The following is a 57,671-nucleotide window of genomic DNA, read 5'->3' on the forward strand; positions in this document are numbered from 1 at the left end:
GTGCACCTGTTCCTGGTCGCCTGGAACAAGGCCTACCGCCGGGACTTCTTCCAGAAGCACGGGCTGCGGTACGCGCCCGGCCTCTACGAGGACGCCCCCGTCACCTACCGGTCGATAGTGCTCGCCGAGCGTATCGCCTGCCTGAACCGGATCGGCGTCGAATACCGGCAGCGCCGGCAGGGGGCGATCACCAAGACGCCGGGGCGCCGTCACTTCGACATCTTCCCGCAGTACGAGGGGCTGTTCGCTTTCCTGGAGGAGCGCGAGGACCTCGCCTGGGCCCGTCCGCTGCTGTTCGAGCGGGCCCTGGACCACATGCTGTACGTCATCGCCCGCGAGGACCGGGTGACCCCCTCCGACCGGGCCGCCTTCCACCGCGAGATGCGGGCCTTCCACCGCCGCCACTGCCCCGAGGGCTTCACCCCGCCCCAGGGCCCGCGCGGTACCGAGATGCGGCTGCTGGCGAGCACGCCCTACGCCTCGTACGCGGCCCTGCGCGGGGCACGCGGGGTGCGCAGGGTCGCCGGGGCGGGCAAGCGGCGGGTGGCGGCCAAGGTCTCGGCGTCGACGCAGGGCGCCTGGTACGCGGCCCAGTCGCGGCTGCCGCTGGATCCGCACCTTGTCGTCTACTCCTCCACGCACCACGCGGGTGTCTCGGGCGACCCGGCCGCGATCCACGCCAAGGCCCGCGAGATCGCGCCGCAGCTGCGCGGCGTGTGGGTGGTGCGCGAGGAGTCGGTGGCCGACGTGCCGCCCGGCATCGACTTCGTGACGCCCGGCTCCCGGCGCTACCACGCGGTCGTGGCGCGGGCCACGTACTGGGTGAACAACGTCAACTGGCCCGGCAGCCTGGTCAAGCGGCCCGGCCAGGTGCACGTCCAGACCCATCAGGGCACCCCGCTCAAGTACATGGGCGCCGACCTGCTCGGCAAGCCCGGTGCCCGGCACGGCTTCAGCGTGCCGAAGATGCTGCACCGAGCCGACCGCTGGGACCTGAGCCTGGTCGCCAACCGGCACTCGGAGCTGGTGTGGGAGCGGGCCTACCCGTGCCACTTCACGTCACTGCGCACGGGCAGCCCGCGCAACGACGTCCTCGTCGACGCCCCGGCGGAGCGCGGCGCCGCCGTCCGCGTCCGTCTCGGCATCCCCGCCGACGACACGGTCGTGCTGTACGCGCCGACCCGGCGGGAGTACCGCAGGGGCGGGCACGTCGACCGGATCGACCTGGCCCGGTTCGCCGCGGACCTGGGCGCCGGCCACACCCTCGTCGTACGCCTGCACCCCTCGCTCGCCTCCGGTACGGCGCGCGGGATGGGGCTGGCCGATCTGCACGGGCGCGGCGTGCTGGTCGACGCGACGGACGAACCGCACGTCGAGGAGCTGATGCTCGCCTCCGACGTGCTGGTCACCGACTACTCGGCCCTGATGTTCGACTACGCCAACCTCGACCGGCCGATCGTCGTGCACGCCGACGACTGGGGCGCGTACGCGGCGAGCCGGGGCGCCTACTTCGACATCACCGCCGAGGCGCCGGGCCATGTGTCGCGTTCCTACCGGGAGTTGGCCTGGCTGTTCGCCTCCGGCACCTGGCGGGACGAGGAGTCGACGGGGCTGCGGGCCGCGTTCCGGAAGCGGTTCTGCGAGTTCGACGACGGACGGGCCGCCGAGCGGGTCGTACGGCAGGTGCTGCTGGGCGAGTCGGCGGACGGTGACGAGGGAGCGGCCGCGAGCATTCCGCGGGCGGCCGACGGTTCGGCCCGGCTGCCTCAGTACAGCTGACCTTCGGGCGCCGCTAGCCGGCGTTCCGTGCGAGGGGGCAGGACCGCGGGGTCCTGCCCCCTTCGCGCGCGACGCCCGGCGTGGCTCTCGATCAGCAGCGGGATGCCGCACACGGGCAGCAGGCTCGCCATCACCAACAGCCGCGGCCCCATGGCCGTTTCGGGGTGCCCGGCCTGGTTGGCGAACCCGGCGACGGCGACGCCGACGACCAGCAGCCCGAACGGGCGGTGGTACCGCAGGGCTCCCCAGGCCCCGGCGGCGAGCAGGAGCAGGTTCAGGGGCTGCACCAGCGCGCCGCGCAGCCACTCCCGCCAGAAGGCGAGGCTCAGGCGGAGGAAATGGTGCAGGAGATGCGGGGGCACGGGCCTGCTGTAGTGGACGGCCAGGAGTTCCTGGAGGCTGGCCCGGGTACCGGGCAGTGCGCATACGGCGATCACGAGCTGAAGCGCCACGGCGAAAAGGCCCGTCACCGCGAGGAGCGTCCCTTCGGGCCGGGGCACTTCCCGCTTCCTGCCCCACCGCACGCACAGGTACAGCGCGAGCACGCCCGCGATTCCCGCGACGGCGAGCAGGGTCTGCGCGTACTTCACGCAGGCGGCCGCGGCGAACGCGGCGACGGACAAGGCCGTACCCGACCTGATACGGCCTTGGAGAACTCGGACGCAGCCGAGGATGCCGGCGAGGAGCAGGCACAGCAGCAGTCCCTCGCACATGGGCTGCATGGATTCCGTGCCCGTCGGCAGCGCGTAGTAGAGCACCTGCCCGAGCAGGGCGAGCGGGGCCGGGACACCCAGGCGGCGCAGGATCAGCACCACGAAGCCGCTGCCCAGGACGGTCACCACGACTGCGGCCGCCCACAGCCCGCGGACCAGCCCGAACGCGCGCATGAAGGGGATGGTGAAGACGGGGTATCCGGGCCTGGTCGCGAAGATCTCGGAGACGCGCGGATCGCTGAACAGCGCCCGGTAACCGGTGATGTCCGTGCGCCGGGCGGTGCCGGCGATGATGCGTTCCCCGCGTGCGCGGCAGTCCCGGTAGGCGGAATTCCCGCCGTCGTGATTCCGGTACGTCGCCAGGTCGGCGCTCGCGTGCCGGGCGGCGGCCACGCGCGCGCTGTCGCAGAAATACTCCAGTGCGCGCCGGGAGGCCTCTTCCCGGCCGACCCCCTGCACCATGTACGCGTGCGCCACGTATTGGCGGGTGTCCATACGGGCGCGCCCCTGGATCTCGGCCGACTGGGCGGCGGCGAAAACCAGGGCGATCAGGGAGAACCAGAAAGGAAGCCGCCACATACTGAAAGGGCCTATCACGCGAGACCGAGCGATTCGGTCAGGCCAGGTCAAATGTCGCGTAGCACAAAAAGCGCCGACCCGCGCCGCTGGTGCCGGTGCGGGTCGGTGGACGTGTGCGGGGACCTACTCGATGACGAGGTCGACGTCGACGTTGCCGCGCGTGGCGTTGGAGTACGGGCAGACCTGGTGGGCGGTCTCCACCAGCTTGCGGCCGGTCGCCTCGTCCACGGTGTCCGGCAGCTCGACGCGGAGGGTCACCTTGAGGCCGAAGCCCTCGCCCTGCTTGCCTATGCCGACCTCGGCGGTGACGGCGGCGTCGCTGACGTCGACCTTGGCCTGGCGGCCGACGAGGCCGAGGGCGCTGCCGAAACAGGCGGCGTAACCGGCGGCGAACAGCTGCTCGGGGTTGGTGCCCTCGCCGTTGCCGCCCAACTCCACCGGCGGCGCGAGCTTGACGTCGATCTTGCCGTCGTTGGTGAAGGCGCGACCGTCGCGGCCGTGGGTGGCGGTGGCGACAGCGGTGTAGAGCGCGTCCATGGATGACCATCCCTCTCGAAGTCGTGTTCCGGCGGCTCTTTGCACGGCCGCCTCACGACCACAAGTAGAGCACACAATTCAATTGTGCACAATTGAATGACGGGCAAGAGCTATCCTGGACGCATGAGCACCTCGCCGACTCCTGCACCCGCGGCCGACTGGCTCCGCCTCGACCAGCAGATCTGCTTCTCCCTGCACGCCGCCTCGCGCGCCTTCGGCGGCCTGTACCGCGTGCTCCTCAAGGATCTCGGGCTCACCTACCCGCAGTACCTGGTGATGCTGGTGCTGTGGGAGCACGGCGACCAGCCGGTCAAGAAGCTGGGCGAGCACCTGCGCCTGGACTCCGGCACCCTCTCCCCCCTGCTCAAGCGGCTGGAGGCGGCGGGCCTGGTACGACGTGTGCGCAGCGCCCGCGACGAGCGCTCGGTGGAGGTACGGCTCACCGAGGAGGGCTCCGCACTGCGCGAGCGGGCGCTGGAGGTGCCGCGGCGCATCGTCACCGCCACGAGCTTCGACGTGGACGAGATCCGCGCCCTGCGCGCCCGCCTCGACGAACTCACCACTGCCCTGGACGAGGCCGCCGTGGAGGCGGCACGGGACGGCTCATAGCCGTGGGCGACGGACATACAGCCCGAGGGTGATCCGGCCGCTCGCGAACCCCTCGACGTGGGTGAAGTGCTCCTCCACGGCGTCGAGCTTGAGCCGGTCGACCGGGTCGCTCGGCACCCAGCGCGACTTCAGGACGTATCCGGGGGCCACGACCCACACCCGGTTCACCGAGGCAAGCCTGCGCCGCAGTTCCCCGGGCGGCGCCTCCAGACCGCTGAGCGTCCCGGACCGGGCCCCGGACTCCGCGAGCGCGACGTCGCGGGCCCGCCCGAAGCCCTTCGGGTACGCCTGCGCCCCGACCCGCCAGAACGACGGCAGGAAGAGCACCGCGTCCCCGGGGCGGGCCTGGCGGGCGACGGCTGCCGAGACGGCGGCGAAGTTCTCGGGACGGTGGTCCGGGGAACGGTTCTCCCGCTGCAGGGGAAGTGAGGCGACGAAGACGAACGCGACGGTCACGACGCCGCCGAGGGGGACGAGACGGCGCAACGGCCGGCGGGGCGCGCGCGGCAGCAGGCGCCCGGCGAGGGTCACGAGCCGGTCGGCGCCCGTCGCCACCAGCAGGGGCGCCCCGGCGAGCGCGTACAGCACGTACCGGTCGTCGTAGAGGGGCTGGATCTGCGACGCGAGCAGCAGGACCGCGGGCGGCAGCACCAGCAGGGGCAGCGCGACCACCGCGGGCCGCCGGGCGGTGAGCCCCACGGCGGCCAGCAGCACGCACCCCCAGAACACCGGCCCCTCCGGGACGGCGGCGAAGGACCGGCCCAGGACCTCCGCCTGCGCCCACCCGGGCGTCCGCAGCCACGACACCTGACCCGACTGCCCCACGGACACCCAGGCCAGCGGCAGCAGGACGACGACGACCGCGCCCGCGGCACCCCCCCAGCCGGACCACACCCGGCGCCCCACCCGCGCCAGCACCAGAGTCGCCGCGTGCCCCAGGAGAACCAGCACCGCCAGCTCGTGCAGCAGGCAGGTCACCGCGAGCAGGCTCGCGTACGGCCACCAGGGGTGCTCGCGCGGCTCCCGCAGCGCCCGCACCAGCAGCAGGGTCGCGCCCGCCACGCCGGCCGAGACGAGCGCGTACGAGCGCCCCTCCTGGGCGTAGTGGCCGGTCATCGGGGTGATGGCGTAGAGCAGCCCGGCCCACAGGCCGACGCGCGGCCGGACCAGCCGGGTGCCGAGCGCCGCCACCAGGCCGGCGGCCGCGGCGGCCCCGCACACCGAGGGCAGACGCAGGACGACCTCGCCGGGATGGACGGCGAGGACGAGGTGCATGAACAGGTAGTAGAGGCCGTGCACGGCGTCGACGGTGTGCAGCAGCTGCCAGATCTGCGGCACGGTACGGCGCGCCACGAGATAGCTGACGCTCTCGTCGCCCCACATCCCGCCCCGGTCGAGGCCCCACAGCCCGAGTACCAGCATCAGGGCCGCCGGCACCGCCACGGCCGAGGTCTCCGCCCGCGTCCACCGGCGGGAGCGCGCCCGCCGCGAAACCTCGCTCTCCATACAGCAGCTAACGTTCGTCACGCAGCCGAGTTTGTGGTGTTGGCAAGCTCTTACCGACGATTGACGGTGTATCAGCACGCATACACCATTCGCCCGGCTTACGATCCGCGGTGATGAATGCCGCGACGAACCCCCTCAGGAAGCACCCGCGCCTCGTCCTCGCCACCGGCTGGCTCGCCACCCGGGCCGCGATGCTGTGGCTCCTCACCCACGACCGACTGCCCGCCCTCGGCCGGGGAACGGTGGCCCGGGAGGTGTGGCGGCTGTACCACCACTGGTACGACGTCCTCACGCTGGGCACCTTCCCCACCCACGACCCGCTCTGGCAGTACCCGCCCGGCGCCGGCGCCGTCCTGCTGTCGCCCGCACTGCTGCCGGGCCTGACGTACTTTCAGGCGTTCGTCGTCCTCACCCTCGCCGCCGACGCGGCGACCGCCCTGGCGCTGACCCACGCGGGGCGCCGCCGCAACCGCAGCTTCCTCGGCGCCTGGGTGTGGGTGGGCGGCCTGCCGCTGCTGCTGCACGTCCCGCTCGTCCGTTACGACGTCCAGGTCACGGCCCTCGCCGTCATCTCCCTGTTGACGATGTCGCGTTCCACGCGCGTGTGCGGAGTGTTCGCGGCGCTGGGCGCCGTGGTGAAGGTGTGGCCCGCGCTGGTGCTGCTGGGCACGCCCAAGGGGCCGACGACGCGCCCGGCGTGGTCGTGGGCGACCGGGGCGGGAGCCCTCGCGCTGGGCGTGTTCGCGGCCCTGTTCGCCCACCCGTTCTCCTTCCTGCGGGAACAGGGCGGCCGGGGCGTGCAGATCGAATCGCTGGGCGGCACCGCGCTCTCCCTGGCCACGCACGCCGGGTGGCCGGGAAGGGTGCGCTACCAGTACGGCGCCATGGAATTCACCGGCCCGTACGTCCGCAGCGTCGCGTACGCGTCCCTCGCGCTCACCGCGGTCGCCTTCGGGCTGCTACTCCTGTGGCGGCTGCGAGCCCGGCGCTGGACGCCCGCGACGCCGTACGACGCCGCCTTCAGCGCCGTACTGCTCTTCACCGTGACCAGCCGCGTCATCAGCCCCCAGTACATGATCTGGCTGCTGGGCCTGGCCGCCGTGTGCCTTACCTCGCGGCACACCGTGCAACGCCCCGTGGCCGCCCTGGTCGTGGCGGCGACCGCGGTCAGCGCCGTCGCCTATCCGGCCCTCTACCACCAGGTGACGGCCTGCACCTGGACGGGCTGCGGGCTGATGCTCGTACGCAACGGGCTGCTCGCGGCGGCCGCCGTGCTGTCCTTCACGCGCGTGTGGCGCTCGACGACGCCCCCGGCGCCCGTCAACGCACCCGTGGTGTCCCCGGACACCCAGGGCGTCGGCTCGCCCGTCCCCGTGTGACGGTTCCGCCTGGTTCACTGATACGCGGGACACCGACCGCGCACCGGGAGCGAGGGGACGACCGCACATGACCTGGCTGATCACCGGCGGCGCCGGGTACATCGGGGCGCACGTCGTCCGGGCAATGGCGGAGGCGGCGCGAAGCTAGGCCCTGTCGTCGAATTCCCGTCGTCCGGATCAGGTCGGCGCCGCGGACCTCACAGCGCCTTGACGGCCTGCGCGGTGGCCCGGGCCAGGGCGTCCAGGTAGCCCTTCGGCAGCTTGGGGCTGCGGATGACCACCGACCGCCAGTACAGGGGACCGGAGATCACGTCGAGGGCCAGCTCGTCGTCGAAGCCCGCGCGGATCTCGCCGCGCTGCTCGGCCGCCACCAGGATCTTGAGGGCCACGCCCTCCTGGCCCTCGCGCAGCGTCTTCTGCATGGCCTCGGCGATCTCCGGGTTGCGGGCCGCCTCGGCCTGCAGGTCCGGGATGATCTGCGAGGCCACCGGGTGACGCAGGGCGCGGGAGGTGACCTCGTACAGCAGGCGCAGGTCGCCCTCCAGGGAGCCGGTGTCGGGCGTCGGCAGGCCCATCACCGCGAGCGCCGAGACGACGTCGAGGACCAGGTGCAGCTTGGACTTCCAGCGGCGGTACACGGCCGTCTTGCCGACGCCCGCGCGGCGCGCGATGCCCTCGATCGACATGCGCGCGTAGCCGACGGCCGCGAGTTCCTCGAAGACGGCCGCCCGGATGGCCTCCGTCACGTCCTCCCGGAGCACCGCTGCTCCGGCGGGGGTCCGGCGGCGCGGACGCGTCTGGGGCTCGTCGGCGTTCGTCGTCATGCGGTCCAGCATAGGGCGTTGCGACGATACGGTCCCGTCCCCACGCAGACGCGTCACGACGAAACGGTTGCGTTCCGACGCCGACTCGGCCTACGCTCACGTTGCGACGATACGGTCCCGTCCCGACGTAAGAGAACGTGAAGAGAAGCGTAAGGAAACACGGGGCAAAGGGACACGGCGTCACAGAGCTTGCCAGCGCCACCCCCTCCCCCCGAGCGAAAGCACCGGATGTGAGCCAGGTCCTCCACACACCGCCCTCGACGCCGGCCGCGACCGACGACGACCTCGCGGCCCTCGCCGCCCGCCACGGCCTCACGGTCAGCGGTGCCCGCCCCTCCCTGCCCGAGTACGTCCGGCAGCTGTGGGCCCGGCGCCACTTCATCACCGCGTTCGCCACCGCCAAGCTCACCGCGCAGTACAGCCAGGCGAAGCTCGGCCAGGTCTGGCAGGTCATGACACCGCTGCTGAACGCGGCGGTGTACTACTTCATCTTCGGCGTCCTGCTGCACACCAAGAAGGGCGTGCCGGACTACATCCCGTTCCTGGTCACGGGCGTGTTCATCTGGACGTTCACGCAGAGCTCGATCCTGACCGGCACCCGCGCGATCTCTGGCAACCTCGGGCTGGTGCGCGCCCTGCACTTCCCCCGGGCCGCCCTGCCGATCTCCTTCTGCCTGCAGCAGTTGCAGCAGCTGTTGTTCTCCATGGCCGCCCTGGTCGTGATCCTGCTCTGCTTCGGCGTCCCGGTCTCCGCCTCCTGGGTGCTGGCGATCCCGGCGCTGGTCCTGCAGTTCTGTTTCAATGCCGGCTTCGCGATGATCATGGCCCGGATGGGCGCCAAGACACCGGACATCGCCCAGCTGATGCCGTTCGTGCTGCGCACCTGGATGTACGTCTCGGGCGTCATGTGGAACATCGACAAGCTGACCGGCGAGCACAGCGGCCTGCCGAGCTGGGTGAACCCGGTGCTCAAGGCCCAGCCCGCCGCCGTGTACATCGACCTGATGCGCTACGCCCTGATCGACAGCTTCCACGCCAAGCAGCTGCCGCCGCACGTGTGGCCGCTTGCGGTCGGGTGGGCCCTGGTCCTGGGCGTCGGTGGCTTCATCTACTTCTGGAAGGCTGAGGAGACCTACGGCCGTGGCTGAGCAGACCTTCGAGATCACCGACCGGATCCCCGCCGGCACCGTGCCCGGCGAGCTGATCCCGACGATCGTCGTCGACGGCGTCGACATCGTCTACCGCGTCAACGGCACCGGCGCCGGCAGGGGCTCCGCCACCGCCGCCCTCAACCGCATGCTGCGCCGTCAGCAGACCGAGCAGGCGGCCGGCGTGCGCAAGGTGCACGCCGTCAAGAACGTGTCGTTCGTCGCCTACAAGGGCGAGGCGATCGGCCTCATCGGCACCAACGGCTCCGGCAAGTCGACCCTGCTCAAGGCGATCGCGGGCCTGCTGCCGGTGGAGAACGGCCACATCTACACCAACGGCCAGCCCTCCCTCCTCGGCGTCAACGCGGCCCTGATGGGCGATCTGACCGGCGAGAAGAACGTCTTCCTCGGCGGTCTGGCGATGGGCATGTCCCGCGAGGAGATCAAGGACCGCTACCAGTCCATCGTCGACTTCTCCGGCATCAACGAGAAGGGCGACTTCATCACCCTCCCCATGCGGACGTACTCCTCCGGCATGGGCGCCCGTCTGCGCTTCTCCATCGCCGCCGCCAAGGACCACGACGTCCTCCTCATCGACGAGGCGCTCGCCACCGGCGACCGGTCCTTCCAGAAGCGGTCCGAGCAGCGCATCCGCGAACTGCGGCAGCAGGCGGGCACGGTGTTCCTGGTCAGCCACAACAACAAGTCGATCCGCGACACCTGCGAACGCGTGCTGTGGCTGGAGCGCGGCGAACTGCGCATGGACGGCCCGACCGAGGAGGTCATGGCGGCGTACGAGGAGTTCACCGGCGGCGCCGACAAGCCCAAGCCCAAAAAGGCCGCCTGAGCCGCCGTAGGGCGAGAGGGCGCCCCGAGCCGGACCGGCTCGGGGCGCCCTTCGTCGTGGCGGGCGTACCGCCGACTACGAGTGCGTCCGCAGCAAGGTGCGCATCGTCCGCATCGCCACCGACAGGTTGGCGAGGTCGAACGTCTCCGAACCCTGGATCTCCTCCAGCGTGGTGCGCGCCCGGCCGAGGATCGCCGCGTTCTTCTCCTCCCAGGCCTTGAAGCGCTGCTCGGGGGTCGAGGTGCCGTTGCCCACCGCCAGGACGTCCGCCGTCAGCGCCGCGTGGGCCGCGAAGAGGTCCTCACGGATGGAGGCGCGGGCCATGGACTGCCAGCGGTCGGCGCGCGGCAGCTCGATGATGCGGTCCATGAGCTGGGCGATGTGCAGCCGGTCGGCGAGGTCGTAGTACACCTCGGCGACATCCATCGGGTCCCTGCCCATGCGGTCGCCGATCGAGACGATGTCCAGCGCCGGGAAGGCGGAGGAGAACCCGGCCACGCGCGTGGCCAGTTCGTCCGGAACGCCGGCGTCCGTCAGCTCGTCGTAGATCTTCTGCCACCACTCCAGGTCCGCGCCGCGCAGCAGCTTCGGCAGCTGCTGCCAGACCTGCTCGACGCGCTCGGCGAAGAACTCGACCGTCTCGGCCAGCTGCAGAGGCTGCGGCCGGTTGTTGAGCAGCCAGCGCGTACCGCGCTCGACCAGGCGGCGGGAGTGCAGACGGATACGGGTCTGCACGGCGGCCTCGACCCGGTTGTCCAGCTCCTCGACCGCGTCCCACACCGGCGCCGAGCAGAAGATCGCCCGCGCCGCGGTCTGCGCCCGCACGATCTCCTCCAGCGAGGCACCGGTCTCCTCGCGCAGACGGTGCAGGTACGTCGTACCGCCCGTGTTGACCGTGTCGTTGACCAGGACGGTCGTGACGATCTCGCGGCGCAGCGGGTGGCTGTCGATGAACTCGGGGAACTGCTCGCGCAGCGCCGTCGGGAAGTACGCGTGCAGCAGACCGCGCAGGTACGCGTCGTCCGGCAGGGACGTGTGCAGCAGCTCGTCGGCGACCGTGATCTTCGTGTACGCCATCAGGACGGCCGTCTCCGGGCCCGTCAGCCCCTGTGCGGCGCCGAGGCGCTCGCGGATCTGACGGTCGGTGGGCAGGAACTCCAGCGCCCGGTCGAGGTGGCCCTCGCGCACCAGGTGGCGGATGAACCGCTGCTGGGCGTGGAGCATGTCCTTCGACTGGGCGAGGGCGTTGGCGAGCGCCGTGTTCTGCGCGTAGTTGTTGCGCAGGACCAGCCGGCCCACCTCGTCGGTCATCTCGGCGAGCAGCTTGTTGCGCTGCTTGACGGTCATGTCGCCCTCGGTGACCAGGCCGTTGAGCAGGATCTTGATGTTCACCTCGTGGTCGGAGGTGTCCACGCCCGCGCTGTTGTCGATCGCGTCCGTGTTGATCTTGCCGCCGTGCCGGGCGAACTCGATCCGGCCCAGCTGGGTCAGGCCCAGGTTGCCGCCCTCGCCGACGACCTTGACCTGCAGGTCGGCGCCGTCGACGCGGATCGGGTCGTTGGCCTTGTCGCCGACGTCCGCGTGGGACTCGGTGGACGCCTTGACGTACGTACCGATGCCGCCGTTCCACAGCAGGTCCACCGGCGCCTGCAGGATGGCCCGCATCAGGTCGGCCGGGGTCATCTTGGAGATCTTGCCCTCGATACCCAGGGCCTCGCGGATGTGCGAGTTGAGCGGGATGGCCTTGGCGGTGCGCGGGAACACGCCGCCGCCGGCCGAGATCAGCTCGGTGTCGTAGTCGGCCCAGCTGGAGCGCGGCAGCTCGAAGATGCGGCGGCGCTCGGCGTAGGAGGTGGCCGCGTCCGGATTCGGGTCGATGAAGATGTGCCGGTGGTCGAAGGCGGCGACCAGGCGGATGTGCTCGCTGAGCAGCATGCCGTTGCCGAACACGTCACCGGACATGTCACCGATGCCGACGACCGTGAAGTCCTCGCTCTGCGTGTCGACGCCGAGCTCGCGGAAGTGCCGCTTGACGGACTCCCAGGCACCGCGGGCGGTGATGCCCATGCCCTTGTGGTCGTAGCCGGCCGAGCCGCCGGAGGCGAAGGCGTCGCCGAGCCAGAAGTTGTACTTCTCGGCGACCCCGTTGGCGATGTCGGAGAAGGTCGCGGTGCCCTTGTCGGCGGCGACGACGAGGTAGGTGTCCTCCTCGTCGTGCCGGACGACGTCCTGCGGGGGCACGACCTCGCCCGCGACCATGTTGTCGGTGATGTCGAGCAGGCCGGAGATGAACATCTTGTAGCTGGCGATGCCCTCGGCCAGCCACGCGTCCCGGTCCACCGCCGGGTCCGGCAGCTGCTTGGCGACGAAGCCGCCCTTGGCGCCGACCGGCACGATGACGGTGTTCTTCACCATCTGCGCCTTGACCAGGCCGAGGATCTCGGTACGGAAGTCCTCACGCCGGTCGGACCAGCGCAGACCGCCGCGGGCGACCTTGCCGAAGCGCAGGTGCACGCCCTCGACGCGCGGCGAGTAGACCCAGATCTCGAACGCCGGGCGCGGCGCGGGCAGGTCGGGGATCGCCTGCGGGTCGAACTTCATGGAGACGTAGTCGTGCGGCCTGCCGCCCGTGGCCTCCTGGAAGAAGTTTGTCCGCAGGGTCGCCTTGATGACGGTGAGGAAGGACCTGAGGATCCGGTCCTCGTCGAGGCTCGCGACCTGGTCGAGCGCCGCGTCGACCTCTTCGAGGAGGGCGTCGACGATCTCGTGGCCCGCACGCTGGCGGTCCGGCGACATCCGCGCCTCGAACAGGGAGACGAGCAGCCGAGTGGTGTGGACGTTGTTGCGGAGGGTGTCCTCCATGTAGTCCTGCGAGAAGGTGGAGCCCGCCTGCCGCAGGTACTTGGCGTACGCCCGCAGCACCATCGCCTGGCGCCAGTTCAGGCCGGCGCTCAGCACGAGCGCGTTGAAGCCGTCGTTCTCGGCCTTGCCGGTCCAGGTGGCCGCGAAGGCGTCCTGGACGCGCTCGCGGGCGTCGTCGCCGAGGTAGTCTCCGCTGCCGTTCTGCGCCTTGGGCATGCGCAGGCCGAAGTCGTAGATCCAGGCGGTGGTGCGGTCCGCGCAGCGCAGTTCGTACGGCCGCTCGTCCGTGACCTCGACGCCGAGCCGGCTGAGGACCGGCAGCACCGCGGACAGGGAGACTGCCTTGCCCCGGCGGTAGATCTTGAACCGGCGCTCCTCCGGCGCCGCGCCCACCGGCTCGTACAGGCTGAGCGAGAAGTCCTGGCCGCTCTGCTCCTGGGCCTCGCTGAGCTGTTCCAGGTGGACCAGGTCGGCGACGGCGGCCCGCGGGGTGTGGTCGGCCTTGTAGCCCTCGGTGAAGGCGTTGTTGTAGCGGCGCAGCAGCTCGGCGGCCTTCTCCTCGCCGCACTCGGCGTTCAGCGCCTCCGCGAAACCGTCGGCCCAGGAACGGGCGGCCTCCACCAGGCGCGCCTCGATGCGCTCCTTGTCGGTGTCCGACAGCTCGGGCAGCTCGGTGCCCTGCGGGACGCGGACCACGAAGTGCAGCCGGGACAGGATCGACTCGGTGTTCCAGGCGGTGAAGTCGACGCTGATGCCGCCGAGTTCCTCCTTGAGGATGTCGATGATCCGCAGGCGCACACCGGTGGTGTAGCGGTCGCGCGGAAGGTAGACGAGGGCCGAGTAGTAGCGGCCGTACTCGTCCTGGCGCAGGTAGAGGCGCAGCCGCCGGCGCTCCTGCAGGTACAGCACGGACGTGACGATGGACTGCAGTTCGTCGGCCGGCGTCTGGAACAGCTCGTCGCGCGGGTAGGTCTCCAGGATCTGCAGAAGGTCGCGGCCGTCGTGGCTGTTGGGCGAGAACCCGGCGCGCCGCAGGACCTCGTCGACCTTGCGGCGGATGACGGGGACCCGGCGCACCGACTCGGTGTACGCGACGGAGGAGAACAGGCCGAGGAAGCGGCGCTCACCGATGACGTTGCCCTGCGCGTCGAACTTCTTGACGCCGATGTAGTCCAGGTACGACGGCCGGTGCACGGTGGCACGGCTGTTGGCCTTGGTCAGGATCAGGAGCTTGTGCTCGCGGGCCTTGGCGCGGGCGTCGGCGGGCAGCCGCTCGAAGGACGGGCTGACCGGGTGGCCCTCCTCGCCCGCGTGGTGCGGGTCGGAGCGCAGGATGCCGAGTCCGGTGCCGGGGACGGCGGCCAGGGAGTCGTCCTCGCGCAGCTGGTACTCGCGGTAGCCGAGGAAGGTGAAGTGGTCGGCGGACAGCCAGCGCAGCAGCTCGCGGGCCTCCTCGATCTCCTGCTCGCGCAGGTCGGACGCGACGGGCTCGGCGGGCAGCTCCTCGGCCATGCGCAGCGCGGCGTCGCGCATCTTGTCCCAGTCCTCGACGGCCTCGCGGACGTCGGACAGGACCCGCAGCAGGTCGGCGGTGATCTGCTTGAGGTCCCCGCGGTCGGTCTCGCGGTCGATCTCGACGTGGATCCAGGACTCGACGTGCGCGTCGTGCGGCAGACTGGCGCCCGGCTTCGCGGGGAGCACCTCGATGAGCTTGCCGGCCACATCGCGCCGCACGACGATCTGCGGGTGGATGACGACGTGGATGCCACGCCCCTGCCGGGTCAGTTCGTTGGTGACGGAGTCCACGAGGAAGGGCATGTCGTCGGTGACCACCTCGACGACCGAGTGGCTGCACATCCACCCGTTCTCCTCGACCGTGGGCGTGTGCACCCGCACGCTGGCCGTGCCCTGGGGGCGGTTCTCGGCCAGTCGGTAGTGCGAGAGCGCGGCTCCGAAGACGTCGACCGGGTCGCGGCCGCCCAGGTCTTCCGGAGCGGTGTGCAGGTAGTAGCGCTGGAGGAACGCGAGCACGGTCTCCCGGTCGGGCGTGCTCCCGTCCGCCGTCCCGGTCGGTAGATGCCCCCCGACCGGGCTGTTCTCAGCTACCCGAGCAGCCCTCTCCAGCAGCTCGGCCTTGGCTTCGTCCAGCTTGGTCTGCATTGTCCTCTGGCTCCTGTCGCGCGCCGTTGCGTGACGTAGAAGGAAGTACGGTCTCTTCCCCTGCGGCTCGTCGCCACGGCCCGGGTTCTCCGGTCTGCTCCGACGCTATGCCGCTAGGTGAGATGAGCGGGGGGTTATCAGCCATTCTCGACGCGCCCGTGGGATGTGACGCTGCTCTCGGCATCGCCTGTTCCAGGGGTGTGTACGGCGTCCTGGGGACCCTTGCGATCCCGTCCCGCCCGCGAGGACCAGCGACCGCCGCCCGGCCACGGAGGTGTTCCGTGCTCGTCGGGCGCAGGGCAGGGGCGACGTTGCCCCCGCGAGCTATCGCGCTGATCACGCCACCAAGGCTATCGCTCCTTACAGGGGGCCCGTCATGAGCCGTATGTGTACAAAACCCGGTGCGGAACTTTGACGTTCTGCACAGGGGCGAAACGCCTCACAAGACACTAGAGACCACCTTTCCCGTCCATCCTCCACTGCCCCGCCTCCGCCGATGCAGACCCCCTTGGCAAGCGCGCCCGGCGGAGGCACGTTGCCGACATGACAGCGAAAATCCTCATCGTCACCGGCGACGCGGCCGAGTCGCTCGAGGTCCTGTACCCCTACCAGCGCCTGCGCGAGGAGGGCTACGAGGTCCACATTGCGGCCCCGGCCCGCAAGAAGCTGCGGTTCGTCGTCCACGACTTCGAACCCGGCTTCGACACCTACACCGAGAAGCCCGGCTACACCTGGCCCGCCGACCTGGCCTTCGCCGAGGTCGAACCCGGCCAGTACGCGGCCCTGGTCATCCCCGGCGGCCGGGCCCCCGAGTACCTGCGCAACGACCCCGAGCTGCGCAAGATCCTCAAGTCCTTCTTCGACGCCGACAAGCCGGTGGCCCAGATCTGCCACGGTCCCCTGCTCACCGCCGCGGTCGACGGCCTCCGCGGCCGCCGCGTCACGGCGTATCCGGCGCTGGAACCGGACATGCAGTCCGCCGGCGCCGACTTCCAGGACGCGGAGGCGGTGGTGGACGGCACCCTGGTGTCCGCGCGGGCCTGGCCGGACCATTCGGCGTGGATGCGGGAGTTCCTGACGGTGCTGAGGGCCAAGGCACCGGTGACGTGATGTCGGCACCGGTGCTTTGACGTAGGCGGTGGTGGTGTCGGCGGTCAGGCGGCCAGCCGCTCCGCCTCCACGACCGCCTCCGCCAGGGTGTCCACCACCGGCACGCCGACCTCCTCGAGGCTGGCCCGTCCGTGCGAGCCCCCGGTGTAGAGCACGGCCCGCGCCCCCACGTGCATGGCGGCCACGGCGTCGTCCGCGGCGTCGCCGATCACCACCGTCCGCCCGGGATCGATCCCGCGCAGCGACGCCAGGTGCCGCACCATGTGCTCTGCCTTGCTGCCGCCGGACGGCCCGGTCCGCCCGTCGACGCGTATGAAGTGGGCCTCGATCCCGAAGCCGCGCACCAGAGGCACCAGTTCGTCGTGCACGTACATGCTCAGGATCGACTGGCTGCGCCCCGCCGACGTCCACCCGGTGAGCAGTTCCACCGCTCCCTCGGCCAGCCCGCACCTCACCCGGTGCTCGGCGTAGTACCGGTGGAAGACCTCGTCCATGAGCTCCCACTCGGCGTCCGTAGGCAGCCGTCCCAGCAGCCGCTCGTAGAACTTCGGCACCGGCACGCAGTACAGCGCCCGGTACTGCTCCATGGTGATCGGCTCCAGGCCAAGCTCGGCGAACGCCGCGTTGGTCGCCCCGATGATCGCGTCGTTGTCGTGGAACAGCGTCCCGTTCCAGTCCCACACGATGTGTGCCCCTGCTTGCTTCCCCATGCAGAAAACGTACCCGCCGCCACTGACAATCAAGAGGCCGGCCGGTCGCGAGGAGCGGAAGCGCTCAGTCCGCGAGCCCCACCAGGTTGGGGATCTCCTGCGTCGCGTACCACAGCAGCTCGTGGTCCTCGGCACCGTCCACCACGAACTGCGCGTCGTCGTCCCCGCCGTCCGCCGCCTCCAGCGCGTCGGCCGCCGCGGCCACGTCCGCCTCCGCGTCGTCGAGGTCGACGTGCACGGCGGCCGCCTTGGCCAGCGCCACGGCTCCGGTGACCCGCACCTCGCCCAGCGCCGCCGGGTCGAGCCCGCGGTCGGGGTCGGCGGACGCGGCACCGTCCGGCACGTCGACGGCGACCACGACCCGGCGGCGCGCGGCGCCGGGGTCGGCGGCCAGCAGCCGCAGCGAGGCCAGCGCGGCACGGTTCAGCGCCGCGTACTCCAGTTCCTCGATGTCGTCCGACAGGTACCACTCGCGCAACGCGGGCGTGACGGCGTACGCGACGAACGGTCCACTGGCCAACTCGCCCGTCTTGTACGCCTCGGCGAGCCCGGGGAGGGTCAGGGGGACGTAGACGCGCATGCTGGCCGCTTTCCTGTTCGTCGGGGTCGAAGACCTTGCGGAGGGCCTTCAGGATACGCGCGGGGGTCCCCTTTCGAGTTCCCAGCCGTGACGCCCGGGCCGTCGACCCGCGTCCCGCGATTCACTCCCCTCCTCCGTGCGAACACGGGCCCGAGGGTCCCTCGATCACCCTGATAGGTGAAGTTCTTGTCCGCCCCGACGCGGACGCAACCATCCTTGCCGCCGGCGACCGCGACCCCGTACAAGATCCCCAACGCCAAGTTACCGACCGGTACTGGCGGTCTCGAGAACCGAGGAAACGGGGACTTTCCATGCACAAGGTCATGACCAGGACCGCCCAGCGCCGTCCGGGCTCCCGCCCGCCGGCCCGCCAGGACTCCCGCCGCCCCGCGGGCGCCCCGCCCCGCACCCCGGGCGGCAGCCCGGCGCGCACCGCACCGGGAGACGGACGCCCGCCCCGCCCCCGCGCCACCGGCACCAGGTCGAGCGACTCCCGCCCACCCACGGCCCCGGCCGGCACCCCCACCATCACGCGCACCACGGCCGGCACCGCACCGGCTCCCCAGGTCCTGCCGAACCCCGTTGCCACCCGGAACCAGCCCGACACCGGCACCCCCTCCCCCACCGTGCCCGCCCAGGCGCGCCGCCTGCCCCCTGCCCAGCCCCGCCCCACCGACGTCTTCGCCGACCTGCTCCTGGCCGTTCTGAGCGGTCAGCGGCCGGTTCACTCGATGCTCCGGCACACCGCGGGCCGGGCCTATGACGAACTGGCCTGGCTCGCCGAACGCGGCCCCCTGCGCGCCCGCGGCACCCGACCTGTCGTCCGCGACATCGGCTACTACGAGGCGCGTCCCGGCGCCGTCGAGGTCTTCGCCCGCATCGGCGCGGGCGACCAGCTGCGCGCCATGGCCTTCCGCCTGGAACGGGGCGGCGACCTGCGCTGGCGCTGCACGGCGGTGGAACTGGGCGGCGCCCGGCCGCCGCGCCCGGCCGACGACGCCTGACCCCGGGCCACCGCGGACGCCGAAGGGCCGGGTCACCCAGGGGTGACCCGGCCCTTCGAACCGCTGTTGCTCCTGCCCTACTTCTTGCGGCGCCGGCCGCCACGCGACTGCTTGCGGCGTTCCGCGCGCGTGAGGCCGTCGGCCTCGGAGCGCACCGGCTCGTCGTCGCCGACGAAGTCGCCCTCGATGGTGCCGCCCTCGCCGTCCACGGTCGGCGCGGAGAAGTGGAGGTTGCGGCGCTGCGGCACGTCCAGGCCCTTGGCCCGGATCTCCGGGCGGGCACCCGCCTGCGCCGGCACCACGTCCTGCTTCTGCATGTCGACCGGGGCCGCGTCCTCGACCGGGACCTCCTCGACCTGCTGCTCGACCTGGACCTCCAGGTTGAACAGGTAGCCGACGGACTCCTCCTTGATGCCCTCCATCATCGCGGTGAACATGTCGAAGCCCTCGCGCTGGTACTCGACCAGCGGGTCCTTCTGCGCCATCGCGCGCAGGCCGATGCCCTCCTGGAGGTAGTCCATCTCGTAGAGGTGCTCGCGCCACTTGCGGTCCAGGACCGACAGCACGACCCGGCGCTCCAGCTCACGCATGATCTCGGAGCCGAGCTGCGCCTCGCGTGCCTCGTACTGCTCGTGGATGTCGTCCTTGATGGACTCGGAGATGAACTCGGCGGTCAGACCGGCCCGGTCACCGGCCGCCTCCTCCAGCTCCTCGATGGTGACCTTCACCGGGTAGAGCTGCTTGAAGGCGCCCCACAGCCGCTCCAGGTCCCAGTCCTCCGCGAAGCCCTCGGCGGTCTCCGCGGCGATGTACGCGTCGATGGTGTCGTCCATGAAGTGCACGACCTGCTCCTGCAGGTCCTCGCCCTCCAGGACGCGGCGCCGCTCGCCGTAGATGACCTCGCGCTGGCGGTTGAGGACCTCGTCGTACTTCAGGACGTTCTTACGGGTCTCGAAGTTCTGCTGCTCGACCTGCGACTGCGCGGACGCGATCGCGCGCGTGACCATCTTGTTCTCGATCGGCACGTCGTCCGGGACGTTCGCCATCGACATCACGCGCTCGACCATCTGGGCCTTGAACAGCCGCATCAGGTCGTCGCCGAGGGAGAGGTAGAAGCGGGACTCGCCGGGGTCGCCCTGACGGCCGGAACGGCCGCGCAGCTGGTTGTCGATACGGCGCGACTCGTGCCGCTCGGTGCCGAGGACGTAGAGCCCGCCGAGGTCCTTGACCTCCTCGAACTCGGCCCTGACCGCCTGCTCGGCCCGCTCCAGGGCGGCGGGCAGGGCATGCGCCCACTCCTCGATGTGCTCCTCGGGGTCGAGGCCGCGCTGGCGCAGCTCCGCCTCGGCGAGGTCCTCGGGGTTGCCGCCGAGCTTGATGTCGGTACCACGGCCGGCCATGTTCGTGGCCACGGTGACGGCGCCCTTGCGGCCGGCCTGGGCGACGATCGTCGCCTCCCGGTCGTGCTGCTTGGCGTTGAGGACCTCGTGCTGGATGCCGCGCTTGGACAGCTGCTGGGAGAGGTACTCGGACTTCTCGACCGACGTCGTGCCGACGAGGATCGGCTGGCCCTTCTCGTGCTTCTCGGCGATGTCGTCGACGACCGCCTCGAACTTGGCGACCTCGGTGCGGTAGATGAGGTCCGACTGGTCCTTGCGGATCATCGGCTTGTTGGTCGGGATCGGGACCACGCCGAGCTTGTAGATCTGGTGGAACTCGGCGGCCTCGGTCATCGCCGTACCGGTCATGCCGGAGAGCTTGCTGTAAAGACGGAAGAAGTTCTGCAGGGTGATCGTGGCGAGCGTCTGGTTCTCGTCCTTGATGTCCACCCCTTCCTTCGCCTCGATCGCCTGGTGCATGCCCTCGTTGTAGCGGCGGCCGGCGAGGATACGGCCGGTGTGCTCGTCGACGATCATGACCTCGCCGTCGATGACGACGTAGTCCTTGTCCTTCTTGAAGAGCTCCTTGGCCTTGATGGCGTTGTTCAGGTAGCCCACCAGAGGCGTGTTCACCGACTCGTAGAGGTTGTCGATGCCCAGCCAGTCCTCGACCTTGCTGACGCCGGACTCGTGGATGGCGACGGTGCGCTTCTTCTCGTCGACGTCGTAGTCGCCGGTCTCCTCCACGCCCTTGAGGGGGTTGCCCGCCTCGCCCTTCTTCAGGCGCAGGACCAGCTTGGCGAAGTCGCCGTACCACTTGGTGGCCTGGTCGGCCGGGCCGGAGATGATCAGCGGCGTACGGGCCTCGTCGACGAGGATGGAGTCGACCTCGTCGACGATGGCGTAGTTGTGGCCGCGCTGGACGAGCTCGTCCTTGGACCACGCCATGTTGTCGCGGAGGTAGTCGAAGCCGAACTCGTTGTTCGTGCCGTACGTGATGTCGCAGTTGTACTGCTCGCGGCGCTCGGCCGGCGTCATGTTGGCGAGGATGCAACCGACGGACAGGCCGAGGAACTTGTGGACGCGGCCCATCATCTCGGAGTCGCGCTCGGCCAGGTAGTCGTTGACCGTGATGAGGTGGACGCCGCGGCCCGAGAGGGCGTTGAGATAGGCGGGCAGGGTGCCGACGAGCGTCTTGCCCTCACCGGTCTTCATCTCGGCGACGTAGCCGAGGTGCAGGGCGGCGCCGCCCATCATCTGCACGTCGTAGTGACGCTGGCCCAGCACGCGCTTGGCGGCCTCGCGCACCGTGGCGAACGCCTCGGGCAGCAGGTCGTCGAGGACCTTGTCGATGATGTCGTCGTGCTTGGACTCGTCGGGCTCGTCTGCGAGAGCCTCGGCGATCCGCGCCTTGTAATCATCGGTGAGGGCCCGCAGCTCGGCGTCGGAGAGGTCGACGAAGTCCTCTTCGATGGAGTTGACCTGGTCCGCGATGCGGTGCAGCTTGCGCAGGATCTTGCCTTCGCCTGCACGCATGATCTTCGAGAGGACGGACACGGGGGTTGGTCTCCTTGCCGGTCGGGCCTGGGACGGTCGGTTTCCATTTGGCTCACTGAGCAACGGCCATCGTATGCGAGGACTCGGCCAAGCCGGGAGGCCTGCTGTGACGACGACCGCCCAGCACTGTGCACACCGCTTCAAATCTTGTTCAAAGCGGCCGACGGACGGGTTCAAAGAGGACAACGGACGGGCCCCGCGGATGGTGCCGGATCAGGCCACGGAATTGCGCGAATTGTGATCACCCGCTCACGCACGGCAAAAGGATGGCGTCCGCGCGCGGCCTCCGCGCAGAATCGGCCGATGGAACCCGTGACGCTCACGACCGCCCGTCTCCTTCTGCGCAGAGTCGGCCCGCAGGACACCGACGCGGTGTGCGCCGCCGTCCAGGACGCCGAAATCCAGCGCTGGACGATGGTCCCCTCGCCCTATCTCCCGGAACACGCGCGGACTTTCACCGAGGAGATCGCCCCCAAGGGCTGGGAGAACGGTTCGTTGCTCACCTTCGGTCTGTTCCTCGCCGAAGGGGAGGAGCTGGTGGGCATGCTGGACCTCGCCATGCGGTCTCTCAGCACCGCCGAGATCGGGTTCTGGGGTACGAAGGAACACCGCGGAAACGGTTATGTGACCGAGGCCGTCGTCGAGGTCTGCCGCTGGGCCTTCACCCAGCTGTCCGTCGACCGTGTGGAATGGCGCGCCGAGGTCGGCAACCACCCCTCGCGCGCGGTGGCGGAACGCGCGGGCTTCGTCATGGAGGGCGTCCTGCGCGCCGCGATCATCCACGGCGGCGTGCGCCGCGACGCGTGGGTGGGCGGTCTGCTGCCGTCGGACCTGGGACTGCCGTCGACGGCGCCCTACCTGCCGGCCCAGGTGTCGTCGACCTAGTTCCAGGGCTTGTCGTCCGGATCGGCTCGGCGTCGCGGGCCCTGGCCCGCGCCCGCGGGCGGTCGTGCCGCCGGGCCGTTGTCACGGCGAACGTCCAGCTCGGCGCCCATTGTCAGTGCCGCCCCCTATCGTGCCGACCATGACGACCCCGCGTCCCACCACCGACCTCTCGGCGGACGAGGCCCGCCGCATCGCCCTCCGCACCCAGGGCTTCCTGGGCGCCCCCGACCGCAAGGGCGGTGTCCGCGGTGTCCTGCGCCATCTCGGCGCGGTCCAGCTGGACACGATCTCGGTCCTGGCCCGCTCCCACGAGCTCGTCCCGTACGCCCGCCTGGGCGCGGTCGGCCGCAAGGCGGTGGAGGACGCCTACTGGAACACCGCCGCGTCCGGAGAGCCCCACGCCTTCGAGTACTGGTCCCACGCGGCGTGCATCCTCCCGGTCGAGGAATGGCCCCACTTCGCGTTCCGCCGACGTGCCTACCGGGCCCGCCCGCACTGGAACCACGATCTGCCGGACGGCGCCTACGACCAGGTCATCAAGCAGCTGCGCGCCGAAGGTCCGCTCACGGCCACGGAGTTGGGCGGGGCCAAGCGCACGAGCGAGTGGTGGGACTGGTCCGGCGCGAAGGTGGCCGTCGAGCGCGCCCTGATGTACGGCGAGGTGGTGTGCGTACAGCGCCGCGGCTGGAAGCGGGTGTACGACCTGGCCGAGCGCGCGATCCCGGACACCCTGCTGCACGACGAGCTGGACGACGCGGAGTGCCTGCGCCGGCTCGTCCGGCTGGCCGGCCAGTCCCTGGGCGTCGGCACGCGCGCGGACATCGCCGACTACCACCGTCTCAAGGGCGAGCAGTTCGACGCGGTGATCGCCGACTCGGGCCTGGTGCCGGTCACGGTCGAGGGCTGGGGCAAGCCGGCCTGGGCGGACCCCGCCGCCCTGGAGACAGCTCCGCGCGGCCGCCACCGCACCACGCTGCTGTCCCCGTTCGACTCCCTCGTCTGGGAACGGGCGCGCACGGAGCGGATCTTCGGCTTCACCCACCGCCTGGAGGCCTACGTCCCCAAACCCAAGCGCGTGTACGGCTACTTCGCGATGCCGGTGCTGGCCGGCGGCCGTCTCGTCGGCCGGGTGGATCCGGCCCGCGAGGGCGCGACACTGGTCGCCAAGCAGGTCACCCTGGACGGCCCGAAGGCGGTACCGGCCGTCGCGGAGGCCCTGGTCGAGGCCGCGAGCTGGGTGAACTGCACGAGCGTGCGCGTGGAGCGGGTCGACGCCCCCGAGCTGCAGGCCCCCCTCGGCAAGGAGGTGACGCGGGCCCTGGCGACGGCCATGCGCTGACCGCGCCTACCGCCCGTCAGCGGATCTCGAGGATCTTCTCCCGCATCGCGTAGACCACCGCTTCCATCCTGGAGTGCAGCTGCAGCTTCTCCAGGATGTTGCGCACATGGTTCTTCACGGTGTTCTCGGAGATGAACAACTCCTTGGCGATGTCCCGGTTGTTCATCCCCGTGGCGACGAGCTTGAGGACCTCCAGCTCACGATCGGTCAGCCGCGGCGCCGGCACCAGCCGGCGCTCGTCGGTCCGCTGGATCATCGACTTGAACTCGGTGAGGAGTTTCGACGCCATCGACGGACTGATCTGCGACTGCCCGTCCGCGACGGCGCGGATGGCCGTGGCCACCTCGTCGGTGGAGATCTCCTTCAGCAGGTAGCCGGTCGCGCCCGCCTTGATCGCGTCGTAGAGGTCCGCCTCCTCGTCGCTGATCGTCAGCATGATGATCTTGGCGCTGGGTGCGACCTCCTTGATGGAGGTGCACGCCTCGATCCCGCCCCGCTTGGGCATCCGCACGTCCATCAGGACGATGTCGGGCAGCAGGTCGGCGGCCTTGTCGACGGCCTCGGCGCCGTCCCCGGCCTCCCCCACGACCTGGATGTCCTCCTCGGCCGCGAGCACGATCTCCAGGCCACGGCGGAAGAGGGCGTGGTCGTCCACGACAAGGACTCTGATCGGTTCCTTGCGTGGGGAGCCCGCATCCGGGCCCATGCCGACGACGCCGCCGTCGGCATCCTCGTCACGCATCGGTCCGAAGCTGTCCGCCATCGTTCCTCCCCCTGAAGGCTGTGGCCTGTGGTGCTGTGCCAACGCCAACCCAAGGCAACGGCCCACCGGTTGGGCCGTTGCGGCCATGATTCCATGCCCGGCCGACAACGCGGTGACAGAGCGGGGCGCGAAGTGGTCGCACACCGGTGCCCCTGGGGGCGCACAGGCGCTCCAGGGGCACCGGATCGACTGTCGGACGCGTTGGTCAGCCGCCCAGCGTGCCACCGGGCGCGGGAGAGTGCGCCTGGGCGACCATCGGGTCCGTGCTGAGGTGGATGACGCCGTAGTCGTAGGCGTGCCGTCGGTAGACGACACTCGGTTCCTTCGTCTCGGAGTCGACGAAGAGATAGAAGTCGTGTCCGACCAGCTCCATCTCGTAGAGAGCCTGGTCGAGGGTCATCGGGGAGGCGACGTGCGTCTTCTCGCGGACGATGAGGGGGCCTTCGCCCTTCACCTCCAGCGAACCGATCTTCTTCGTGGGTACGCCGTCCGGCTCTTCCTCGTGAACGGCCTGGCCGTTGCCGTTGAGGGTCGCCGCGCCCGGAACGTGGTCGGGGACCTCGGCAGCCGAGATCCTGCGCGCACCACGGCGCGAGAACCGCTTGTCGTGCTGCTTGCGCAGCCGGGCGTCCAGCTTCTCCGCCGCCAGGTCGAGCGCCGCGTACGGATCGCTTGCCGCTGCCTCCGCCCGGATCACCGGCCCGCGGGAGCGGAGCGTGATCTCCACTCGGTCACAGCGGTCGGCCTGTCGGGGGTTGGGCTCCTTGGACACCTCGACGTCGAGGCTGATCACCTTGCCATCGAGCTTCTGGATCTTCTCCAGCTTCAGCTTCTCGGCCACGTGCTTCCGGAACCGCTCGGGCACCTCGGTCTTGCGGCCCTTGACGACGATGTCCACGCAGAACTCCGTTCCCGGATCGCTCCGCCTCGCTGCGGAGCATCTCCCTTTTGCACCAGGTTCCGGTGCTCCGGAACCTCGGACTCGGTGACTTTCCACCTCCTCCCCCGCGGACAAGATCTCCACTCCACCGCCACGGGTGATAGTTGAGAACCCGCAGGACGGCATTCGTCCATGAGAGGTGTGGCCTGCGCCTTTCTCTCACAACCGAACATATCTCGCCCGGACGGATGTCGTCACCCTCTACTGCGGCGTACCTCCGTTCAGGTGAATTGACCCTCTCATTACCTGCAACGATGCAAGTCAGCGGTCAGTTCCGGTTTATTTCGAAGGAATCCGGAGGCGCGGCGACCACGGCCGCGTGGATGACGTCGTCCGCGTCGGCCGTGCCCGCCTTTCCCGGCACGCCGGGCATCCGTCCGGCTTCCCGCTCCGCCGGTCCGGCCTCCCGTTCCCCTCTGACTTCCCGAGTCACGGCCGTATACACGGCCGTTGTCGCTCCGCCGTACGAAATCGGCCCCGCCGCCCGCACGGCCCGCGCCGCCTCCGCCAAGGAGGCACCGGTCGTCATGAGGTCGTCGACGAGCACCACCCGGCCCTCGCGCAGCAGCCGCGCGCCACCGGGCGCCACGGCGAGCGCGCCCGCCAGATTCCGCAAGCGCTGGCGGGAGTTGAGCCCGGCCTGGTCGGCCACGGCACGCCGCTGCCGCAGCACCGCGACCACGCGGGCGGGCAGCCCGTCGCGCCGCAACTCCCCCGCCGCGGCCAGCGCGATCCTCCTGGCCGGATCATGTCCCCGCGCCCGCACCGCCGCCCGGGCGGACGGCACCGGGACGAGCAGCACCGCAGTACCCGCGTCGGCGTCCCCCACCTGTCGCAGCCCCGCCCGCACGGCCTCCGCCAGGGCCGCGCCCAGCGGTGCCGCCAGGGCCAGGGCGCCCCGTTCCTTGTGGGCCAGCAGCACGGCCCGTACCTCGTCCGCGTACCGGGCGGCCGCGTGCACCACGGGCATCCCGTCCGGCTCCGGAACCGGTCGTACCCGGCTCGGCCCGGGCCCGCTCAGCGCGGCACGGCACTCCGGGCAGAGCACCGTGCGAGACCTCCCGCAGCCTCCGCACTCGGCCGGCAGCACCAGGTCGGTGAGGTCCTGCCACCACCCCCGCATGCCGTCCACTGTGCCAACGCCCGGGCTCGCCCGCCAGCCCTGTGGACAACTCCCTGTGGACAACGCACCGCCGCCTGCCCGCCCGGCGCGGCGGCGGCCGTTTCAGCCCGGGTAGACGGGCGCCGACCCGTCCGTGACCAGCTTCTGCCACTGCCCGCCGGAGGGCAGCCGCACGATCCCGTCCTCGGAGTACGCCACCAGCGGCAGCCCGTCGTCGGACTCGGCCGCGGTGATCTCCTTTACGCCGGTGAGGGCCGCGGGCGCGGGTCCCTCCGGTGTGGAGCCGTCGACCTGGACGTACCGCATGGTCTGCACCCCGCCGTGCTCGCGCCCGACCACCACTAGCCGGCTGTCGCCGGCCCACGACATGGCCGTCACGTCCTCCAACTCCGGTGCAGCGGGCCGCGGTTCGAGCACCGAGACCGTGGGCTTGCCGCCCTCCGTGCCCCGCTCGATCCGCCCGATCATCAACGACTTCTTGGTGCCCTTGGCCACGACCAGCGCGACCCGCACCCCGTCGGCGGCCACCCGGACGTCCTCGATCAGGCCGTCCACCTCGGGCGTCTTCACCTCCAGCGGCTCGCCACCGCCGTGCTGGAGCACCAGCAGCCGCGCGTTGTCGGGATCGCGGTCGGCCACCCAGAGGTCGCCCTGCGCGTCCCAGCTCGGCGCGGTCAGCCGGTCGTCGCTCGTGGGGCCGTGGCTCGTCAGCACGGGGTTGCCGAGCGGATCGTCCGACACCAGCGACGCGACGTACAGCCGGCTGCCGTCGGCGCCGACCACCGCCGCGGTCCGCTCGTCGCGCGAGACGGCGACCGACCGCAGTTCCTTGTCGTTCTCGCCCAGCGGTCCGGGCACGGGCACCGGCTCGGCCTTCGGGCCCCGGCTGCCCGCGGCGATCCGGACCAGGCGGCTCTTGTTCTCGACGAAGTACAGGTAGCCGGGCGTCTGCGCCGAGCCCCGCACGGCGAAGTCACCGCTCTGGTCCTCGCCGAGCGAGCACAGCCGCCTGCTGCCGGAGCGCAGGGCCACGGTGTCCACCGCGGGGGCGAAATTCTGCACCGTGAAGAGGAGCTGGGCCGCCATCTCGTTGCACCGGGCCGGCCCGACCCGGGCCGCGTTCTCGTTCAGCGGCACGGTCAGCGTGTTCTGGTCGTCCGGCGCCAGCGAGGTGACGCCCTTCTGCAGCGCCGATCCGGTGGGGAAACTCGTCCGCACGACCTGGTCGAGCCAGTGCGTGGGGCCGGTGAGCAGCGAACGCACCATCTGCGTCATGGGGTCCACCCGCCGGCGTACGAACACCGGGTCCGCCACGGCCGTCGGGTGCGCCGCCCCAGCGGCGGCGTCGACGGCGAAGAAGTACTTGTTGACGGACATGAAGTTGCGCTGGAAGTCCGACTTCCCCATGACGACGCCCTGCGGCAGCCGGTCGATGCGCCACTGCTGGGTCTTCTTGTCCCGCACGAGGTGCACCAGCGACGCGTAGGGCCCGCTGTCCGGCGAGTACGACTGCTGCGTGTCCACCCTGGCGACCCGGGTGCCGTTCAGCGTGTACGACACCTCGTCGGAGTCGTCCCTGGCGTCCGAGCGGCGGTTGGGGTCGGTGCCCGGCCCGTCCGCGAGGACCGTGATCGACAGCTCCGGCTGCCAGGTCCGCGACGCCGTACCGGTCAGATACTGCCGCGCCGTCGAATAGTTCGGATCGTCGCTGGTCAGCGCCTCGAGGAAGCCCGACACGATCTCCTGGGGCTGCGCGTTCTCCTGCGGCGGCATGGCGAACACCCGCACCTGAGTGTCCTGCTGCGGCGTCGAGTCGACCCCGCGCAGATCCCCGCTGTCGGGCATCGACGCGCACCCGGCCAGCATGACGACGCCGAGGGCGCCGTACGCCATCGCGCGCAGCGGTCTGCGCCGGGCGCCCCCCTCGCGGTCAGCGCCCACGGAATGCCTCCCCCTGGTTCTTCGAGTCCTCCGGCCCGGAGTCCGGGCGGCTGGGGGCCTCATTCCGCGCCCCCTCCCCGGGGGGCGTGTCGTCCTGCTGTCGTCGTGCGCCCGAGGCGGGCCGCGACACCACGCGCGCGCCGTTGCCCGGCAACGCCGTGGGGTCGGCCGTGGCGGTCACGCCGTTCCGCCTCGGGGTTATCGCCGTTATCTGGTCTGCCGCGGCCTGTACGGGCACGGTGGCGGCCTTCTCGGCCCCTCCACGCGGCAGACCGGCGTCGTCGAGTCCGCGGTTGCGGCGCGAGTCCTTCGGCTCCAGCGGTATCGGCGAGCCCCGCAGCGGCTCGTCCGCCGTCCGCGGCAGCGTCAGCCGGAACTGCGACCCGCCGCCCGGCTCGCCCCACGCCTGCAGCCAGCCGCCGTGCAGCCGCGCGTCCTCCAGGGCGATCGACAGCCCCAGGCCCGTACCGCCGGTGGTACGCGCGCGTGCCGGGTCCGCCCGCCAGAAGCGGCTGAACACGCGCGTGGCCTCGCCCGGCTTGAGTCCGACGCCGTAGTCGCGCACCGCGACGGCGACCGCCCCGCCCGCCGCGGCGAGCTTGACGACGACGTCCTTGCCCTCGCCGTGCTCCACGGCGTTGACGACGAGGTTGCGCAGCACCCGCTCCACCCGGCGGGCGTCCGCCTCGGCGACGACGGGCTGCTGGTCGCCGACGACCCGTATCGTCGTCCCCTTGCGCTCGGCGAGCGGCTCGGCCCCGCTGACGACCCTGCGCACGACCTCCCGCAGGTCTATCGGCTCCGCCTCCAGGGCAGCCGCGCCGGCGTCGAACCGGCTGATCTCCAGCAGATCGGCGAGCAGCGACTCGAACCGGTCCAGCTGGTCGGCGAGCAGTTCCGCCGACCGCGCGGTCACCGGATCGAAGTCCTCGCGCGCCTCGTGGATGACGTCCGCGGCCATCCGTACGGTCGTCAGCGGTGTCCGCAGCTCGTGCGACACGTCGGACACGAACCGCCGCTGCATCCGCGACAGATCCTCCAGCTGCTGGATCTTCAGCTGCAGGTTCTGCGCCATCTTGTTGAAGGCCTCGCCCAGCCGTGCGATGTCGTCCTCGCCGGTGACCTTCATACGCTCCTGCAGCCGCCCCGCGGACAGCCTTTCGGCGATACCGGCGGCCATCCGCACTGGTGTGACGACCTGCCGCACGACGAGCCACGCGATGGCCCCGAGGAGCACCACGACGAACAGTCCTGCGGTCGCGAGGGTGCCCTTGACCAGGCTGAGCGACTTCTCCTCCTGCGTGAGCGGGAAGAGATAGTAGAGCTGGTACGGGTCGCCGTTCGGGTCGTTGACCTGCTTGCCGATGACCAGCGCCGGCTGGGACTCCTTGTTGTTGTTGTAGACGATGCGGGTATAGCTCTGGGCGGCCGTCGGGTTGTCGTTGATCCGCGCGCGCAGGTCCTCGGGCACGCTGGCGGAGGGGTCGACGTAGCCGGAGGCCCGCGGCCCGCGGCCGCCGCCGCTGTCGTCCCCGGCGGGCAGCGTCACCACTTCGAAGGCGCCCTGTCCACCGCTGGACAGCGACGACACAAGGCCGCTCATCCACGGGATGACGCTCTGCGAGGGACGGCCGTCGGCTGTGGTGCCGTCGTCGCCGGTGCCCGCCGCGGCCTCGTCGGCCGTCTGTTTGGCCACCGCGAATCCGCCGGTGGCCTGGCTCTGCGAGGCCTTCACCTTGGCGTCCAGCAGCCCGTTGCGGACCTGTCCGATCACGACGAAGCCGAGCAGCAGCACCACGCCCAGCGACATCAGCAGGGTGGTGGCCACGACCTTGAGCTGGATGTTGCGCCGCCACAGCCGCATGACGGGCAGCAGCGGCCGCCGCACCCAGCGCATGAACAGCCGCAGCACGGGGCTGCCCTGGACGCCGCCCTGCAGCAGCCCGCCCTCCAGCAGGCGCCGCCAACGGGAGCCCGCGGTCTTCCGGCCGACAGGCCGCCCCGCGCGGGCCCCTGCCGGCCCGGTCGCCGAAGCGGCACTGTCACCGGTCATGTCAGCTCGGTCCTGCCTTGTACCCCACGCCACGGACGGTCACCACGATCTCCGGCCGCTCCGGGTCCTTCTCGACCTTGGAACGCAGCCGCTGCACGTGAACATTCACAAGCCGGGTGTCAGCGGCGTGCCGGTATCCCCACACCTGCTCGAGCAGCACCTCGCGGGTGAACACCTGCCAGGGCTTGCGGGCCAGCGCGACCAGCAGGTCGAACTCCAGCGGCGTCAGCGCGATCGACTGCCCGTCCCGCTTCACGGAGTGACCGGCCACGTCGATCACCAGATCGCCGATGGCCAACTGCTCCGGCGCCGGCTCCTCGGACCTCCTGAGCCGCGCCCGGATCCGGGCCACGAGCTCCTTCGGCTTGAACGGCTTGACGATGTAGTCGTCAGCCCCCGACTCCAGCCCGACCACCACGTCGACGGTGTCGCTCTTGGCCGTGAGCATCACGATCGGCACACCCGACTCGGCCCTGATCAGACGGCACACCTCGATGCCGTCCCGCCCGGGCAGCATGAGGTCGAGCAGCACCAGATCGGGCTTGCTCTCCCGGAACGCGGCCAGCGCCTTGTCGCCGTCGGCTACGAAAGACGGCTCAAAACCTTCACCACGCAGCACGATGCCGAGCATCTCGGCAAGTGCGGTGTCGTCGTCGACGACAAGGACTCGTCCCTTCATAAACGACATCATCCCATTCTCATAACGGTGGCGAAGGTGCAGGTGAGCAGCGTCACTGGCCCGTGACGATAGTCGTATCCGGGCGTCACTGTCTGCCCCTGTCCTGTGACGTCGACATCAGCGACGTATGTCGCTACCCAGAGTAGGCGGAGGCAGCGACACCACTACGCCGACGCCATCGGGACAGAGCCTCCGTTCCGGCGAAGGCCTCGCCACGCCATGAGCTACATCGACGCCGGGCGGGACCTCGCACACAGTCCTGCGAGGGCCTCGGCGGTCACGGGAGAGACGGCGCCCTCTTCCGTGACGATCGCGGTGACCAGCTCGGGCGGCGTGACGTCGAACGCGGGGTTGTAGGCCTGGGTCCCCAGCGGAGCCACCGGAATCCCGCCGCCCGCCTCCGAGCCCATCACCGGCACCTGGGGCGCTGTGAGCTCGGTCACCTCATGTCCGGGACGCTGCTCCACCTCGATGGACGCCCCGTCGGGAGTGTCCAGGTCGATCGTCGTCGTCGGTGCCACCACGAGGAACGGCACATGGTGGTACCGCGCGAGCACCGCGAGCGGGTAGCTCCCCACCTTGTTGGCCACCGAGCCGTCGGCCGCGATGCGGTCGGCCCCGATCAGCACCGCGTCCACCTCACCGGCCGCGAACAGCGAGCCCGCCGCGTTGTCCGTGAGCAAGGTGTACGCCATCCCGTTGCGCGCCGCCTCATAGGCCGTCAGGCGAGCGCCCTGCAGCAACGGACGGGTCTCGTCGACCCAGAGCCGCCGCAACTGGCCCGTGCGGTGCGCCGCGAGTGCCACGGCGAACGCCGTCCCCTCCCCGCCCGACACCAGCGCACCGGTGTTGCAGTGGGTGAGGATCCGGTATCCGCCGCCGGGCAGCAGCTCGTCGAGCAGCGCCAGCCCGCGCTCGGCCATCCGCGCGCTGGCCTCGGCGTCCTCCTCGTGCAGTGCTCGCGCCGCGGTCAGCGCCGCCGCCGCGGCCTGCTCGGGATCGCCGCTCCTGGCGTACTCCGCCCGGTGGGCGGCCTGCGCCCTGCGCACCCCGACGGCGAGGTTCACCGCGGTCGGCCGGGCTCCCGCCAACGCGGTCGCGGCCTCGTCCACGTCGAAGCCACGCACGGCGGCGAGCGCGACGCCGTACGCCCCCGCGATGCCGAGCAACGGCGCCCCGCGCACGGCGAGCGACCGGATCGCCTCCACCAGCGCGGACGCGTCCGTACAGACCAGCTCGACCTCCTCGGCCGGCAGCCTTGTCTGGTCGAGAAGCACCACCACGGGGCCCTCGGGTGGCTCCTCCCAACGGATCGCCGGGGTCTCGGTCGGTTTGCTGTCCTCGCCGTATTGCGCGTACTGATCAGCCATGCCGTCAGTCTGCCCCTTTTTCCGCAGACAATTGAAGGTGCGCAGCCCGTACCGCGCCCGGTACCGGGGCGACCACCCCATGGCACGATGGCTGCCAACCTGCCGCCGCGACCGCGGACGGGCACCGTGAAGGAGCGACGATGAAAGACACTCCGGGCTGGGCCTCGCCCGGATCTGCCCCGTCCGACGGACAGGAACCCGGCGCCTCCGGCCCTGCCGAGCCCCACGACCGACCCGGCACGACGGACTCCGCCGGCCAGCCGGGCGCCGACGCGCAGGACCAGGGCGTGAAGTGGTCCAAGGAGCAGCCTCCCGCGGGCCAGTGGTCCGCGCCCACCGGACCCGCGAGCCCGGGCCAGACCCCGCCGCCCCCACCGCCCGGCCCCGGCTGGGGCGGCCGGCCTCCCGGCGGCAACGGCGGCCCGGGCGGTCCCGGCGGCCAGGGGGGTTACGGCGGCTACGGCTCCCCCGGTGGCTGGAGCGGCGGCTGGGGCGGCGCCTGGGGCGGCCCTCCCCCTGCGGCCAAGCCCGGTGTGATCCCGCTCCGTCCGCTCGGCGTGGGCGAGATCCTCGATGGCGCGGTCTCCACCATGCGCACCTACTGGCGCACGGTCCTCGGCATCTCGCTGACCGTCGCCGTCGTCACCCAGATCGCCGTCATCCTCCTGCAGGGCTTCGCCCTCAACGACAACGCCACCGCGGACACCCTGAGCGATCCGAGCGCCAGCCTCAGCGAGGTCACCCGCGCCATGGGCGACACCATGGCGAACACCGCCGTGGTCTTCCTGATCTCCCTGATCGGCACGATCACGGCGACCGCCCTGCTCACCACGGTCACCAGCCGGGCCGTGCTCGGCAAGCCCGTCGCCATCGGCGAGGCCTGGCGCGACGCCCGCCCGCAGGTGCTCAAGCTGTTCGGCCTGATCTTCCTGCTGCTGCTCATCACGTTCGGCATCGTCTTCGGCGGCACACTGCCCGGCATCCTCGTCGCCCTCTCCGGCTCGAATACCGCCGGCGCCGCGCTGGCCGTCCTGGGCGGTCTCGGCGCGGGCGTCGTCGCCCTGTGGCTGATGATCCGCTTCTCGCTCGCCTCCCCCGCGCTGATGCTGGAGAAGCAGAGCATCACCAAGTCGATGGGCCGCTCGGTGAAGCTGGTCCGCGGCTCCTGGTGGCGAATCTTCGGCATCCAGCTGCTCGCCACGGTCATCGCGAACATCGTCGCCTCGATCGTGGTCATCCCCTTCACCTTCATCGGCGCGGCCGTCGGCGGCGACGGCATCGTCGGCTTCCTCAACAGCGGGGGCCACGTCGGCTGGACGTTCCTGATCATCAGCGGGATCGGCTCGGTGATCGGCTCCATGATCACGTTCCCGATCACGGCCGGTGTCACCGTGCTGCTCTACATCGACCAGCGCATCCGCCGCGAGGCCCTCGACCTCGACCTGGCCCGAGCCGCCGGCGTCCAGGGGTACGGCGCCGGCACCGGCTCGGGGAGCTGATGCGGTGAGTCCTACGGGGGGAGTTCTCACCATGGCGCCGGCACTGTCACGCGCCGCCGGATCGGCCGTACGAGCCCTGGTGCGCGCCGGCGACACCTCTCTGCTGTCGTCGGCGCGCTCCGGCGACGAGCCACCGGTGACGATCCCGCGCGACCCCGCGCGGGAAGCGGCCCGGCGCGAGCTGTCCAAGCGCATGTACCACGAGAACGACCCCAGCCTGTTCCAGCGCGCCCTCAACGCCTTCTGGGACTGGATCGAAAAACTCTTCGGCTCGGCCGCAGCCGCGACCCCCGGAGGCGCGCTCGGCCTGGTGGTCGTCGTCGTGGCGGTCCTCCTGGTACTGGGCGCGCTGTGGTGGCGCCTGGGCACCCCGGGCCGCCAACCCACCTCCTCCGCCGCCCTGTTCGACGACCGCCCCCGCAGCGCCGCCGAACACCGTGCTGCCGCCGAGGCGCACGCCGCCCAGGGCCACTGGAACCAGGCCGTCCAGGAACGCATGCGGGCCATCGTCCGCTCCCTCGAGGAACGCGCACTCCTCGACGTCCGCCCCGGCCGCACCGCCGACGAGGCCGCCGCCGGGGCGGGCCGCGCCCTGCCGTCCCACACGGACCGACTGCGCACGGCCGCCCGGGACTTCGACGACGTCACGTACGGTGGCCGCAGGGCGAGCGAGATGTCGTACAGCCGCATCGCCGAACTCGACCGCGACCTCGAACGCGCCAAGCCGCACCTCGCGAACAGCACCCCCGGCACGGCGCACAACACCCGCCAGGGAGAGGACGGATGACCGCCGAGGCCACCACGCTCCCCTCCACCTCGGTCTCGCCCACCGCCCGCCAGGTGTGGACCCGCGCGCGAGGCATCGCCCTCGCCGTGATCCTCGTCCTGGCCGCGGCCGTCGTCATCGCCGTGGTCCGCTCCGACGTGCGGCACGGCGAACTCGACCCGCGCTCGGTCGACCCCTACGGCAGCCGCGCGGTCGCCGAGATCCTCGCCGACCACGGGGTCACCACGCGCGTGGTCACCACCCTGGCCGAGGCGCGCGCCGCGGCCTCCCCGAACACCACGCTCCTGATCGCCGTCCCGGACCGGCTGACGCCACGTCAACAGACCGCGCTGCACGCCGCGATCGCCGACTCCGGCGGTCGCACTGTGCTGGTCGCCCCCGGCAGCTCCTCCGTCGAGAAACTCGTCCCCGGCGTGACGGCGGACCCCGCCACGAGCTTCGACTCCACACTCGCCCCCCGCTGCGGTCTGCCCGCGGCCCAGCGCGCCGGCCGCGCCGACACCGGCGGCATCCGCTACACCACCACCCACCTCGAAGCCGCCAAGTGCTACCCCAGCGAGCGCCTGGCCACCCTGCTGCGCATCCCGCAGAACCCCGGAGACGGCGACACCATCGTCCTCGGCGCGCCCGACATCCTCCTGAACGACCGTCTCGACGAGCAGGGCAACGCCTCGCTCGCCCTGCAACTCCTCGGCTCCCGCCCCCATCTGGTCTGGTACCTCCCCTCGCTCTCCGACTCCTCGGCCACCGACGGCGGCGAGAAGAGCTTCCTGGACCTGCTCCCCTCCGGCTGGCTCTGGGGCACCCTGCAGCTCTTCATCGCCGCAGCTCTCGCCGCCCTCTGGCGGGCACGCCGATTCGGCCCCCTCGTGCCCGAGAAACTGCCCGTGGCGATCCGCGCCTCCGAAACCGTCGAAGGTCGCGCCCGCCTCTACCGCAAGGCCAACGCCCGCGATCGCGCGGCCGCCGCTCTTCGCTCCACCACCCGCACCCGCCTCGCCCCCCTCGTAGGCGTCCCCGTCTCCCAGGCGCACGCGCCCGAGACCCTGCTCCCCGCCCTGTCCGCCCACCTCCGCGGCGACGGACAGTCCCTGCGCTCCCTGCTCTTCGGCCCGCCGCCCAGCGACGACACGGCCCTCATCGCCCTCGCCGACCAACTCGACGCCCTCGAAAGAGAGGTACGCCGTCCATGATGGACCCGACCACTGACAACGCCGGGATCACCGGGGACCCGGGCCGGGCCCGAGCCTCCCTGGAGGCCCTGCGCGCCGAGATCGCCAAAGCCGTGGTCGGCCAGGACCCCGCCGTGACCGGCCTCGTCGTCGCCCTCCTCTGCCGTGGACATGTGCTACTGGAAGGAGTCCCCGGGGTCGCCAAAACGTTGCTCGTGCGCGCCCTCGCATCCGCACTCGAACTCGACACCAAGCGTGTCCAGTTCACCCCCGACCTCATGCCGAGCGACGTGACGGGCTCCCTCGTCTACGACACCCGCACCGCCGAGTTCTCCTTCCAGCCCGGCCCGGTCTTCACCAACCTCCTTCTCGCCGACGAGATCAACCGCACCCCGCCCAAGACCCAGTCCTCCCTCCTGGAGGCCATGGAGGAACGCCAGGTCACGGTCGACGGCACCCCCCGCCTGCTCCCGGACCCGTTCCTGGTCGCCGCGACCCAGAACCCGGTCGAGTACGAGGGCACCTACCCCCTCCCCGAGGCCCAGCTGGACCGTTTCCTCCTCAAGCTGACGATCCCGCTGCCCTCCCGCCAGGACGAGATCGACGTCCTCACCCGTCACGCCGAGGGTTTCAACCCGCGCGACCTGCGCGCCGCCGGCGTACGCCCCGTCGCTGGTCCCGCCGACCTCGAGGCGGCCCGCGCGGCCGTCGCCAAGACGACGATCTCCCCGGAGATCACCGCCTACGTGGTGGACATCTGCCGCGCCACCCGCGAGTCCCCGTCCCTCACCCTGGGCGTCTCCCCGCGCGGCGCGACAGCCCTCCTGGCCACCTCACGCGCCTGGGCATGGCTGACAGGCCGCGACTACGTCATCCCCGACGACGTCAAGGCACTCGCCCTCCCGACCCTCCGCCATCGCGTGCAACTCCGCCCGGAGGCCGAGATGGAGGGCGTGACGGCCGACTCCGTCATCAACGCGATCCTCGCCCACGTCCCCGTCCCCCGCTGATGGCCCTCACCGGACGCACCGCACTCCTCGCGGCACTCGGCTCCGTACCTGTCGGCATCTGGGACCCCGGCTGGGCCGGCATCCTCGCCGTGAACGCCCCGCTGGCGGTGGCCTGCGCCTGCGACTTCGCCCTGGCAGCGCCGGTACGACGACTCGGCCTGACCCGCTCCGGCGACACCAACGTGCGCCTGGGCGAGACCGCCGACGTCACCCTCACGGTCACCAACCCGTCCCGTCGCGTGCTCCGGGCACGCCTGCGCGACGCCTGGCCGCCCAGCAGCTGGCAGCCCGGTACCGAGGTCGATGCATCCCGCCACCGTCTGACGGTCCCCGCGGGCGAACGCCGCCGCGTCACCACGCGCCTGCGCCCGACCCGCCGCGGCAACCGCCAGGCCGACCGCGTGACGATCCGCTCCTACGGCCCCCTCGGCCTGTTCACCCGCCAGGGCACCCACAAAGTCCCCTGGACGGTCCGCGTCCTACCGCCCTTCACCAGCCGCAAGCACCTTCCGTCCAAGCTGGCCCGCCTACGCGAACTGGACGGCCGCACCAGCGTGCTCATCCGCGGCGAAGGAACGGAATTCGACAGCCTCCGCGAGTACGTCCCCGGCGACGACACTCGCTCCATCGACTGGCGCGCGACAGCCCGCCAGTCCACCGTCGCCGTACGCACCTGGCGCCCGGAGCGCGACCGCCACATCCTCCTGGTCCTCGACACCGGCCGCACCGCGGCAGGCCGCGTGGGCGACGCCCCGCGCCTCGACGCCTCCATGGACGCGGCCCTGCTCCTGGCAGCCCTCGCATCCCGCGCCGGCGACCGCGTGGACCTACTGGCATACGACCGCCGAGTCCGGGCCATCGTCCAAGGCCGCACGGTCCGTGACGTCCTCCCCTCCCTGGTGAACGCCATGGCCACGCTCGAACCCGAGCTGGTCGAACTGGACGCTCGCGGCCTGACAGCCACAGCCCTCCGTACGGCCCCTCGCCGCTCCCTGATCGTCCTGCTGACCAGTCTCGACGCGGCCCCCGTGGAAGAGGGGCTGCTCCCCGTCCTGTCCCAACTCACCCAGCGGCACACGGTCCTGGTGGCATCCGTGGGCGACCCGCACATCGCACGCATGGCGACAGCCCGGGGAAACACGGACGCGGTCTACGAGGCCGCGGCCGCCGCCCAGGCCCAGAGCGAACGTCACCGCACGGCGGAACAACTCCGCCGACATGGCGTCACCGTCGTCGATGAGACACCCGACGAACTGGCGCCGGCGCTGGCGGACGCGTACCTGGCCCTCAAGACCGCAGGCCGTTTGTAGCTCAAGGGGTTCTCCGACATGGAGCACCCCTTGAGGAGCGGACTTGACTACCCCGGAACGCAGAAAACCCCCGGACCGGTATCCCCGGCCGGGGGTTTTCTCAAAATTTGTTCGGCGGCGTCCTACTCTCCCACAGGGTCCCCCCTGCAGTACCATCGGCGCTGTAAGGCTTAGCTTCCGGGTTCGGAATGTAACCGGGCGTTTCCCTCACGCTATAACCACCGAAACACTATGAAGTTAGACCGGAAAAAACACGGTCGTTGCCTCAGAACTAACACAGTGGACGCGAGCAACTGAGGACAAGCCCTCGGCCTATTAGTACCGGTCACCTCCACACGTTACCGTGCTTCCAGATCCGGCCTATCAACCCAGTCGTCTACTGGGAGCCTTACCCCATCAAGTGGGTGGGAGTCCTCATCTCGAAGCAGGCTTCCCGCTTAGATGCTTTCAGCGGTTATCCCTCCCGAACGTAGCCAACCAGCCATGCCCTTGGCAGAACAACTGGCACACCAGAGGTTCGTCCGTCCCGGTCCTCTCGTACTAGGGACAGCCCTTCTCAAGACTCCTACGCGCACAGCGGATAGGGACCGAACTGTCTCACGACGTTCTAAACCCAGCTCGCGTACCGCTTTAATGGGCGAACAGCCCAACCCTTGGGACCGACTCCAGCCCCAGGATGCGACGAGCCGACATCGAGGTGCCAAACCATCCCGTCGATATGGACTCTTGGGGAAGATCAGCCTGTTATCCCCGGGGTACCTTTTATCCGTTGAGCGACGGCGCTTCCACAAGCCACCGCCGGATCACTAGTCCCGACTTTCGTCCCTGCTCGACCCGTCGGTCTCACAGTCAAGCTCCCTTGTGCACTTACACTCAACACCTGATTGCCAACCAGGCTGAGGGAACCTTTGGGCGCCTCCGTTACTCTTTAGGAGGCAACCGCCCCAGTTAAACTACCCATCAGACACTGTCCCTGATCCGGATCACGGACCCAGGTTAGACATCCAGCACGACCAGACTGGTATTTCAACGACGACTCCCCCTGAACTGGCGTCCAGAGTTCACAGTCTCCCAGCTATCCTACACAAGCCGAACCGAACACCAATATCAAACTGTAGTAAAGGTCCCGGGGTCTTTCCGTCCTGCTGCGCGAAACGAGCATCTTTACTCGTAGTGCAATTTCACCGGGCCTATGGTTGAGACAGTCGAGAAGTCGTTACGCCATTCGTGCAGGTCGGAACTTACCCGACAAGGAATTTCGCTACCTTAGGATGGTTATAGTTACCACCGCCGTTTACTGGCGCTTAAGTTCTCAGCTTCGCCACACCGAAATGTGACTAACCGGTCCCCTTAACGTTCCAGCACCGGGCAGGCGTCAGTCCGTATACATCGCCTTACGGCTTCGCACGGACCTGTGTTTTTAGTAAACAGTCGCTTCTCGCTGGTCTCTGCGGCCACCCCCAGCTCGAGGAGCAAGTCCTCTCACCAAGCGTGGCCCCCCTTCTCCCGAAGTTACGGGGGCATTTTGCCGAGTTCCTTAACCATAGTTCACCCGAACGCCTCGGTATTCTCTACCTGACCACCTGAGTCGGTTTAGGGTACGGGCCGCCATGAAACTCGCTAGAGGCTTTTCTCGACAGCATAGGATCATCCACTTCACCACAATCGGCTCGGCATCAGGTCTCAGACACATGAGCGGCGGATTTGCCTACCACTCGTCCTACACCCTTACCCCGGGACAACCACCGCCCGGGATGGACTACCTTCCTGCGTCACCCCATCACTCACCTACTACCAGCTCGGGTCACCGGCTCCACCACTCCGACCTCGTCCGAAGACTCAGCCGGCGGCTTCACGGGCTTAGCATCACTGGATTCAATGTTTGACGCTTCACAGCGGGTACCGGAATATCAACCGGTTATCCATCGACTACGCCTGTCGGCCTCGCCTTAGGTCCCGACTTACCCTGGGCAGATCAGCTTGACCCAGGAACCCTTAGTCAATCGGCGCACACGTTTCCCACGTGTGAATCGCTACTCATGCCTGCATTCTCACTCGTCAACCGTCCACAACTCGCTTACGCGGCTGCTTCACCCGGCAGACGACGCTCCCCTACCCATCACAGCGGGCGTTGGCCCTCATGCTGCAATGACACGACTTCGGCGGTACGCTTGAGCCCCGCTACATTGTCGGCGCGGAATCACTAGACCAGTGAGCTATTACGCACTCTTTCAAGGGTGGCTGCTTCTAAGCCAACCTCCTGGTTGTCTCTGCGACTCCACATCCTTTCCCACTTAGCGTACGCTTAGGGGCCTTAGTCGATGCTCTGGGCTGTTTCCCTCTCGACCATGGAGCTTATCCCCCACAGTCTCACTGCCGCGCTCTCACTTACCGGCATTCGGAGTTTGGCTAAGGTCAGTAACCCGGTAGGGCCCATCGCCTATCCAGTGCTCTACCTCCGGCAAGAAACACACGACGCTGCACCTAAATGCATTTCGGGGAGAACCAGCTATCACGGAGTTTGATTGGCCTTTCACCCCTAACCACAGGTCATCCCCCAGGTTTTCAACCCTGGTGGGTTCGGTCCTCCACGAAGTCTTACCTCCGCTTCAACCTGCCCATGGCTAGATCACTCCGCTTCGGGTCTTGAGCGTGCTACTAAAATCGCCCTATTCGGACTCGCTTTCGCTACGGCTTCCCCACCCGGGTTAACCTCGCAACACACCGCAAACTCGCAGGCTCATTCTTCAAAAGGCACGCAGTCACGAGAATGAAGACAAGTCTTCATTCCGACGCTCCCACGGCTTGTAGGCACACGGTTTCAGGTACTATTTCACTCCGCTCCCGCGGTACTTTTCACCATTCCCTCACGGTACTATCCGCTATCGGTCACCAGGGAATATTTAGGCTTAGCGGGTGGTCCCGCCAGATTCACACGGGATTTCTCGGGCCCCGTGCTACTTGGGTGTCTCTCAAACGAGCCGCTGACGTTTCGACTACGGGGGTCTTACCCTCTACGCCGGACCTTTCGCATGTCCTTCGCCTACATCAACGGTTTCTGACTCGTCCTGTTGCCGGCAGACAACAGAAGAGAGATCCCACAACCCCGCATGCGCAACCCCTGCCGGGTCTCACACGCATACGGTTTGGCCTCATCCGGTTTCGCTCGCCACTACTCCCGGAATCACGGTTGTTTTCTCTTCCTGCGGGTACTGAGATGTTTCACTTCCCCGCGTTCCCTCCACTTGCCCTATGTGTTCAGGCAAGGGTGACAGCCCATGACGACTGCCGGGTTTCCCCATTCGGACACCCCCGGATCAAAGCCTGGTTGACGACTCCCCGGGGCCTATCGTGGCCTCCCACGTCCTTCATCGGTTCCTGGTGCCAAGGCATCCACCGTGCGCCCTTAAAAACTTGGCCACAGATGCTCGCGTCCACTGTGCAGTTCTCAAACAACGACCAGCCACCCATCACCCCGAGCTTCCACTCGAGTTCACTGGGGCCGGCGACTGAGGAAAACCATTCCCTCAGACACCCAACAGCGTGCCCGGCCGGCAACCGTCCGGAGATCATGCGTTCCACGCTCTTGCGAGCAGTACTAGCAGCCTCCGACCCAGAAACCCGGCCGAGTAGTCAACGTTCCACCCATGAGCAACCAGTGCGGGACGTTCGCCCGCATGCTGGCCTCTGACCGAGCGAGCCCGGTAAGAAGTGCTCCTTAGAAAGGAGGTGATCCAGCCGCACCTTCCGGTACGGCTACCTTGTTACGACTTCGTCCCAATCGCCAGTCCCACCTTCGACAGCTCCCTCCCACAAGGGGTTGGGCCACCGGCTTCGGGTGTTACCGACTTTCGTGACGTGACGGGCGGTGTGTACAAGGCCCGGGAACGTATTCACCGCAGCAATGCTGATCTGCGATTACTAGCGACTCCGACTTCATGGGGTCGAGTTGCAGACCCCAATCCGAACTGAGACCGGCTTTTTGAGATTCGCTCCACCTCACGGTATCGCAGCTCATTGTACCGGCCATTGTAGCACGTGTGCAGCCCAAGACATAAGGGGCATGATGACTTGACGTCGTCCCCACCTTCCTCCGAGTTGACCCCGGCGGTCTCCTGTGAGTCCCCATCACCCCGAAGGGCATGCTGGCAACACAGAACAAGGGTTGCGCTCGTTGCGGGACTTAACCCAACATCTCACGACACGAGCTGACGACAGCCATGCACCACCTGTACACCGACCACAAGGGGGGCACTATCTCTAATGCTTTCCGGTGTATGTCAAGCCTTGGTAAGGTTCTTCGCGTTGCGTCGAATTAAGCCACATGCTCCGCCGCTTGTGCGGGCCCCCGTCAATTCCTTTGAGTTTTAGCCTTGCGGCCGTACTCCCCAGGCGGGGAACTTAATGCGTTAGCTGCGGCACCGACGACGTGGAATGTCGCCAACACCTAGTTCCCACCGTTTACGGCGTGGACTACCAGGGTATCTAATCCTGTTCGCTCCCCACGCTTTCGCTCCTCAGCGTCAGTAATGGCCCAGAGATCCGCCTTCGCCACCGGTGTTCCTCCTGATATCTGCGCATTTCACCGCTACACCAGGAATTCCGATCTCCCCTACCACACTCTAGCTAGCCCGTATCGACTGCAGACCCGAGGTTAAGCCTCGGGCTTTCACAATCGACGTGACAAGCCGCCTACGAGCTCTTTACGCCCAATAATTCCGGACAACGCTTGCGCCCTACGTATTACCGCGGCTGCTGGCACGTAGTTAGCCGGCGCTTCTTCTGCAGGTACCGTCACTTTCGCTTCTTCCCTGCTGAAAGAGGTTTACAACCCGAAGGCCGTCATCCCTCACGCGGCGTCGCTGCATCAGGCTTTCGCCCATTGTGCAATATTCCCCACTGCTGCCTCCCGTAGGAGTCTGGGCCGTGTCTCAGTCCCAGTGTGGCCGGTCGCCCTCTCAGGCCGGCTACCCGTCGTCGCCTTGGTGAGCCATTACCTCACCAACAAGCTGATAGGCCGCGGGCTCATCCTTCACCGCCGGAGCTTTTAACCCTCACAGATGCCCGCGAGAGTGTTATCCGGTATTAGACCCCGTTTCCAGGGCTTGTCCCAGAGTGAAGGGCAGATTGCCCACGTGTTACTCACCCGTTCGCCACTAATCCCCACCGAAGTGGTTCATCGTTCGACTTGCATGTGTTAAGCACGCCGCCAGCGTTCGTCCTGAGCCAGGATCAAACTCTCCGTGAATGTTTTCCCGTAATCGGGATGAACACCACGAGAGCGGAACAGTCAGGCGGAATGAGCCCGACCGTTCACAGCGTCCTCGCTGTGTTTTCTTCAAAGGAACCTCGCCACCAGGAAATCCCGGTGTCGGGGTATCAACATATCTGGCGTTGACTTTTGGCACGCTGTTGAGTTCTCAAGGAACGGTCGCTTCCTTTGTACTCACCCTCTCGGGCTTTCCTCCGGGCGCTTCCCTTCGGTCTTGCGTTTCCGACTCTATCAGATCTTTTTCCGATCCGATTTCCTCGGTGCTTTCCAGGTTCCCGCTTTTGTTTCGCGGTTTCCTTTCCGGCGGATCCGACTTTATCAGAAGTTCCGAGCCGGTCCGACCGGCCGTTAATTTCCGATTTGATCGGGAGTGGCTTCGTCGGAATCGATGTTCCGAGAAGCAGACAGACACTCACTGCTGCCGACCGGTTGAGACCCAGTTCCAGGCAACTGTTCGAATCTACCTCCCCTAGCGGTCCGTGTCAACGGCTCCGTTGGGGCGAGGAAGAGAGTAACAGCTCAGCGGGCTCGTATGCACATCAGGCCGCCGTCGGCACCGTGGCGCTGCGCTCGGCCGCTTCGACGTCGCCCGTCTCGCCGACGCGGGCCGCTCGGCCGCCCAGGACGAAGACGTAAGCGAGGAAGGTCAGCTCGGCGACGACGCCGATGCCGATACGTCCCCAGGTGGGCAGGCCGGAAGGGGTGACGAAGCCTTCGATGGCACCCGAGACGAAGAGGACCAGGGCGAGGCCGATCGCCATGCCGATGGCGGCACGGCCTTCCTCGGCCAGGGCCGTGCGGCGGGAACGCGGCCCCGGGTCGACGACGGTCCAACCGAGGCGGAGACCGGTTCCGGCGGCCACGAAGACCGCGGTCAGTTCGAGCAGGCCGTGGGGCAGGACGAGGCCGAGGAAGGTGTCGAGGCGGCCGGCGGACGACATCAGGCCGAAGCCGACGCCGAGGTTGAGCATGTTCTGGAAGAGGAGCCAGAGCACCGGCAGGCCGAGGAAGACACCGAGGATGAGGCACAGGGCGGCGGCCCAGGCGTTGTTCGTCCACACCTGGGCGGCGAAGGACGCCGCGGGGTGGCTGGAGTAGTACGTCTCGTACTGGCCCCCGGGGCGCGTGAGCTCCCGCAGCTCGTTGGGGGCCGCGATGGTGGCCTGGACGTCGGGGTGGGTGCCGATCCACCAGCCCAGGAGGACGGAGACAAGGGTCGACAGGAGAGCGGTGGGCACCCACCAGCGGCGCGACCTGTAGACGGCCGACGGGAAACCGTGGGTGAGGAAGCGTGTGACGTCTCTCCAGGAGGCGCGCCGGGTTCCCGTCACCGCGCTACGCGCGCGTGCCACGAGTTGGCTCAGTCGTCCGGTGAGCTGGGGGTCGGGGGCGCTGGACTGGATCAGGGAGAGATGGGTCGCCGTGCGCTGGTAGAGCGAGACGAGTTCATCGGCCTCGGCGCCGGTGAGACGGCGTTGACGTCCCAGGAGCGCGTCGAGGCGGTCCCATTCGGCCCGGTGGGTCGTGACGAAGACGTCGAGATCCATCGGTTCGGCTGCTCCTCGGCTGTCGTCACTGGCCCGTCGTTGATGTCAGCTTGTCGTACTGCGGCGCGATGCGCCCTCAGCTTGGCAGACTGGCCGCTGCGAGGGCAGACCAGGAAGGGCGGCGGGCGTGAGTGAGCTGGTGACGGGCGAGGCGGTGGCGCTTGAGTTGCGCCCCGCGAGGCTGCCCAGCAGGGCGCTCGCGGTGTTGCTGGATCTGGTGGTGGCCGTGGCCGCCTACGTCGTCGTGACCATCGCGCTGGTCGCCGCAACGGCTTCTCTGGACGAAGCGGCGCAGTTCGCGGTGTCGATCGCGACCTTCGTCCTGTTGCTGGTGGGAGCGCCGATCGCGGTCGAGACCCTCAGTCATGGGCGGTCCCTCGGGAAGCTGGCGTGCGGGCTGCGGGTGGTGCGCGACGACGGCGGGCCGATCCGGTTTCGGCATGCGCTGGTCCGTGGAGCGATCGGCGTGGTGGAGATCCTGATGACCTTCGGTGTCATCGCCTGTATCGCGTCGCTCGTGTCGTCGCGCGGGCGGCGGCTCGGGGACGTCTTCGCCGGGACTCTGGTCGTACGGGAACGGGTACCTGCCGCGCGGACCGGGTTTCTGCCTCCTCCGCCGCCGTGGCTGGCCGGACGGTTCTCGGAGCTCGATCTGTCCGCGGTTCCCGACGGGCTGTGGCTGGCGGTGCGTCAGTACCTGACCCGGATGTATCAGCTCGACCCGCAGGTGGGCTGGGCCATGGCGGAACGGCTCGCGTCCGATGTGGCCGCTCGTACGGGTACTCCTGTTCCGCAGGGGGTGCCGCCGACGGCCTATCTCGCCGCCGTGCTGCAGGAGCGGCAGACCCGCGAGGTGCGGCGGACCTTCGGCAACGGTGCGGTGGCGGGCCATGCTCCGACGGCGCCGTACGAGACCCGGCCCGCCGCGCCGGCGTACGAGTCCCGGCCCGCCGCGCCGGCGGACTCGCCGCGCGCCATGCCGGCGGACGCGCCGCCTGCGGAGCGTCCCGCGTCGGGGGCCACTGGGAAGGCCCGGCCGACAGGGTTCGTGCCGCCGGCCTAGTCGGCGAAGGTCGACGGCGGTGACTCGAGGTTCTCCAGCTCGATTCCGGGCGCCGCGAGGACCACGTCTCCCGCAATGTGCACGGAGTGCTGCTCGCCCGTGTCCAGGGCTGTGACCTGGTATTCGTCCACGGTCAGAGGGCCGTTGTCAGTGGCGTGTGCTTCTCTGTTCAGCAAGGTCCAGGACTGGTCCACGGTGCGGGGGGCGAGGACGGGGTCCGTGAAGGCGACGAGGCGTACGCGGGTTGCTGAGGCAGAAGGGGTGAGGCGCAGGAGACGGGTGGTGGCGACGAGGAACGCGGGGGACGTGCCGGTGAAGGCGTGGGCGCGCACATTGCCTTCGGTGGCATGAGTTCCGCTGGAGTCCGTACGGACCCAGGTGACGCCGTCCAACGCGGCGCCGCGCACCTGCCATCCGGCGGAGTGGAGCTCCAGGCGGATGGGGCGGCCGAGTTCGTCGAGGGCGAGGTCGACCGAGCCGCGGTGGTCGCCCGCGGGGGTGGTCAGTTGGGAGACGTAGCGCCAGCCGGAGGGGCCGGGGGCGCAGTGGAAGTGTTCTTCTGCGAGGGGGGTGTGGTCGTGCGGATCGTGGAGCGAATAACGGCCGCGGGGCATGGGGGTCCTGGATCTTGACGGGCTGGTCCGGCCGACGGGCCACGGGGCCGAAGGGGCAGGCCCCCGACACGGGGGTGCGGGGGCCTGCCTCTGAGGACTCACCGGCGGTGGGCGCGTCGGCCCACCGACCCGGTGGCGGTGCTCAGTAGCGGTAGTGGTCGGGCTTGTACGGGCCCTCGACCTCGACGCCGATGTACGCGGCCTGCTCGGGACGGAGCGTGGTCAGCTTCACGCCGAGCGCGTCCAGGTGGAGGCGCGCGACCTTCTCGTCGAGGTGCTTGGGCAGCGTGTATACGCCGGTCGGGTACTCGTCGGGCTTGGTGAACAGCTCGATCTGGGCCAGGGTCTGGTCCGCGAAGGAGTTGGACATCACGAACGACGGGTGACCGGTGGCGTTGCCCAGGTTCAGCAGACGGCCCTCGGACAGCACGATGATCACCTTGCCGTCCGGGAAGGTCCAGGTGTGCACCTGCGGCTTGACCTCGTCCTTGACGATGCCGGGGACCTTGGCGAGGCCGGCCATGTCGATCTCGTTGTCGAAGTGGCCGATGTTGCCGACGATGGCCTGGTGCTTCATCTTGGCCATGTCCGAGGCCATGATGATGTCCTTGTTGCCGGTCGTGGTGATGAAGATGTCGGCCTTGTCGACGACCTCGTCCAGCGTCGTGACCTGGTAGCCGTCCATCGCCGCCTGCAGCGCGCAGATCGGGTCGATCTCGGTGACGATCACGCGGGCGCCCTGACCGCGCAGCGACTCCGCGCAGCCCTTGCCGACGTCTCCGTAGCCGCAGACGACCGCGGTCTTGCCGCCGATCAGGACGTCGGTGGCGCGGTTGATGCCGTCGATCAGGGAGTGGCGGCAGCCGTACTTGTTGTCGAACTTCGACTTGGTCACGGCGTCGTTGACGTTGATCGCCGGGAAGAGCAGGGAGCCCTCGCGCTGCATCTCGTACAGGCGGTGGACACCGGTCGTGGTCTCCTCCGTCACGCCCCGGATCTCCGATGCCAGCTGGGTCCACTTCTGGGGGTTCTCGCCCAGGGTGCGGTGGAGCAGCTGGAGGATGACGCGGTGCTCGTCGGACTCGGCGGTGTCCAGGGCGGGGACGGCGCCGGCCTTCTCGTACTCGACGCCCTTGTGGACGAGGAGGGTGGCGTCACCGCCGTCGTCGAGGATCATGTTCGGGCCGCCGGTGGGGCTGTCCGGCCAGGTCAGCGCCTGCTCGGTGCACCACCAGTACTCCTCCAGCGTCTCGCCCTTCCAGGCGAAGACCGGGATGCCCTGCGGGTTGTCGGGCGTGCCGTTCGGGCCGACGGCGATGGCGGCGGCCGCGTGGTCCTGGGTGGAGAAGATGTTGCAGGACGCCCAGCGGACCTCGGCGCCCAGGGCAGCCAGGGTCTCGATGAGGACGGCGGTCTGCACGGTCATGTGCAGGGAGCCGGTGACGCGGGCGCCGGCCAGCGGCTGGGCCTCGGCGTACTCCTTGCGGATCGCCATCAGGCCGGGCATCTCGTGCTCGGCGAGGGTGATCTCCTTGCGGCCGAACTCGGCCAGGGAGAGGTCGGCGACCTTGAAGTCCTGTCGGTTTTCGACAGTCGTCATTGCGAGCTGCTCCTCGGGGTTGGGGCGAGGTGGGTACGGCTGGTCTGCGCGGCGGCGGACACAGGGGTGCCCGAGAAGAGGACACAGGCATGCCCGCGTACGCGCAGCGCAGTCCGTCGGAGGCCCTCTCTCCCTCGGTCGGTCCGCGGTGGGACCGCCCGACCGCCATCAGCAGCGACGTCTGGCTCCACCCCAAGCTACACCGGCCGGGCCGAGCACCCCAGTCCACCTCCGAACAGATCGAGCCGATCGCGGTCCGGAAAAGGGGGGCCGAACCCGTCAGTGGCCGGCCGGGTGGGCGGCGGGGCCTCCTGGCGTCGCCTCCCGGTCCGGGCCCTTGGCGGCCTCGGCGTCGCTGTAGATGTCGGGCTCGAGGTAGATCACGCGGGCGATGGGGACAGCGGCGCGGATGCGGGCCTCGGCGGCGTTGATGGCGAAGGCGATCTCGGCGGCCGTGTCGTCGTGCTGGACGGCGATCTTGGCGGCGATCAGGAGTTCCTCGGGGCCGAGGTGGAGCGTGCGCATGTGGATGATGCCGGTGACCGTCTCGCCGTCGACGACGGCGGTCTCGATCTTCTTGACGTCCTCGACGCCCGCGGCCTCGCCGAGCAGGAGCGACTTGGTCTCGGCGGCGAGGACGAGGGCGATGGAGACGAGCAGGATGCCGATGCAGACCGTGCCGATGCCGTCCCAGACGCCGTCGCCGGTGAGCAGGGCCAGGCCGACGCCGCCGAGGGCGAGGACCAGACCGATCAGCGCGCCGAAGTCCTCCAGCAGGACGACGGGCAGCTCGGGCGCCTTGGCGCGGCGGATGAACTGCGACCAGGACAGCTTGCCGCGCAGTTCGTTGGACTCCTTGATGGCCGTCCTGAAGGAGTAGCCCTCGGCGATGATCGCGAAGACGAGGACGCCCACCGGCCAGTACCAGTGCTCCACTTCGTGCGGGTGGCGGATCTTCTCGTAGCCCTCGTAGATGGCGAACATGCCGCCGATCGAGAACAGGACGATGGACACCAGGAAGGCGTAGATGTACCGCTCGCGGCCGTAGCCGAAGGGGTGCTGCGGGGTCGCCTCGCGCTGGGCCTTCTTGCCGCCGACCAGCAGCAGGAACTGGTTGCCGGAGTCGGCGAGGGAGTGGACGCCCTCGGCGAGCATCGAGGACGAGCCACTGAACGCGAACGCCACGAACTTCGATGCCGCGATCGCGAGGTTGGCGCCGAGTGCCGCCACGATCGCCCTGGTGCCGCCTGACGCGCTCATGTGTCCGCGTTGTCCCTTCGCCTTCGTACGTGTACGCCGTCCAGGCCTTTGCCCGTCCTTTGCCGGTGGGCCATTCTTGCAGCCCGGACCGGCGACAGCGCGTCAGGTACCCACAACCCCGGTCATACGATCACAGTGGCCCGGAAGACCGTTCCCGCCCCGGACACCTCTGCCTTCTCGCCTGCGGGGACGAACACGGATGTGCCTGGGGTCAGTTGCTCCTCCCCCGCTCGCACCGAACCGGCCGTGCACAGCAGGATCTGCGGGGTCTCGCGGGTGAGGTCGTGCGTCGTACCGCCCTTGGGAAGCACGTACCGCGAAAGCCGGAACTCGTCGATCGGGGTGTCGTAGACCTCCTCGCCGTCCGGGGAGGCCTCGGGGCGCAGGACGCCCGGGTCGCTCGCCTCGAAGCGGACGATGCGCAGGAGTTCGGGGACGTCGACGTGCTTGGGGGTGAGGCCGCAGCGCAGGACGTTGTCGGAGTTGGCCATGATCTCGACGCCGAGGCCGTTGAGGTAGGCGTGCGGGATGCCGGCGCCGAGGAAGAGCGCCTCGCCGGGCTGCAGACGCACGTGATTGAGGAGCATCGCGGCGATCACGCCTGGATCGCCCGGGTAATGGTGGGCGATGTCGGCGTAGGGGGCGTACGCGCCGCCCAGGCGGGTGCAGGCGGACGCGGCCTCGGTGACCGTGTGGCGCATCTCCCCGGGGTCGGCGGTGAGGATCGCCGTGAGGACCTCGCGCAGGGCCGCGTCCTCGGGGTGGGCGTGGAGCAGGTCGACGTAGGGCTTGAGGGAGTCGACACCGAGGCCGTCGAGCAGTTCGGCCGCCTGCAGCGGATCACGGAAGCCGCACAGGCCGTCGAACTCGGTGAGCGCGCAGATCAGTTCGGGCTTGTGGTTGGCGTCCTTGTAGTTGCGGTGGGGGGCGTCGACGGGGATGCCCCGGCGCTCCTCGTCCTCGTAACCCTCCTTGGCCTGCGCCAGGTCGGGGTGGACCTGGAGGGAGAGCGGGGCTCCCGCGGCGAGGACCTTGAGGAGGAAGGGCAGGTGGGGGCCGAACTTGGCGACGGCCGCGGAGCCCAGTTCCCGCTCCGGGGCCGCGTCGATCACCTCCACCAGGGTGCCGCGTGCGGTGCGCGAGGGGGCACCGGGGTGGGCGCCCATCCACAGCTCCGCCTGGGGTTCACCGCTCGGTTCGACTCCGAGGAGGGCGGGGATGGCGGTGGTGGAACCCCAGGCGTAGGGGCGGATGGTGTTGTCCAGGCGGTCCATGCGGTTCTCTCTGCCGGTCGATCGGTACGCGCGTGCGTGTGCGGCTGTTCTCAGTGCGCAGGCGTCAAGATCAGGCCCCTGAGGCGAGCGCCAGGTAAACGGCGGCGAAATCCGTGATGGCGATCAGTTCGGCGAGGGTCTCCAGCTCGTCGCCGGCCTCCGGCTCGAGTTCGCTGATCGGTGTGTCGTGGCTGAGGGCCAGGTCGCGGGCGGCCGGGGCGGCGGTGAGGCCGCCGATCGGTCGGTCGCGCAGCAGCACCACGCGCGCGTGCAGAGCGGGCGGTTCCTCCACCCGGTCGCGGAAGAAGTCGTCCGGGTCGGCGCTCGCGGCGAGCGGTCCGGCGAGCAGCGCGCTGTGCGCGGCGAGGGCCTCGGGGAGCTCGGCGACGACGGCGGGGGTGCCGGAGAGCTCGGCGAGGGCCGCGGCGAACCGGCGGCCGGCGGGGCCCGCGGAGACGCCTTCGGTCCAGACGACCGGCAGGGCGTCGGCGAGTTCGGCGGCGAGCGTCTTGGCGGGGTTGCTGTAGGTCGCGATGGCGGGGCCGCAGCGCTCGGCGACCTGGTCGAGGCGGTCGGCGACCTTTTCGACGGCGTCCGGCGGGGCGGAGAGCAGGCCGGTGCGGTCCAGCAGCGCGAGGAGGGGTGTGAGCAGCGCCCACAGCACGCCGGGGGCGGACGCGGCGAGCGGTTCGTCCTGCTCGTACGGGGCCGTCGCCATCGGTACGAAGAGGCCGTGGGCGCCGGCCACCGCCTCCACGAGCGGGGTGTGGGAGGGGGCGACCGCGACGACGGCGCAGCCGCGGCGGTAGGCCGCGTCGGCGAGCAGGGACAGGCCCGGCTCGCTGCCGTCGGGGGTGGTGATCAGGAGCAGGTCGACCGAACCGGCCCAGCCCGGGAGTTCCCAGCGCAGTGCGCCTGCCGCGGGGGCCACGCCGGTGGGTGCGAGGCGGATGACGGGGCTGCCGGGGCCGGCGAGGGTGCCGAGGAGGTCGGCGGCGCAGATGGCCGCGGCGCCGGGGCCCGCGATGAGGACGGCGCGGGGGCGGCCGTCCGGCTTGAGGTCGTTGACGCCTGCCTCGGCTGCGTGCCGGGCGGCGGTGCGGACCCGGGCGCCCGCTTCGGCGGCGCCGCGCAGAAGGCCGCGGCGGTCGGCCTCGGAGAGGGCCTCGGGGGTGTCGAGCAGCGATTCGTCGAGCATGGGGCGGCAGCCTCCGATCGCCGGTCCCTGAGGACGGCGGGCTTGGGGGGTGCGTGCGGCGGACGGTGTCCAGATGTGGGGTCTGCTGGGTCGGCGGTGCCTCAGGGCGGGCCGCGCGGGTGGGGCAGGGCCTCGGGGCGGGCCGCGCGGGTGAGGCGGTGCCTCGGCAAGTGCCGCGCGGGTGAGGCAATGCCCCCTGTGTCACGCGGGGCGGCGGGCCTCGTCGACGAGGAGGACGGGGATGCCGTCGCGGACGGGGTAGGCCAGGCCGCAGTCCTGGCCTGTGCAGATCAGCTCGGTGTCCTGCTCCTTGAGGGAGGCGTGGCAGGCCGGGCAGGCGAGGATCTCCAGGAGGCCGGATTCCAGCGGCATGGGGTGTCCCTTCGGGGTACGCGTGCGGGTGCCTGTGCGGCGCCTTGTGCGGATGTGCCTGGTCAGGGTACCGCCGTGGGGGGCGGCTCGGCGGGGTTGGGGCGGGGTGGGTGGAGGGGTCTGCCCCCTGGACCCCCGTCGGCCCTGAACCGCCCCTCGTCCTCGAACGCCGGACGGCCTTGTCGGGTCCGCCGGACGGGCCGAAGAGCGTTCACGCCCGGATGATCGCCAGCGCCTCGTCCCGTACCTTCCTCATCGTCGCCTCGTCGCGGGCCTCCGCGTTGAGGCGGAGGAGGGGTTCGGTGTTGGACGGGCGGACGTTGAACCACCAGTCGGTTGAGGTGACCGTCAGGCCGTCGAGCTCGTCCAGGGTGATGTCCTCGCGGCCGGCGTACGCGGCCTTGATGGCGGCCACGCGGTCCGCCTGGTCGGCGACCGTGGAGTTGATCTCGCCCGAGCCCACGTAGCGGTCGTACTCGGCGACGAGGGCGGACAGCGGGCCGTCCTGGCCACCCAGGGCCGCGAGGACGTGCAGGGCCGCCAGCATGCCGGTGTCGGCGTTCCAGAAGTCCTTGAAGTAGTAGTGGGCCGAGTGCTCGCCGCCGAAGATCGCGCCGGAGGTGGCCATCTCGGCCTTGATGAAGGAGTGGCCGACCCTGGTGCGGACGGGGGTGCCGCCGTGCTCCCGGACCACCTCGGGGACCGACCACGAGGTGATCAGGTTGTGGATGATGACGCCCTTGCCGCCGTTCCTCGCCAGTTCGCGTGCGGCCACGAGCGCCGTGACGGCGGACGGGGAGACGGGCTCGCCGCGCTCGTCGACCACGAAGCAGCGGTCGGCGTCGCCGTCGAAGGCGAGGCCGAGGTCGGCGCCCTCCGCGCGGACCCGCTGCTGCAGGTCGACGAGGTTCGCCGGGTCCAGGGGGTTCGCCTCGTGGTTGGGGAACGTGCCGTCGAGTTCGAAGTACATCGGGACGACGGTCAGGGGCAGGCCGTCGAACACCGTGGGGACGGTGTGGCCGCCCATGCCGTTGCCCGCGTCGACGACGACCTTCATAGGGCGGACGGAGGTCAGGTCGACGAGGGAGCGGAGGTGGGCCGCGTAGTCCGACAACGTGTCGCGCCGGGTGATCGTTCCCGGGTCCGCGGCCTGCTGCGGAGCGCCCGAGTCCATCCATCGCTCGGCGAGTTCGCGGATCTCGGACAGGCCCGTGTCCTGGCCGACCGGCGCCGCGCCGGCCCGGCACAGCTTGATGCCGTTGTACCGCGCCGGGTTGTGCGAGGCCGTGAACATCGCGCCTGGCAGGTTCAGCGCGCCGGAGGCGTAGTACAGCTGGTCGGTCGAGCACAGGCCGATCTCGGTCACGTCGGCGCCCTGCCCGGCCGCCCCGCGCGCGAAGGCCCGCGACAGGCCGGGGGACGAGGGCCGCATGTCGTGGCCGACGACGATGGCACGCGCCCGGGTCACCTGGACGAAGGCCGCCCCGAAGAGTTCGGCCAGTGACTCGTCCCACTGGTCCGGGACCACCCCGCGCACGTCGTACGCCTTCACGATCTGTGACAGATCAGCAGCCACGGCCAACCCTCCTGGAGTCCTGTCGGTGGCCCCAAACTACCCGTACCGGATGGCCGTGCGGTGCGCGGACGCCGAGCGGATGCCGCAGTCGTAACCTCAGGTCAGAGCAGGGTAAGAACGCTCAGGGCAGCATCCACTCCAGAACCGGCGAGCTCTGGCCGACGACGATCACGCACATCACCAGCAGCAGCCCCGCGCTCCAGGGCAGCACCTTGCGCAGCAGGTCTCCCTCGCGGCCGGCGAGGCCCACGGCCGCGCACGCGATGGTGAGATTCTGGGGCGAGATCATCTTGCCCAGGACGCCGCCGGAGCTGTTGGCCGCCGCCAGTAGTTCGGGCGACAGCCCCGACTCGCGGGCGGCGGTGACCTGCAGGGCCCCGAAGAGGGCGTTCGCCGAGGTGTCCGAGCCGGAGACGGCCACGCCGAACCAGCCGAGGACCGGCGACAGGAAGGCCAGCCCGGCGCCCGCGGCCGCCACGAAGTGGCCGATGGTCGCGGCCTGTCCGGAGAGGTTCATGACGTAGGCGAGGGCCAGCACGGAGGTGACGGTCAGGATCGCGAAGCGAAGTTCGTGCACGGTCGCCAGCCACTCCCTGACGGCCACGCGCGCGTGCACCCCGAGTACGGCGGCCGTGCACAGCCCGGCGAGCAGCACGAGGGTGCCGCCGGTGGACACGACCTGCCAGGTGAAGACGTTGCCGCCGACCGGTTCGCCGTTCGGGGCGACGACGTCCAGGAAGGGCCAGTCGTACGTCTGTGTGGCCCCGGCCAGCCAGTCCTTGACCGCGGGGATCTGAGCGACCGAGAAGATCACGACGATCAGGGCGTACGGGGCGTAGGCGCGCACGACCTCGTGGCGCGGGTCCTGCTCGTCGAGCTCCTCGCTGCGCGCACCGGTCAGCACGGACGCGCGTACCTCCTCGGCGGCGGCCACGCGCGCGTGCGGTACGGCGACCAGAGCGCCCGCGCCCGCCAGTGAGGCGGCGATGTCGGCGAGTTGCGCGGAGACGTAGTTGGAGGCGGCGAACTGGGCGACGGCGAAGGCGACTCCGCACACCAGGGCCGGCACCCAGGTCTCGCGCAGCCCGCGCCGCGCGTCCACCAGCCACACCAGCACGAGCGGCACCACGAGGGCGAGCAGCGGCGTCTGACGGCCCACCACCGAGGCCACGGTGTCCAGCGGCAGCCCGGTGACCTGAGCGAGCGTCACGACCGGTGTGCCCATGGCGCCGAAGGCGACCGGCGCGGTGTTGGCCACCAGGGCGACCACGGCGGCGCGCACCGGGTCGAAGCCGAGGGCGACGAGCATGACCGAGCAGATCGCGACCGGCGCGCCGAAGCCGGCGAGTGCCTCCAGGAGCGCGCCGAAGCAGAAGGCGACGACGAGCGCCTGGATGCGCGGGTCGTCGGAGAGACGCCCGAAGGAGCGGCGCAGGATGTCGAAGTGCCGGGTGCGGACGGTCATCCGGTACACCCAGAGGGCGTTGACGACGATCCACAGGATGGGGAAGAGGCCGAAGACGGCGCCCTGGGCGGCGCTGGAGAGCGTCTGGCCGAGGGGCATGCCGTAGGCGAGCCGGGCGACCAGAACGGCCGCCAGAAGGCCTGTCAGGCCCGCGAGGTGGGCTTTCATGCGGACGCCGCCGAGCAGGATCAGGACGATCACCAGGGGCAGGGCGGCGACGAGGGCGGACAGGCCGAGCGAGCCGGCGACGGGTTCGAGTTTCTGGACGTACACGGGCGCCTCCCCGATTCCGCCATGCGGAAAGCGATTTCTCACTTCGGCTTACGGAATGGTCGTGTCCGCGCCAAGTCCGCGTCAATGGCCGTGCACCACCCGCATCGGCACATGCATCAATCGCGTCGGTGAACGCGACTCACTCGCTTCGATGACGCACGCGTGGGAACGCGGATCAGTTGTCCGGCGAGCGCAGCACCCGCAGGTGGCCGCGGCGCGCGACCTCCATGGGGTCCGCCGAGCGTGCCCCGCCACCGGCCCCGGCCGCTCGCTCCTGCGGACGGGCCGCCTCGCGCACCGCGTTGGCAAGCGCCTCCAGGTCGTCGCCGCTCGGCCGGGCCGGGGCGGAGCCGTCGAGGAGCCGGACGACCTCCCAGCCGCGCGGCGCGGTCAGGCGCTCGGAGTGCTCGGCGCACAGGTCGTAGCAGTGGGGTTCGGCATAGGTGGCGAGCGGGCCGAGGACCGCGGTCGAGTCGGCGTAGACGTACGTCAGCGTCGCGACGGCGGGTCGGCCGCAGGCGGTGCGCGAACAGCGACGTACAGGGCTCACGACGTTGGACGGTACCGCACTCTTGAGCGGGCCGCGACGACTCTCCACCAGGTCACTCCACCGTGTCGGGGTGTGAATCACCCCACACGCCCCTTTCGCCACACCTTGCTGACCTGGGCGGACGCCCCGCCCGCACGCCGTCGCGCGACCGGCCGTCCGATCAACACTCCGTACAAACACCGTCATTTGCCTCGACGTCGACGGTCTCGGAGAGATACGGAATCGAGCCCAACCTTGGCTGGAATGGTCAACCTGTGACATGCCGTCGCCGGTGGCCGAACGGCGTCCGGGATGCCGTGTGGGGCCGGGCGGGCGGGCTCGGCGGGGACTACGCTTCACCAGTGATGGACAACCCCGTACCGCACCGTGCCGCCGGCCGCCCCGGGCCCCGCCGTCGTGACCGCCACGGCCGGGGCATGCGCGGCCCGATCGCACCGCCCCAGGTGCCGCTCGCCGCGAGCCGCGCCGACCTGTTCGCGGACCTGGTCCAGGACTCCGTGGAGCGGCTGGAGCGGCGCTGGCCACAGCTCGCCGACATCGATTTCCTGGTCCTCGAGGTGCCGCGGCTGGACGGGCCCGGGCAGACGTGGAACGACGAGGCGGTGCCTCTGGGCGGCACGATCTCCGCGCACGACGGACGCCCCGCGCGCGTGGTCGTCTACCGGCGGCCGGTGGAGATCCGCACCAAGGGGCGCGACGAGCGGGCCGCCCTGGTGCACGAGGTCGTCGTGGAACAGGTCGCCGAGTTGCTGGGGCTGACCCCGGAGACGGTGGACCCGCGGTACGGCGAGGACTGAGCCCCGCCGGCCGCGCTCACTTCTGCAGGACGGAGAGGTCCTCGTCCGCCTGCGGCACCGACACCAGCCCCCGGTCGTCCGGCAGCGTCTGGATCGTGAAGCCGGGGACGCCGCCCTCCGTGGCGGACAGCGTCCGGGACGCGTACACCGGGCCGCCCGAGAGCGTCTCGACCGTCAGCGCGTACGTGCCCTTCGCGCCGTTCGGCACCGGGGCGTCGACGTCCTGGGTGGTACCGGCCTTGACGGTGTACGTCTTCGACACCGCCGAGCCGCCGTCGCTGCCGGCGGACGCGGTGACCTTCACCCGGGCGGTGCGGGTCGGCGCCGTGATCGACAGGGTGGAGCCCTTGCCGCTGTTGTCCGCAGACGTCGCGCGCGTGCCGACCGGGGCCGTGGCCGGGAGGAACGCCGTCTCCTGCTTGCCGGGCTTGCCGCGTACGACCTTCAGTGCCGCCACGACCGGCACCGACCGGTTCGTGGGGGTCAGGACCAGCGAGCCCGCCTCGCCGCGGGTGACGGCACCGAGGTCGACCGCGCTCGTCATCCCTGCCTTGACGTGCAGCGTCTCGTTGCCGGCGGGCGTGATCGGCCCGGACGGGGAGGCGAGGCGCACCTTCAGGTCGGCGTCCGTGTCGCCCGCCGTGAAGGCGATCAGA

General features: G+C 69.9%; 42 protein-coding genes and 3 rRNA genes (2 of these 45 cut by a window edge). 16 read left to right on the forward strand and 29 right to left on the reverse strand.

The features are described 5' to 3' along the window. Positions 1 to 1,779, forward strand: the 3' portion of a protein-coding gene (locus FBY22_RS36950) for a bifunctional glycosyltransferase family 2 protein/CDP-glycerol:glycerophosphate glycerophosphotransferase (protein WP_142152308.1). The gene continues 462 nt to the left of window position 1, outside the view; 1,779 of the gene's 2,241 nt are visible here — the last part of the coding sequence; its start codon lies off the left edge, out of view; it ends in the stop codon at positions 1,777 to 1,779. On the opposite strand, the gene FBY22_RS36955 is transcribed toward FBY22_RS36950, so the two are convergent. Together FBY22_RS36955 and FBY22_RS36960 are read right to left on the reverse strand one after the other, a co-directional pair. Then, the gene (locus tag FBY22_RS36955) at positions 1,767 to 3,071 is read right to left on the reverse strand and encodes a hypothetical protein (protein ID WP_142152309.1); all 1,305 of its coding nucleotides are present in this window, start codon (positions 3,069 to 3,071) and stop codon (positions 1,767 to 1,769) included. The genes FBY22_RS36950 and FBY22_RS36955 overlap by 13 nt on opposite strands. A gap of 123 nt (positions 3,072 to 3,194) precedes the next feature. Next, complete coding sequence (locus tag FBY22_RS36960; RefSeq protein WP_142152310.1) at positions 3,195 to 3,608, reverse strand: organic hydroperoxide resistance protein; 414 nt, start codon at positions 3,606 to 3,608, stop codon at positions 3,195 to 3,197. Between the two features lie 96 nt (positions 3,609 to 3,704). Between FBY22_RS36960 and FBY22_RS36965 the strand changes: the two genes are divergently transcribed. Next, positions 3,705 to 4,217 (forward strand): MarR family winged helix-turn-helix transcriptional regulator, encoded by a 513-nt coding sequence (locus tag FBY22_RS36965; RefSeq protein WP_142152311.1) that lies wholly within the window; start codon positions 3,705 to 3,707, stop codon positions 4,215 to 4,217. Here the strand turns inward: FBY22_RS36965 and FBY22_RS36970 are convergent. Continuing rightward, the gene (locus tag FBY22_RS36970) at positions 4,212 to 5,744 is read right to left on the reverse strand and encodes a glycosyltransferase family 39 protein (RefSeq protein WP_260845296.1); all 1,533 of its coding nucleotides are present in this window, start codon (positions 5,742 to 5,744) and stop codon (positions 4,212 to 4,214) included. The two genes, FBY22_RS36965 and FBY22_RS36970, sit on opposite strands and share 6 nt — an antisense overlap. A 92-nt stretch (positions 5,745 to 5,836) precedes the next feature. Here FBY22_RS36970 and FBY22_RS36975 point away from each other — a divergent pair, with 92 nt between their 5' ends. Beyond that, complete coding sequence (locus tag FBY22_RS36975) at positions 5,837 to 7,102, forward strand: glycosyltransferase 87 family protein (protein WP_142152312.1); 1,266 nt, start codon at positions 5,837 to 5,839, stop codon at positions 7,100 to 7,102. Positions 7,103 to 7,299: 197 nt separating this feature from the next. Here the strand turns inward: FBY22_RS36975 and FBY22_RS36980 are convergent, their stop codons facing one another. Beyond that, positions 7,300 to 7,926 (reverse strand): TetR/AcrR family transcriptional regulator, encoded by a 627-nt coding sequence (locus FBY22_RS36980; RefSeq protein WP_142152313.1) that lies wholly within the window; start codon positions 7,924 to 7,926, stop codon positions 7,300 to 7,302. 230 nt (positions 7,927 to 8,156) lie between these two features. Between FBY22_RS36980 and FBY22_RS36985 the strand changes: the two genes are divergently transcribed. Continuing rightward, the gene (locus FBY22_RS36985) at positions 8,157 to 9,074 is read left to right on the forward strand and encodes an ABC transporter permease (RefSeq protein WP_142152314.1); all 918 of its coding nucleotides are present in this window, start codon (positions 8,157 to 8,159) and stop codon (positions 9,072 to 9,074) included. Then, entirely contained in the window at positions 9,067 to 9,921 is an 855-nt protein-coding gene (locus tag FBY22_RS36990) for an ABC transporter ATP-binding protein (protein WP_399212484.1), read from the forward strand. Before FBY22_RS36985 ends, FBY22_RS36990 begins: the two co-directional genes overlap by 8 nt. A 75-nt stretch (positions 9,922 to 9,996) precedes the next feature. Here FBY22_RS36990 and FBY22_RS36995 read toward each other — a convergent pair whose 3' ends face one another. Next, a complete protein-coding gene (locus tag FBY22_RS36995; protein ID WP_142152315.1) occupies positions 9,997 to 14,943 on the reverse strand; it encodes an NAD-glutamate dehydrogenase in 4,947 nt (1,648 codons plus the stop codon). 543 nt (positions 14,944 to 15,486) lie between these two features. On the opposite strand from FBY22_RS36995, the gene FBY22_RS37000 reads away from it, so the two are divergent. Then, complete coding sequence (locus FBY22_RS37000; protein ID WP_142152316.1) at positions 15,487 to 16,053, forward strand: DJ-1/PfpI family protein; 567 nt, start codon at positions 15,487 to 15,489, stop codon at positions 16,051 to 16,053. A gap of 44 nt (positions 16,054 to 16,097) precedes the next feature. On the opposite strand, the gene FBY22_RS37005 is transcribed toward FBY22_RS37000, so the two are convergent. Beyond that, a complete protein-coding gene (locus FBY22_RS37005; RefSeq protein ID WP_142152317.1) occupies positions 16,098 to 16,763 on the reverse strand; it encodes an HAD family hydrolase in 666 nt (221 codons plus the stop codon). A 64-nt stretch (positions 16,764 to 16,827) separates the two neighbouring features. Then, complete coding sequence (locus FBY22_RS37010; protein WP_142152318.1) at positions 16,828 to 17,343, reverse strand: DUF6912 family protein; 516 nt, start codon at positions 17,341 to 17,343, stop codon at positions 16,828 to 16,830. 311 nt (positions 17,344 to 17,654) lie between these two features. Here FBY22_RS37010 and FBY22_RS37015 point away from each other — a divergent pair, with 311 nt between their 5' ends. After that, complete coding sequence (locus tag FBY22_RS37015; RefSeq protein ID WP_142152319.1) at positions 17,655 to 18,347, forward strand: Rv3235 family protein; 693 nt, start codon at positions 17,655 to 17,657, stop codon at positions 18,345 to 18,347. 77 nt (positions 18,348 to 18,424) lie between these two features. On the opposite strand, the gene secA is transcribed toward FBY22_RS37015, so the two are convergent. Beyond that, positions 18,425 to 21,283 carry a preprotein translocase subunit SecA gene (secA, locus tag FBY22_RS37020; protein WP_142152320.1) on the reverse strand — a complete coding sequence of 953 codons (2,859 nt, stop codon included), beginning with the start codon at positions 21,281 to 21,283 and terminating at the stop codon, positions 18,425 to 18,427. Positions 21,284 to 21,586: 303 nt separating this feature from the next. On the opposite strand from secA, the gene FBY22_RS37025 reads away from it, so the two are divergent. Both FBY22_RS37025 and FBY22_RS37030 read left to right on the forward strand, forming a co-directional pair. After that, positions 21,587 to 22,168, forward strand: coding sequence for a GNAT family N-acetyltransferase (locus tag FBY22_RS37025; RefSeq protein ID WP_142152321.1), 582 nt, complete (start codon positions 21,587 to 21,589; stop codon positions 22,166 to 22,168). Positions 22,169 to 22,307: 139 nt separating this feature from the next. Next, a complete protein-coding gene (locus FBY22_RS37030; RefSeq protein ID WP_142152322.1) occupies positions 22,308 to 23,507 on the forward strand; it encodes a winged helix-turn-helix domain-containing protein in 1,200 nt (399 codons plus the stop codon). A gap of 16 nt (positions 23,508 to 23,523) precedes the next feature. Here the strand turns inward: FBY22_RS37030 and FBY22_RS37035 are convergent, their stop codons facing one another. The 7 genes from FBY22_RS37035 to mtnA all read right to left on the reverse strand — a co-directional run bounded on the left by FBY22_RS37035 (position 23,524) and on the right by mtnA (position 32,376). Next, positions 23,524 to 24,270 carry a response regulator transcription factor gene (locus FBY22_RS37035; RefSeq protein ID WP_030943352.1) on the reverse strand — a complete coding sequence of 249 codons (747 nt, stop codon included), beginning with the start codon at positions 24,268 to 24,270 and terminating at the stop codon, positions 23,524 to 23,526. A 205-nt stretch (positions 24,271 to 24,475) separates the two neighbouring features. Next, entirely contained in the window at positions 24,476 to 25,168 is a 693-nt protein-coding gene (gene hpf, locus FBY22_RS37040) for a ribosome hibernation-promoting factor, HPF/YfiA family (RefSeq protein WP_142152323.1), read from the reverse strand. Positions 25,169 to 25,478: 310 nt separating this feature from the next. Beyond that, the gene (locus tag FBY22_RS37045; RefSeq protein ID WP_142152324.1) at positions 25,479 to 26,333 is read right to left on the reverse strand and encodes a ComF family protein; all 855 of its coding nucleotides are present in this window, start codon (positions 26,331 to 26,333) and stop codon (positions 25,479 to 25,481) included. A gap of 102 nt (positions 26,334 to 26,435) precedes the next feature. Next, positions 26,436 to 28,274 carry an LpqB family beta-propeller domain-containing protein gene (locus FBY22_RS37050; RefSeq protein ID WP_142152325.1) on the reverse strand — a complete coding sequence of 613 codons (1,839 nt, stop codon included), beginning with the start codon at positions 28,272 to 28,274 and terminating at the stop codon, positions 26,436 to 26,438. Further along, on the reverse strand, positions 28,264 to 30,327 hold the full coding sequence (gene mtrB / locus FBY22_RS37055) for an MtrAB system histidine kinase MtrB (RefSeq protein WP_142152326.1): 2,064 nt from the start codon (positions 30,325 to 30,327) through the stop codon (positions 28,264 to 28,266). The genes FBY22_RS37050 and mtrB overlap by 11 nt, the downstream gene beginning before the upstream one ends. A gap of 1 nt (position 30,328) precedes the next feature. Beyond that, complete coding sequence (gene mtrA / locus FBY22_RS37060) at positions 30,329 to 31,018, reverse strand: two-component system response regulator MtrA (protein WP_187284748.1); 690 nt, start codon at positions 31,016 to 31,018, stop codon at positions 30,329 to 30,331. Positions 31,019 to 31,230: 212 nt separating this feature from the next. Continuing rightward, entirely contained in the window at positions 31,231 to 32,376 is a 1,146-nt protein-coding gene (gene mtnA, locus FBY22_RS37065; RefSeq protein WP_142152327.1) for an S-methyl-5-thioribose-1-phosphate isomerase, read from the reverse strand. Between the two features lie 140 nt (positions 32,377 to 32,516). On the opposite strand from mtnA, the gene FBY22_RS37070 reads away from it, so the two are divergent. The 5 genes from FBY22_RS37070 to FBY22_RS37090 are packed head-to-tail and all read left to right on the forward strand — an operon-like array spanning position 32,517 to position 38,154. Then, positions 32,517 to 33,875, forward strand: a complete 1,359-nt coding sequence (locus tag FBY22_RS37070) for a hypothetical protein (RefSeq protein ID WP_142152328.1) — start codon at positions 32,517 to 32,519, stop codon at positions 33,873 to 33,875. Positions 33,876 to 33,906: 31 nt separating this feature from the next. Further along, positions 33,907 to 34,662 (forward strand): DUF4129 domain-containing protein, encoded by a 756-nt coding sequence (locus FBY22_RS37075; protein WP_142152329.1) that lies wholly within the window; start codon positions 33,907 to 33,909, stop codon positions 34,660 to 34,662. Next, positions 34,659 to 35,855 carry a DUF4350 domain-containing protein gene (locus FBY22_RS37080; protein WP_142152330.1) on the forward strand — a complete coding sequence of 399 codons (1,197 nt, stop codon included), beginning with the start codon at positions 34,659 to 34,661 and terminating at the stop codon, positions 35,853 to 35,855. Before FBY22_RS37075 ends, FBY22_RS37080 begins: the two co-directional genes overlap by 4 nt. Beyond that, positions 35,855 to 36,844: a MoxR family ATPase gene (locus tag FBY22_RS37085; protein WP_142152647.1), complete on the forward strand. Its 990-nt coding sequence runs from the start codon at positions 35,855 to 35,857 to the stop codon at positions 36,842 to 36,844. The genes FBY22_RS37080 and FBY22_RS37085 overlap by 1 nt, the downstream gene beginning before the upstream one ends. Next, positions 36,844 to 38,154: a DUF58 domain-containing protein gene (locus FBY22_RS37090; protein WP_142152331.1), complete on the forward strand. Its 1,311-nt coding sequence runs from the start codon at positions 36,844 to 36,846 to the stop codon at positions 38,152 to 38,154. The genes FBY22_RS37085 and FBY22_RS37090 overlap by 1 nt, the downstream gene beginning before the upstream one ends. 109 nt (positions 38,155 to 38,263) lie before the next feature. Here the strand turns inward: FBY22_RS37090 and rrf are convergent. From rrf to FBY22_RS37115, 4 genes are all read right to left on the reverse strand, one after another. Then, positions 38,264 to 38,380: ribosomal RNA gene (gene rrf / locus FBY22_RS37095) — 5S ribosomal RNA — on the reverse strand. A gap of 69 nt (positions 38,381 to 38,449) precedes the next feature. Continuing rightward, positions 38,450 to 41,574: ribosomal RNA gene (locus FBY22_RS37100) — 23S ribosomal RNA — on the reverse strand. A 302-nt stretch (positions 41,575 to 41,876) separates the two neighbouring features. Next, positions 41,877 to 43,402, reverse strand: a 16S ribosomal RNA gene (locus tag FBY22_RS37105). Together the 16S, 23S and 5S rRNA genes form the textbook arrangement of a ribosomal RNA operon. 563 nt (positions 43,403 to 43,965) lie before the next feature. Then, positions 43,966 to 44,973 (reverse strand): stage II sporulation protein M, encoded by a 1,008-nt coding sequence (locus FBY22_RS37115; RefSeq protein ID WP_142152332.1) that lies wholly within the window; start codon positions 44,971 to 44,973, stop codon positions 43,966 to 43,968. A 127-nt stretch (positions 44,974 to 45,100) separates the two neighbouring features. Here FBY22_RS37115 and FBY22_RS37120 point away from each other — a divergent pair, with 127 nt between their 5' ends. Then, a complete protein-coding gene (locus FBY22_RS37120; RefSeq protein WP_142152333.1) occupies positions 45,101 to 46,036 on the forward strand; it encodes an RDD family protein in 936 nt (311 codons plus the stop codon). Here FBY22_RS37120 and FBY22_RS37125 read toward each other — a convergent pair. The 9 genes from FBY22_RS37125 to FBY22_RS37165 form a co-directional block, all read right to left on the reverse strand. Further along, positions 46,033 to 46,650 (reverse strand): hypothetical protein, encoded by a 618-nt coding sequence (locus FBY22_RS37125; protein ID WP_142152334.1) that lies wholly within the window; start codon positions 46,648 to 46,650, stop codon positions 46,033 to 46,035. The two genes, FBY22_RS37120 and FBY22_RS37125, sit on opposite strands and share 4 nt — an antisense overlap. 142 nt (positions 46,651 to 46,792) lie before the next feature. After that, positions 46,793 to 48,250, reverse strand: a complete 1,458-nt coding sequence (gene ahcY / locus FBY22_RS37130) for an adenosylhomocysteinase (RefSeq protein ID WP_142152335.1) — start codon at positions 48,248 to 48,250, stop codon at positions 46,793 to 46,795. 279 nt (positions 48,251 to 48,529) lie between these two features. Continuing rightward, positions 48,530 to 49,510: a cation diffusion facilitator family transporter gene (locus FBY22_RS37135; protein WP_142152336.1), complete on the reverse strand. Its 981-nt coding sequence runs from the start codon at positions 49,508 to 49,510 to the stop codon at positions 48,530 to 48,532. Positions 49,511 to 49,632: 122 nt separating this feature from the next. Next, positions 49,633 to 50,784 (reverse strand): mannose-6-phosphate isomerase, class I, encoded by a 1,152-nt coding sequence (gene manA, locus FBY22_RS37140; RefSeq protein ID WP_142152337.1) that lies wholly within the window; start codon positions 50,782 to 50,784, stop codon positions 49,633 to 49,635. A gap of 70 nt (positions 50,785 to 50,854) precedes the next feature. After that, entirely contained in the window at positions 50,855 to 51,982 is a 1,128-nt protein-coding gene (locus FBY22_RS37145; RefSeq protein ID WP_142152338.1) for an SIS domain-containing protein, read from the reverse strand. Between the two features lie 201 nt (positions 51,983 to 52,183). After that, positions 52,184 to 52,354, reverse strand: a complete 171-nt coding sequence (locus FBY22_RS37150; protein WP_142152339.1) for a Trm112 family protein — start codon at positions 52,352 to 52,354, stop codon at positions 52,184 to 52,186. A 211-nt stretch (positions 52,355 to 52,565) separates the two neighbouring features. Then, complete coding sequence (locus FBY22_RS37155) at positions 52,566 to 53,930, reverse strand: phosphomannomutase/phosphoglucomutase (RefSeq protein WP_142152340.1); 1,365 nt, start codon at positions 53,928 to 53,930, stop codon at positions 52,566 to 52,568. 121 nt (positions 53,931 to 54,051) lie between these two features. Beyond that, the gene (locus tag FBY22_RS37160) at positions 54,052 to 55,668 is read right to left on the reverse strand and encodes an L-lactate permease (RefSeq protein ID WP_142152341.1); all 1,617 of its coding nucleotides are present in this window, start codon (positions 55,666 to 55,668) and stop codon (positions 54,052 to 54,054) included. Between the two features lie 175 nt (positions 55,669 to 55,843). Further along, positions 55,844 to 56,266, reverse strand: a complete 423-nt coding sequence (locus FBY22_RS37165; RefSeq protein WP_142152342.1) for a DUF3499 domain-containing protein — start codon at positions 56,264 to 56,266, stop codon at positions 55,844 to 55,846. Between the two features lie 296 nt (positions 56,267 to 56,562). On the opposite strand from FBY22_RS37165, the gene FBY22_RS37170 reads away from it, so the two are divergent. Further along, a complete protein-coding gene (locus FBY22_RS37170) occupies positions 56,563 to 57,015 on the forward strand; it encodes a metallopeptidase family protein (protein ID WP_142152648.1) in 453 nt (150 codons plus the stop codon). Between the two features lie 16 nt (positions 57,016 to 57,031). On the opposite strand, the gene FBY22_RS37175 is transcribed toward FBY22_RS37170, so the two are convergent. Next, positions 57,032 to 57,671, reverse strand: partial view of a DUF5719 family protein gene (locus tag FBY22_RS37175; RefSeq protein ID WP_142152343.1) — the 3' portion only. It continues 881 nt past the right edge of the window; only the last 640 of its 1,521 coding nucleotides appear in the window; its start codon lies beyond the right edge, outside the window — the gene reads right to left on this strand; it ends in the stop codon at positions 57,032 to 57,034.

The organism is Streptomyces sp. SLBN-31 (genome assembly GCF_006715395.1).
GTDB lineage: Bacteria > Actinomycetota > Actinomycetes > Streptomycetales > Streptomycetaceae > Streptomyces.

What these genes read in the sequence shown, in the direction of transcription:
- FBY22_RS36995 (WP_142152315.1), bottom strand. Translation starts at nt 14,943, where the DNA reads ATGCAGACCAAGCTGGACGAAGCCAAGGCCGAGCTGCTGGAGAGGGCT.
- FBY22_RS36975 (WP_142152312.1), top strand. Translation starts at nt 5,837, where the DNA reads ATGAATGCCGCGACGAACCCCCTCAGGAAGCACCCGCGCCTCGTCCTC.
- FBY22_RS37090 (WP_142152331.1), top strand. Translation starts at nt 36,844, where the DNA reads ATGGCCCTCACCGGACGCACCGCACTCCTCGCGGCACTCGGCTCCGTA.
- FBY22_RS37115 (WP_142152332.1), bottom strand. Translation starts at nt 44,973, where the DNA reads ATGGATCTCGACGTCTTCGTCACGACCCACCGGGCCGAATGGGACCGC.
- FBY22_RS37075 (WP_142152329.1), top strand. Translation starts at nt 33,907, where the DNA reads ATGGCGCCGGCACTGTCACGCGCCGCCGGATCGGCCGTACGAGCCCTG.
- FBY22_RS36965 (WP_142152311.1), top strand. Translation starts at nt 3,705, where the DNA reads ATGACGGGCAAGAGCTATCCTGGACGCATGAGCACCTCGCCGACTCCT.
- FBY22_RS37030 (WP_142152322.1), top strand. Translation starts at nt 22,308, where the DNA reads ATGACGACCCCGCGTCCCACCACCGACCTCTCGGCGGACGAGGCCCGC.
- FBY22_RS37025 (WP_142152321.1), top strand. Translation starts at nt 21,587, where the DNA reads ATGGAACCCGTGACGCTCACGACCGCCCGTCTCCTTCTGCGCAGAGTC.
- FBY22_RS37000 (WP_142152316.1), top strand. Translation starts at nt 15,487, where the DNA reads ATGACAGCGAAAATCCTCATCGTCACCGGCGACGCGGCCGAGTCGCTC.
- FBY22_RS37145 (WP_142152338.1), bottom strand. Translation starts at nt 51,982, where the DNA reads ATGCTCGACGAATCGCTGCTCGACACCCCCGAGGCCCTCTCCGAGGCC.
- FBY22_RS37170 (WP_142152648.1), top strand. Translation starts at nt 56,563, where the DNA reads ATGGACAACCCCGTACCGCACCGTGCCGCCGGCCGCCCCGGGCCCCGC.
- manA (WP_142152337.1), bottom strand. Translation starts at nt 50,784, where the DNA reads ATGGACCGCCTGGACAACACCATCCGCCCCTACGCCTGGGGTTCCACC.
- FBY22_RS37150 (WP_142152339.1), bottom strand. Translation starts at nt 52,354, where the DNA reads ATGCCGCTGGAATCCGGCCTCCTGGAGATCCTCGCCTGCCCGGCCTGC.
- FBY22_RS37010 (WP_142152318.1), bottom strand. Translation starts at nt 17,343, where the DNA reads ATGCGCGTCTACGTCCCCCTGACCCTCCCCGGGCTCGCCGAGGCGTAC.
- FBY22_RS37135 (WP_142152336.1), bottom strand. Translation starts at nt 49,510, where the DNA reads ATGAGCGCGTCAGGCGGCACCAGGGCGATCGTGGCGGCACTCGGCGCC.
- FBY22_RS36980 (WP_142152313.1), bottom strand. Translation starts at nt 7,926, where the DNA reads ATGACGACGAACGCCGACGAGCCCCAGACGCGTCCGCGCCGCCGGACC.
- FBY22_RS36955 (WP_142152309.1), bottom strand. Translation starts at nt 3,071, where the DNA reads ATGTGGCGGCTTCCTTTCTGGTTCTCCCTGATCGCCCTGGTTTTCGCC.
- mtnA (WP_142152327.1), bottom strand. Translation starts at nt 32,376, where the DNA reads ATGGCTGATCAGTACGCGCAATACGGCGAGGACAGCAAACCGACCGAG.
- FBY22_RS37035 (WP_030943352.1), bottom strand. Translation starts at nt 24,270, where the DNA reads ATGGCGGACAGCTTCGGACCGATGCGTGACGAGGATGCCGACGGCGGC.
- FBY22_RS37080 (WP_142152330.1), top strand. Translation starts at nt 34,659, where the DNA reads ATGACCGCCGAGGCCACCACGCTCCCCTCCACCTCGGTCTCGCCCACC.
- FBY22_RS37085 (WP_142152647.1), top strand. Translation starts at nt 35,855, where the DNA reads ATGGACCCGACCACTGACAACGCCGGGATCACCGGGGACCCGGGCCGG.
- FBY22_RS37070 (WP_142152328.1), top strand. Translation starts at nt 32,517, where the DNA reads ATGAAAGACACTCCGGGCTGGGCCTCGCCCGGATCTGCCCCGTCCGAC.
- FBY22_RS37045 (WP_142152324.1), bottom strand. Translation starts at nt 26,333, where the DNA reads ATGCGGGGGTGGTGGCAGGACCTCACCGACCTGGTGCTGCCGGCCGAG.
- FBY22_RS36960 (WP_142152310.1), bottom strand. Translation starts at nt 3,608, where the DNA reads ATGGACGCGCTCTACACCGCTGTCGCCACCGCCACCCACGGCCGCGAC.
- ahcY (WP_142152335.1), bottom strand. Translation starts at nt 48,250, where the DNA reads ATGACGACTGTCGAAAACCGACAGGACTTCAAGGTCGCCGACCTCTCC.
- FBY22_RS37005 (WP_142152317.1), bottom strand. Translation starts at nt 16,763, where the DNA reads ATGGGGAAGCAAGCAGGGGCACACATCGTGTGGGACTGGAACGGGACG.
- FBY22_RS37015 (WP_142152319.1), top strand. Translation starts at nt 17,655, where the DNA reads ATGCACAAGGTCATGACCAGGACCGCCCAGCGCCGTCCGGGCTCCCGC.
- FBY22_RS37125 (WP_142152334.1), bottom strand. Translation starts at nt 46,650, where the DNA reads ATGCCCCGCGGCCGTTATTCGCTCCACGATCCGCACGACCACACCCCC.
- mtrA (WP_187284748.1), bottom strand. Translation starts at nt 31,018, where the DNA reads ATGATGTCGTTTATGAAGGGACGAGTCCTTGTCGTCGACGACGACACC.
- mtrB (WP_142152326.1), bottom strand. Translation starts at nt 30,327, where the DNA reads ATGACCGGTGACAGTGCCGCTTCGGCGACCGGGCCGGCAGGGGCCCGC.